Genomic DNA, 56,561 nt, shown 5'->3' with positions numbered 1-56,561 from the left:
TGCGGGCGCGACGAAGGCGAGGCCGATGGTGCCGACCGCGCCGGCGACGCCGTGGGTGCCGATGGCGCCGACCGCATCGTCGAGACGCAGGCGCTGGGCGATGAAGAGATTGGCGCGGTTGGCCGCGAGGGAGCCGAGAACGCCGAGAAGGATGGCGCCGAGGGGCGAGACGAGATGGCAGCCGGCGGTGACGGCGACGAGGCCGCCGATCATGCCGTTGATCGCCCGCTCGGGGGCGAGCGGCCCTTTCCTCCAGGCAAGGCCGAAGCCGGCGGCCGCCCCGGCCGCGCCCGCCGCGACGGTGTTGAGGATGATCGCCGGAACCGCCGAGGTGAGCGCGAGCGTGGAGCCGCCGTTGAAGCCGATCCAGCCGACGAGGAGGATCAGCGCGCCGGTGGCCGAAAGGACGGAGCTGTGCCCGCCGAAGCGCACGGTGCGCCGCTCGTCGAAGCGTCCCTTGCGCGAGCCGATGACGAGGACGGCGGCAAGCGCGACCCAGGCGCCGGTGGAGTGGACGACGGTCGAGCCCGCGAAGTCGACGAAGTGGGCATTGCCGAGAACGGCGCTCGGCGAATGCGCGAGGGCCGAGCCCCAGGCCCAGTGGGCAAAGACCGGATAGAGGAAGGCGGCAAGGACGAAGCTGACGCAGACATAGGCGCGCAGGCGCATGCGCTCGGCGACGGCTCCCGAGACGATGGTCGCGGCGGTGCCGCAGAACATCGCCTGGAACAGGAAGAAGGAGAGGTCGAGCTCTCCCGCCGCCTCCATGGACAAGGGAGGGGTGCCCCAGGCGAAAAGGCCGAGGACCGTCTCAGATCCGAAGGCCAGGGAAAAGCCGATCGTGATGAAGGCGAGGATGGCGAAGGCGAAGTCGAGGAGGTTCTTGAGGGCGACGCTGACCGCGTTCTTGGTGCGCACGGCGCCCGCCTCGACCATCAGGAAGCCGACCTGCATGAACAGGACGAGCGCTGCGGCAAAGAGGACCCAGGCCCGGTCGATGGAGGTGGCAAGGTCGAGGACGCGCGCCTCGACGTCCAGCGCCCCGACGGGCGAGCCGGCGAGGCTGGCCGATGATCCCGCGACGAGGAGGATGGCGGCGCCGGCGGTGCAGGCCGGAAGGAGGAGAGGGACTGGGAGCATACGGGATCCTCGAATTTCCGCTCCACTTATGCCGTAAGGTGAGAAAATTTGTGTAAACAACCACTCCCGCGAGCAGTGCGTTATCGCGGCGAGCCGTCCGCGCTTTGGGGGGCGTGTGCCATTCTTCGGAATGGTTCCAGACTGTCACGCACCTGTCATGGCGCCTCGGTATCGACGGGCCGAAAGATCCGAACCCCCCGTTCGCCTCTGTGAGCGGTGCGGGGTGTTCGCAGCCGGTGATCCCGCGCCGTTGTGAAGACGGCGCCCTTTCCCGGCGCGGCGAGCCCGGCTCGGACCTTCCACGAGATACGACCCTATCGATCGATCATTCGACGGAGCGACCCCCCATGAACGAACACGTCAAGCCGAAAGCCGTCTTCCGGACGAGCCAGCTCGAAGAGGCCGACGGGCCGGGCCTCAACCCGACCCAGACGCCGACCATGGGCGAGATCATCGCCCGCCGGTTCTCGCGCCGCAGCTTCCTGCAGGGTTCGCTCGCCGCGACCGCGATCGCCGCGACGGTCTCGCCGATGGCGCTGATGGCCGCCGACGAGACCCATGCGCAGGATGCCGGCACGGTCTTCGACTTCAAGGAAGTGACCGCCGGCATCGACCGGGATCATCACGTGGCCGAGGGCTACGACGCGGACGTGCTCCTGCGCTGGGGCGACAAGGTGTTCGCCGACTCGCCGGACTTCGATCCGGCGAACCAGACGCCGGAAGCCCAGGCCCGCCAGTTCGGCTACAACAACGACTTCGTCGGCTATATCCCGATCGACGGCTCGTCCGAGCACGGCTATCTGGTGGTCAATCACGAATACACCAACGAGCACCTGATGTTCCCGGGCATCGTGACGGTGAAGGGCGGCAATCCGATCGCCTCCGAGGGTGTCGCGACGGACGACGAGACGGCCGAAGGCAGCCAGCCGACCTCGACCGAAGCCGCCCTGACGCCGACCGAGCCGTTCGAACTCGTGATCGCGCCAGCCGACCAGAAGCGCGTCGATATCGAGATGGCGGCCCATGGCGGCACGATCATCGAGATCCGCAAGGAGAACGGCAAGTGGCAGCCGGTGCTGGACGGCGGCAAAAACCGGCGCATCACCTCGACCACCGAGATGGAAGTTTCGGGTCCGGCGGCCGGCAGCGACCGTTTGAAGACCAATGCCGACGCGACCGGCCGGAAGGTGTTCGGCACGCTCAACAACTGCGCCGGCGGCGTCACGCCTTGGAACACCTACATCATGGCCGAGGAGAACTTCCACGGCTACTTCATCGGCGAACTGCCGGAAGGGCATCGCGAGGCGGAGAATTACGAGCGCTACGGCGTGCCGGACGCCTCCTATGAATGGGGCAGGTTCCACGACCGGTTCGACCTCTCCAAGGAGCCGAACGAGCCGAACCGCTTCGGCTGGGTGGTCGAGGTGGATGTGGAGGATCCGAACTCCACGCCGAAGAAGCGCACCGCGCTCGGCCGCTTCAAGCACGAAGGCGCCGAGAGCATCGTCGCACCCGATGGCCGGGTCGTCTTCTATCTCGGCGACGACGAGCGCTTCGACTACGTCTACAAGTTCGTCACCGCCGGCAAGTTCAACCCGGACGACCGGGCCGCGAACATGGACCTTCTCGACGACGGCACGCTCTATGTGGCGCGCTTCGACGAGGACGGCTCCGTCGAATGGATGCCGCTCACCCATGGCGAGGGTCCGCTGACGGCCGAGAACGGGTTCGAGAGCCAGGCCGATGTCCTGATCGAGACGCGCCGTGCGGCCGATCTCCTCGAGGCGACGCCGATGGACCGGCCCGAGGATATCGAGCCCAACGGCTCGAACGGCCGCGTCTACGTGATGCTGACCAACAATACCAAGCGCAAGGAGGCGAACGCCGCCAATCCGCGCCTCGAGAACGCCTTCGGCCATATCGTCGAGATCGCCGAGGAGAACGGGGACTTCGCCGCGACCAAGGGCCGGTGGGAAATTCTCGTGAAGTGCGGCGATCCCTCGATCGCCGATGTGGGCGCGACCTTCTCGACTGAGACCACGGAAAATGGCTGGTTCGGCATGCCCGACAACTGCGCCGTGGATTCCGACGGCCGCCTCTGGGTCTCGACCGACGGCAATTCGCCGAAGGCGACGGGCCGCACCGACGGGCTGTGGGCCATGGACACCGAGGGCAGCGCTCGCGGCACCTCCAAGCTCTTCTACCGGGTGCCGGTGGGCGCCGAGATGTGCGGGCCCCGTCCGACGCCCGACCTCTCGACCTTCTTCGTCGCCGTGCAGCATCCGGCAGATGGCGGCGAGGACTGGGAGGAGTTCGGCAGGCTCTCCTATTACGAGGACCTGTCGACCCGCTGGCCGGATTTCGACGATGCGATGCCGACGCGTCCCTCGGTGGTCGCGATCACCAAGCGCGGCGGCGGCAAGATCGCGTCGTCCTGACGTTTTACGATCAGGAATGAACAGGGAGCGTGCCCGGCAGGCCGGGCGCGCTCCTTTTGCGTTCGGCAGCCGCCTTCGCTCGGCAGGGGGCCGGAGCGCGACGGGAAACGCCTGACGCCTCCGTCGCGCCCGCCATGATTTGGCTGTGGGAAATTGCCGCATGGAGGGCGCCTTCGGCGCATGGGTTCCTATAGTCAGAGCTCCAGAAACCGCGCCGGAATCTTCGCCTCGCGAACACATGCCGGGTGTGATGCCGGACGGTCGGACGACTTTTCGGACGACATCGCGCCCTGAAACGAAGGTTCGGAGCGAACTGCCGACCCGGACCCGTCGCTTGTCGTTCCAAGCAGCCGACCCTCCAACACAACGGATCGTCTTGCCCCTCAAACTCCTCGTCGTCGCCAGCGAAACCCCGGACGAAGCCGACGAACGCCGCCGCACGGCGGGCGCATCCTCGGACGAGACCTACCGGCAGACCGTCTCGGCGCTCGCGCCGGACGCGGCGATCGAGACCGTTTCCTGCCTCGGCGGCGGGGCGGCGGCCGACGGTCTCGACCTTGCGGCCTTCGACGGCGCGTTCTTCGCGGGTTCGCCCATCGCGATGCATCAGGACAATGCCGCAACGCGCGCGGCCGCCGACTTCATGACGCGGGTGTTCTCAGTCGGCCTCTCCGCCTTCGGCTCCTGCGCCGGCCTGCAGATCGCCGCCGTTGCGGCCGGGGGACGGGTCGAGACGCGCTCGCCCTCCATGAAGGCCGGGTTCACGCGCGGTATCGTCGCGACGACCGAGGGCCGCGACCATTTCCTGCTGGCGGGACGGCCTCTCGTCTGGGATGCGCCGGCCATGCATGCCGACGTGATCGCGCAGATGCCGCCGGGCGGGACCGTGCTTGCCCGCTCCAAGCACACGCCGGTGGAAGCTGCCGAAATCCGGCACGGGGCGGGGGTCTTCCACGGCGTCCAGTACCATCCCGAGATCGCCATCGACGAGATCGCGGCGGCGATCCTTCGCCAGTCCACGAGCCTCGTGGAGGAGGGGCTCGCCCGGGGCGAGGACGACATCCGCGCCTATGCGGCGATGCTTACGGATCTCGCCGATGATCCGCAGCGCCACGACATCGCCTGGCGGCTGGGGCTCGATGCGGACGTGTTCGAGCCCGCGCGCCGGATGACGGAGATTCGCAACAGCCTCGCGCACCTCGCCGCGCGTCGCCCCTGAGGCGAAAGCGCCGGAGGCTTCGGTTTCCGATTCCACAGATATCGTCGCAAGGCATCGGTTCGTCCGGTCCCGCTTCGCCCGGGTCCCGATTCACCTGAAGCGCGGTCTTCGATCTCATCGAACGCCGCGCGTCAGGACCCCTGTTGCACAGGGTGCGAACGGAAAACCGGAGGCCGGTTTTTCTCGCCCCGCATTAAGTCGACGAACGCCGTCAACATAGCCGGTCATCGTGCCCGGAACGGATGGAATGCCGCCTGGGCGTGTGCGTAGTTCCACGCCGGCGGGCGGCCAGTCTGGAATCTGTCCAAACAACGAATTGGAACGTCTCTAAGTTGCTTGCGGCAGAGTGACGAGAAAGAGGCTTTTGGGCAGAACAACTTGCCTGTCATTACTTGACTCCTATACTCGACTTTCGATAGGTCGCCGTGACGCCCCTCCGGGCCCCATGCCAAACAATCCAGGATCCGCCCATGCTCGCCCGGTTCGCCCGCCGATCGATCGCCGCTCTGGCATCTGCCGCCATCCTCGCCGTCCCGGCCGCCGCATTCGCGCAAGGAAGCGAGACGGCGCAAGGCGCGAAGGATGCAGGCAGCCTCAGCCTCGAGCTCAACCGGGCCGTGGACACGGACCAGGGATGCCGCCTCGGCTTCGTGACGACGAACAAGACGGGCGTCGATCTCGCCAAGGCCGCGTTCGAGGTGGTGCTGTTCAAGCCGGGCGGGCTGATCGACCGGCTCCTCGTTCTCGACTTCGGCGCCATGGACGAGGGCCGCACGAAGGTGCGGGAGTTCAATCTTTCGGGGGCGGACTGCAAGGCGATCGACCGCGTCCTCGTCAACGACGTCGCCGCCTGCGAGGGCGCCGATGGCGGCGAGGCCGTCGACAAGAACCGGTGCATGTCCGCGCTCGCCGCGTCCTCGAAGGCCGATATCGCGTTCGGTCTCTGACGGGCCGGGCGCCGTTTTTCTCGTTTAAAAAAACCCGCCGGGCCTTTTCCGTCCGCTTCGGGTGAAGGTTGAGCCATGTTCGAAACCCTCCTGTCACCGCTCTACGACCTCTACGAGCTCGGCGGCGCCGTGACCCTGATCCTGCTCTTTCTCTCGGTGATCTCGCTGGCGACCTTCCTTCTGAAGATCTGGCAGTTCGCGGCCGCTGGGGTCGGCCGGCGCGGCACGTCGAAGAAGGCCGTCGACCGCTTCGTGGACGGACAGGAGCGCGATGCGCTGACGATCGCACAAGGGGGGTGCAGTCCGGTGGCCGTGGTCGTCGCCGCCGCCATCAGGGGAATTCTCTTCAGGCCTGACGCCCGCGCCGATGTGGAAGAGGACGTGCAGCGGATCGCCCAGGAGCGGCTGCACCGGCTGACGGCCGGGCTGCGCCTTCTCGAGGCGATCGCCCAGATCGCGCCGCTGCTCGGCCTCTTCGGCACCGTGCTCGGCATGATCGAGGCCTTCCAGGCCATGCAGGGTGCGGGCTCGAACATCGATCCGTCGCAGCTTGCCGGCGGCATCTGGGTGGCGCTCCTGACGACGGCCGTGGGCCTTGCCGTGGCGATGCCGACGCAGCTCGCCGTCACCTGGCTCGACAGCCGCATCGAGAACGAGCGGGTGGGCATGGAGACCGCGCTCGCGGCGATCTTCACGAGGCGGATCACCGACCGTGCGCCGGAGGCTGCGGCCCGGGCGAAGGGCCCGTCGGTCCGCAAGGCTGAGCCGAGCCTCGTTCCGGGGGAATAAGGGTGCGGATCTCGCGCAATCCGAAGAAGCGTGCGGCCCTGTCGGTGACCTCGCTCATCGACGTGATCTTTCTGCTGCTCCTCTTCTTCATGCTGACCTCCACCTTCGTTCGCCACCAGCAGGTGGACATCGCCGCCCCCAATGCCGAAGGGGCGAGCGGCGGCTCCTCGCCGGACGTTCTCCTGCGGGCGGGTGCCGACGATCAAGTGACGATCAACGGGGAGACCGTGGGGCTTGCCGACATCGCGGACCGGCTCGCGGCGCTTCGGCAGGCCGGCGGCGAGACGCTTCTCGTGACCGCCACCGAGGACGCCGTGAGCCAGACGCTGGTGAACGCGGTGGAGGCCGCGCAGCGCTCGGGCTTCACGAAGATCTCCGTCGCCGACTGAACCCTCTGGCCTGCCGGCCCCCACGCCAGACGACGCCCACTCTGACGACGCCCACCCTGATGACGATCCCGAAGGCCGATCATGCGACTGAAACAAGCCGAAAAGCGCAAGGCACAGGATCCGACGATCGCGCTCATCAACGTCGTCTTCCTGATGCTGATCTTCTTCCTGCTCGCCGGAACGATCGCGCCGGGCGCCGATCCCGAGATCCGGCTGATCTCCACGCGCGACGCGGAGGGCGCGCCGCCGCCGGCCGAGCCGGTGGGCATCACCGCCGAGGGCGAGCTGCGCTATGGCGGCGCGGCGATCGAGATGGATGCGCTGATCGCCGAACTCTCGACCACCCGCTCGGCCCCCGAGGCGCAGGTCCCGCCCGCGGGCGAGGCTCGCGAGACCGGCGAGACCGAAGGCGAGGCGGCGACGGGAGCCCCCCTTTCGGTCACCGCCGATCGCGACCTGCCGGCGCGCGATCTCATCGCGATCCTGCGCCAGCTGCGCGAGGCGGGCTATGCGGCCCATATCGTGACCCGCGCGGGAGGGCCGCAGTGATGGGCGGACTGTCCCGCACGGCGATCGCCTGCGCCGTCATCCTCTCCCTTACGATCCACGGAGCGCTGGCGCTCTGGCTGCTGAGCGATGCGGATCGCGAGGAGACGGCCATGCTCGAAGGCGGGCCGGGGATCGAGCTCGCGATGGTGGGCGATCCCTTCGACGCGGTCTCGGCCGGCGACCAGAGCGCGAACGATACGAGCGAGACGGTCGAGCCGGAAGCGGTGCAGCCGGTCGAGGCCGAGCCGGTGAACGAGATGGCGAGCGCGGAGCCCGCCGAAACCGTCGACACCGCCGAGCCGGCCGAGACGCCGGAGACGGCCGAGCCGGTCGACAGCGAACTCGTGACCGAATCCTCCGAGGCGACGGAGGCCGTGAGCGAGCCGGCCGAGGTCGCGGCCGTCGAGCCCGACACCATCGAGACCGCATCCGTGACGGAAACGGTGGAGGCGATGGACCCGCAGCCCGAGAACGTTCCCGCGCCGACCAAGCGCCCGCCGCCGCCCGCGCCGAGACCGCAGGTCGCCCAGTCCGAGCCGGACCCGAAGCCGGCCCGGACCGAGCGGCGGACGCCGCAGCGCGCCGAGCAGCGCAGCGGCAATCGCGGAGCCAGCCAGGCGGATGCGCGGCGCGGCTCGCAGGAGGCCGGGCGATCCGCACGATCCGGCAGTCGCGGCTCGGGCGTGAGTGCCGCCCAGGCGACGTCGAACTATTCCGGGCAGGTGCTCTCGCGCATCCGCAGGGCCCAGCGCTATCCATCGGCCGCCCGGCGCAGCCAGGCCCAGGGGGTCGCGAGCGTCGCCTTCACCGTGACCGCGCGGGGCGGGGTGAGCGGTATCCGGCTCGTGCGCTCCTCCGGCAACGGGCTCCTCGACCAGGCCGCGGTCGATACGGTTCGCCGCGCCGCTCCCTTCCCGCCGATTCCGGCCGTGGCGGGACGCCAAAGCATGAGCTTCACGGTGCCGATCCGCTTCCAGCTGAGATGAGCATGGAGCCGTCCCGAGAGATGTTCGAGGCCGGCAGGCGCCTCGGGGGAGGGGTTGCCGATCCCTCCCGCGCGGCGTTTCTCGACCTTCTGCAGACGCTTGCCGCCGAGCCGCGCCGCCGTGCGCTGACGCGGATCTGCGCGATGATCGGCGAGACCGCTCGGGGCCCGGACGATCTGCGGCTTGCCGATCTGTTGCGCCCGTCCGCCGTCTCGCGGGCGGTTCTCGACGAGCGGAGGCGGGGCGCGCCCTCCCGATCGGTCGCGGTCTGCCAGGTGCACCGCCATCTCGCCCGCGCAAGTCTCGGCGCGCTTTCGGCCCTCTGGCTTCTGGAGGGATCGATCGCGACCGCCGGGCCGGGCGAAGCGCGGTTCCTGATCGAGGAACGGGCGATCGGCCTTCGCCCGCGGGCCGTCACGCCCGACTGGCGCGCGGCCGCGCCGGACGAGGTGCGGGCCGCGAGCGCCGATCTTCTCGCGCTTCTCGGCGCGATCGACCGGACGCAGCCGCGCAAGGGCGGCCCGATCCTTGCCAGCAATCACGCGATCGGCCTCCTTTCGCCCTGGCTTGCCCTCTGCCGGGCAGGCGCCCCGCGACCGGCCGCGCGTTCGGCCATGCGGACCTATCTCGCAGCATTCGCGCCCGATTGCGTGGATGCGATCGACTGGGAGGCCGATCGAGCCGGTTTCGAGGCGGGAGGCGGCGGTGCGGCGATCACGAGACGGGCCTGCTGCCTCAAATATTCGTCAGCGGCCCGCTCCTTCTGCGGGACCTGCCCCTTCAGGACGGGCGATCCGGCGATTGCCTGACCGGGGACCCGCCGGCGCGCGACGGGCGCCGCGGCCTTGTCTCCTGGCCCTTCCTTGCGGCGACAGGCACCGATCTTTACATGGCATGGGGCCCCGCGCGCCCGTCCTCGGGCGGCGGGTCCAGATGCCCTGTTCGGCCGCCGTCTTATGCTTTTCCTCACGATGTCGGCCTATGAGGGGAACGGTCCCGGTCCTGAGGCCGGCATGCCGCCCCATCCGTTCGCGCTCCGAAGGACGCATTTGCGCCCGAAGGAGCCTCAACCCGAAGGACACCATTCCCGCCATGCTCGCCGTTCTCAGTGTCGTGATGCTCGCCCTCAACATCTACTGGTGGATCATCATCGCCTCGGCGATCCTGTCGTGGCTTTACGCCTTCAACATCGTCAATTCCGGCAACGGGTTCGTCGATTCGATCGCGCAGTTCCTCTACCGGATGACCGAGCCGCTCTATCGCCGCATCCGCCGCTTCCTGCCGGATCTCGGCGGGCTCGATCTGTCGCCGCTCGTCGCCCTGCTGGGCATCTTCTTCCTGCAGCAGGTCATCATCATCTATCTCTATCCGGCGGTGGCGCAGGCCGGCATCTGACCTGAAGGACCGGGCTGACCGGCCTTGGCCGATCCGTTCTTCGAGACCGCCCGCGACGGCATCCGGCTCTTCGTGCGGCTGACGCCGAAGAGTTCCGCCGACAGGCTGGATGCGGTGGCCGAGGACGGCGCGGGACGGCTGCGCCTGAAGGCGAGGGTGCGTGCGCTGCCCGAGGACGGGCGCGCCAACGCAGCGCTCGCCGCGCTCCTCGCCCGCGCCTTCGGATGCGCGAAATCGGATGTGGCGGTCGTCGCGGGCGTGACTTCGCGCTCGAAGACCGTGCATCTGCGCGGCGAGGCGGAGCGGCTTGCCGCGATCGCGGAAGGCCTCGCCGGGGCCTGAGCCGGCGGCGCGGATCATCCGCCGGGCCTATGCTTCCTGACACTAACAAAAAAGCCGCCGGAGGTTCTCCCCGGCGGCTCGACCTGTGTGGTTGGCTCGACCCGGCTCAGGCGCCGCGCTTGGCGAGGGTGCGAAGGCGCAGGGCGTTGAGCTTGATGAAGCCGGCCGCATCCTTCTGGTCGTAGGCGCCGTGATCGTCCTCGAAGGTGACGAGGGCGTCGTTATAGAGCGACTTCGCGCTCTCGCGGCCTTCCACGATGACATTGCCCTTGTAGAGCTTGAGGCGCACCGTGCCTTCCACGTGCTTCTGGGAATGATCGATGGCGGCCTGCAGCATCTCGCGCTCGGGCGAGAACCAGAAGCCGTTATAGATCAGCTCGGCATATTGCGGCATCAGCTGGTCCTTGAGGTGCATGGCACCGCGATCGAGCGTGATCGACTCGATCGCCCGGTGCGCGGCGAGCAGGATCGTGCCGCCCGGCGTTTCGTAGATGCCGCGCGACTTCATGCCGACGAAGCGGTTCTCCACGAGATCCAGACGGCCGATGCCGTTGTCGCGGCCGAGATCGTTGAGCGCTGCGAGGAGCTCGTGCGGCTTCATGGTCTTGCCGTCGATCGAGACCGGATCGCCCTTTTCGAAGCCGATGGTGATCGTCGTCGGCGTATCCGGGGCCTCTTCGGGGCTGACGGAGCGCATGAAGACGTAGGGCGGCGGCGCCTCGTTCGGGTCCTCCAGCACCTTGCCCTCGGAGGAGGAGTGGAGAAGGTTGGCATCGACCGAGAACGGGGCCTCGCCGCGCTTGTCCTTGGTCACCGTGATCTGGTTCTTCTCGGCGAAATCGAGAAGGTCGGTGCGCGACTTGAACGACCAGTCGCGCCAGGGGGCGATGACCTTGATGTCGGGGTTCAGCGCATAGGCCGAGAGCTCGAAGCGCACCTGATCGTTGCCCTTGCCGGTCGCACCGTGCGCGATGGCGTCGGCGCCTGTCTCGGCCGCGATCTCGACGAGGCGCTTGGAGATCAGCGGGCGGGCGATCGAGGTGCCGAGGAGATAGGTGCCCTCGTAGACGGCGTTGGCCCGGAACATCGGGAAGACGAAGTCGCGGCAGAACTCCTCGCGCACGTCCTCGATATAGATGTCCTTGACGCCGGCGCGCTCGGCCTTTTCGCGGGCAGGGCCGAGTTCCTCGCCCTGGCCGAGATCGGCGGTGAAGGTCACCACTTCGGCGCCGAGTTCGGTCTGCAGCCATTTGAGGATGATCGAGGTGTCGAGCCCGCCGGAATAGGCGAGGACGACCTTCTTGACGTCGCGGGGAAGGGCCATGGGTTCGCTTTCTGATGCAGAGTTCGAAGGTTCGCGCGCTGTATAGCAAGCTTCGCGGGCGAGGAAACGGGGCGCAGGGCGATATCTGCGGGGGGAGGGGTGTGGACGGGCTGACGGCTATCCTCGCCGGTGCTAGATTGCGGGCGGCGCGGGCTTCAGCGGGTGCGCCGGTTTCCGGGACCCTCCGATCGAGCCTCTCACGAAGGCGAAGATCCCCTCGTCCGGTCCGATTTGACAGGATGCAGGATGACCTTCGTTCCAGACCCCGCGACCCTTGCCGCCTTCCTTCTCGCCGCCGTGGTGCTGACCATCACGCCGGGGCCGGACATGACCCTGTTCCTGGGGCGCACGCTCTCTTCGGGGCGCAAGGCGGGCTTTGCGGCGATGCTCGGGGCATCGAGCGGCATTCTGGTCCATACGAGCCTTGCCGCCTTCGGCATCTCGGCCCTGATCGCGGCCTCGCCCGAGGCCTTCCTCGTCCTGAAGTTCGCGGGCGCCGCCTATCTGATCTTCCTTGCGGTCCAGGCCGTGGTCTCGGGCTCCGCCCTCAGCGTGAAGCCCGGCCGGCCCGCGCGCCGGCGCAGCACGTTCGGGCACTGGCTGACCGGTCTCGGGATCAATCTCCTCAACCCGAAGATCATCCTCTTCTTCGTGACCTTCCTGCCGCAATTCGTCTCCGCTTCCGATCCGCACGCGGCCGGTAAGCTCGTCTTTCTCGGCCTTCTCTTCATCGCGGTGGCCATTCCCGTGAGCGTGCCGATGATTCTCGCCGCCGACACGCTCTCCGGCGTGCTGATGCGCCGGCCGAAGGTGACGCGCGCCATCGACTGGCTGTTCGCCGGCGTCTTTTCGGCCTTCGCCATCCGAATTCTCGTCGCCCAGGGACGATGAGGATTTCGCCGCCTCCCCATGAAAGGAAGCCCTTGCACGGCGCGAAAAAACGCTCTATCTCGGGCCGCATCGTCGCCACTCCCTTTCGGAGACGGCGAGCGTGCGGTTGTAGCTCAGTTGGTTAGAGCGTCGGATTGTGGCTCCGGAGGTCGGTGGTTCGAGACCACCCAACCGTACCATTTCTTCCCATCCCGATAGGATCATGGTTGTGAGGACGCGCGACGGGCAGGGCCGCTGCGGCCGCAGCGTGGTGGGTGGCGCGTCGTGACGCCGGTGCCGGCCGACCGGGATCCGAGGCGCGCGGTGCGACGGCTGAAATCGCTGGCGCTCTTCGCGGTCGTAGCGACGGGACTTGCCAGCGTCTTCGATCCGGGCATCGCCATCGAACTCGCGCTGTTCTGCGTCTTCCTTATCGCCATTCTCTTCTGGCCGGTCGGCCGGTCCGAGCCGAGACCCGTCGGCGCCGAGGCGCCGGTCGAGCGCGAGGCGTTCGGTGCCGGCAGCCGGGCGATCGTCGAGGCGCTGGCCGAGCCGGTGCTCGTGCTCGATCGCGAGACGACCCTCACCTATCAGAACCCGGCCTCGATCGAACCGCTCGGGCGGCTCGCCATCGGAGAGGCCGTCGCGCTGCGCTTTCGTGCGCCCCACGTCCTGTCCGCCATCGACGACGCCATGCGGATGGACGAGCGCCGCACGGCCTTTCTCGACGAGCGGCGCGGGGCCGATCGAAGCTTCGAGATCGAGATCCTGCCGGTTCGCGACCGGGACGGCGGCCGGCCCCGGATCTTTCTTCTCGTCTTCTCCGACCGGACCGCCGTGCGCCAGACCGATCGCATCCGCACCGATTTCGTCGCCAATGCCAGCCACGAACTGCGAACGCCGCTCGCCTCGCTGACGGGCTTCATCGAGACGCTCCAGGGGCCGGCCCGGGACGATGCGCTCGCGCGTGACCGTTTCCTCGCCATCATGCGGGACCAGGCCGCGCGCATGTCGCGGCTGATCGACGATCTTCTCTCGCTCTCGCGAATCGAGATGAAGCGGCACCTGCCGGTGAGCGAGGCGGTGGACCTGCGCGCGATTCTGACGAAGGTGGCCGATCAGATGGCCCCGCTCGCGAGCGATATGGGCGTTGCGATCGAGACCGATCTCGGACCGTCGGGCCTCGAAGTCGCCGGCGCGAGCGACGAGCTGATGCAGGTCTTCTCGAACCTCGTGGAGAACGCCTGCAAATACGGCCGGTCGGGCGGGCGCGTCGTCCTGCGCCTGCGCACCGGTGCCGAACGCGGCCATCCGGTCGTCGACGCCTCGGTGGAGGATTTCGGCGAGGGGATCGCTGCCGAGCACGTGCCGCGCCTGACGGAGCGGTTCTACCGCGTCGATGTCGGCTCCTCGCGGGCCATGCAGGGAACGGGCCTCGGGCTCGCCATCGTCCGCAACATTCTCCAGCGCCACAAGGCCCGTCTTCTCATCGATTCCGAGCCCGGTCGCGGCACGATCTTCACGACGCGGTTCGCGAGGCTTTCCGGGAATGCGGGTGAAGCGCAAATAAAACCTGAAAAATCAAGTGTTTAACCTGTCATAAAACTGTGCTCCGGCTGTCATATATGGTTCGTGGAAGGGCGTTAGGAACCCGTCGAACGCAAGAGTTCTGCGCCGGCCGACCGGCGTAACTTTCAACAGGCGTCCATTCGAACCGTAACCGGAGACATCCCTTGCACAACAAGCTCCTCGCCAGCCTTCTCGTGGGCTCCGCCCTCGGCCTGTCCGCCCCGGCCTTCGCCCAGTCCGGCGAGCCGATCCAGGTCGCCGGTTCCTCGACCGTTCTGCCCTATGCGCAGATCGTGGCCGAGAACTTCGGCGAGACCTTCCCCGACTATCCGACCCCGGTGGTCGAATCGGGTGGCTCGTCCGCCGGTCTGAAGCAGTTCTGCCAGGGCGTCGGCCCTGACACGATCGACGTCGCCAACTCCTCGCGCCCGATCCGCGACTCGGAGATCCAGGCCTGCAACGATGCCGGCGTCAACGAGATCTCCGAGATCAAGTTCGGCTATGACGGCATCGTCTTCGCATCCGCAGCCTCGGGCCCCTCGTTCGCCCTGACCCCCGAGATGGTCTACAAGGCGATGGCCGCGCAGGTTCCGCAGGACGGCCAGATGGGCCCGAACGCCTACGCCAAGTGGTCGGACGTGGACGCCTCGCTCCCCGATCAGCAGATCTCGGCCTATATCCCGGCCTCCAACCACGGCACGCGCGAAGTCTTCGAGGAGAAGCTCCTGCTTCAGGGCTGTGAAGACTCCGGCGCCATGAAGATGATGATGGACGGCGGAATGGACGAGGATGCGGCGGAAGACGCCTGCATGCAGGTCCGCAACGACAACACCATCGGTGAGATCTCGGGTGACTACACCGAGACGCTGGCCCGCATCGAAGCCAATCCGCAGGCGGTGGGCGTGTTCGGTCTCGCCTTCTTCGAGCAGAACCAGGACCGCCTCCAGGTCGCCACGATCGACGACGTGACGCCTTCGGCCGAGACGATCGCTTCGGGCGAGTATCCGGTGTCGCGTCCGCTCTACTTCTACGTCAAGCGCGCCCATCTCGGCGTCGTTCCGGGCCTTCAGGAATACGTGCAGTTCTTCCTGTCGGAGCAGATGACGGGCGACGGCTCGCCGACGGTCGAATACGGCCTCGTTCCGCTGCCGCAGGACGAGCGCGCACAGCAGATCGAGCAGTTCGAGAACGGCGACTCGGTCTCGGTCTCCGGCTAAGCCTCGAAATGATCCGCGAGGCGGGCGGTGCGGATGTCGGTCCGCCCGCCCGCCTCGCGCCGCGAACCGCCCTCGAGCCCGTCGCCATCTGAAGCGGGGCTCGGGGGGGCGCCGAGCGGACGGCCAACGGCCCGATCGTTCGGGTCCCGTTGGCCGTCCCTTCGGCGATCATCGCCGAGGCGAAGCCTCCGCCGCAGCGTGTCATTGCCGGCCATCGGCCCGGACCTTGCGCCCCTGCGGCAGGTCCAACTTCCTGAAAGGCGCATTCCGTGTCGACCTTCACGATTATCGCCATCGTCCTCCTGATCGGCGCGATCGGTGCGACCCTGGGCTTTCGCCGGGGCTCCGCGCTTCGTGCCGAGGGCGGGCGCAAGCCGCATTCGCGCCCGGTCTACCATGCGAGCTACGTGTTCACCTGGGGCGTGATCCCGGCGCTTCTGGTGCTGTCGGTCTGGCTGATCGCCTCGCCGATCCTCAACGAGCTGAACGTGCGCGGCGATTTTCCCGAAGGGGCGGTCGCCGAGGCGAACCTGACGGACGATCTCGCCTACGGCATCGTCGAATCGATCGGCTCGGGCCTTCGCGCGCTACCCGAAAGCGAGCGTGAGACCGTGACGGCCGAGACCCCGATCGCAGAGGCCGTGCCGCTGTTTCGCCAGTATGGCGTGCCCGTCGCCTCGGCGAGCGCCGACTGGATGATCCCGCTCGCCATCGAGCGGAACGCCTTTCAGGACATCAGCCGCTGGGCGATGACCCTCGTCGTGATCGCCCTTGCCGCGATCGGGACCTTCCACGGCTATCGGGGGATCCGCACCCGCCTGCGCGCGCGCAACAAGGTGGAATCGGTCGTCAACTCGATGCTCGTGATCGCCTCCTCGATCGCGATCCTGACGACGGTCGGCATCGTCATTTCTCTCGTTTCGGAGAGCGCCGACTTCTTCGCCCGCGTCGATCCCTGGACGTTCTTCTTCGGCACGGTCTGGGAGCCGCGCTTCGCGGCGGCGGGCTCGGGCGGGGCCGAAGGGCAGTTCGGGCTGATCCCGCTTCTCGCCGGCACGCTCTATATCGGCTTCGTCGCCATGCTGGTCGCCGTGCCGATCGGCCTCTTCGCCGCGATCTACATGGCCGAATATGCGAGCAACCGGGTGCGATCGGTCGCAAAGCCCCTCCTCGAAGTGCTCGCCGGCATCCCGACCATCGTCTACGGCTTCTTCGCCCTCGTCACGGTGGGTCCGTTCTTCCGCGATCTCTCGGCCCAGATCTCCGGGCTCCTGACCGGCGACTACTCCGCCTTCATCCAGGCCCAGAGCGTGCTGACGGCGGGTTTCGTCATGGGCATCATGCTGATCCCCTTCGTCTCCTCGCTCTCCGACGACATCATCACCTCAGTGCCCGGTTCGCTGCGCGACGGCTCGCTCGGGCTCGGGGCGACCCGGTCGGAGACGATCAAGAAGGTGGTGCTGCCGGCAGCGCTCCCGGGCATCGTCTCGGCGCTCCTGCTCACGGCCTCGCGCGCCATCGGCGAGACGATGATCGTGGTGCTGGCGGCGGGTGTCGCGGCGAACCTCACGATCAATCCCTTCGAGGCGATGACGACGATCACCGTGAAGATCGTGCAGCAGCTGACGGGTGACCTGGAATTCACCTCGCCCCAGACGCTCGTCGCCTTCGCGCTCGGCATCACGCTCTTCGTGATCACGCTCTGCCTCAATGTCTACGCGCTCTACATCGTGCGGAAGTACAAGGAACAGTACGAATGACCGATACGACCGCAACGGGCGCCGAGGGGCGGACGCATTCGTCCACCAATCGCCGCGATATCGGGATCAAGAAGCGCTACGCCGCCGAGCGCCGGTTCAAGGCCTATGGCATCTTCGCGATCGTCCTCGGCGTGACCTTCCTGTGCATCCTCCTCTGGAGCGTCGTCTCGAAGGGCTATACGGCCTTCTTCCAGACCGAGATCCAGGTTCCGATCACGTTCTCCGAGGAGATTCTCGGCACGCCGCAGGACGCTGCGGAGAACGAGACCAAGCTCTTGATGGCGAACTATCCCCAGCTCGCCCGCGACGGCCTGATCCGGCTTCTCGGCATCGACCCCGAGGACAGGCAGGCGGTGACCGCCGCCAACGGGCTGATCTCCCAGGGCGTGCGAACCGAGCTGCGCGACATCGTGATGAGCGACCTGTCGGCGATCGGCACGACGCAGGAGGTCTGGCTCTATGCGAGCTCCCAGCTCGACAGCGCGCTGAAGGGCCAATACGACCTCAACGTGCCCGAAAACCGCCGCCCGATCAGCGATCTGCAGCTGCGCTATATCGAGGAGCTGGAGGCCAAGGGCGCGATCGCGCAGAACTTCAACTGGGGCCTGTTCACCTCCGGCGCCTCCTCGCGGGCCGAGACCGCCGGCGTTGGGGTCGCGATCATCGGCTCGGCCTATATGATGCTGATCGTTCTGGCGCTCGCGCTGCCGATCGGCGTCGCGGCCTCGATCTATCTGGAGGAGTTCGCGCCGAAGAACCGCTTCACCGATCTCATCGAGGTGAACATCAACAATCTGGCGGCGGTGCCCTCGATCGTCTTCGGTATCCTCGGGCTCGCGGTCTTCATCAACTGGTTCGGGCTGCCGCGCTCGGCCGCCCTCGTCGGCGGACTGGTGCTCACCCTGATGACGCTTCCGACGATCATCATCGCGACGCGCGCGGCGCTTCGGGCCGTTCCGCCTTCGATCCGCTGGGCGGCCCTCGGCCTCGGAGCCTCGCGCACCCAGACCGTGTTCCAGCACGTGCTGCCGCTCGCCGCGCCCGGCATTCTCACCGGCACCATCATCGGCCTTGCCCAGGCGCTCGGCGAGACGGCGCCGCTGCTTCTCATCGGCATGGTCGCCTTCGTCGCCGACTATCCCGACACGCCGCTCGATCCGGCGACGGCCCTGCCGGTGCAGATCTACATGTGGGCCAACGAGGCCGAGCGCGCCTTCCAGGAACGCACCTCCGGCGCCATCATGATCCTTCTCGGCTTCCTTGCGCTCATGAACCTCACGGCGATCTTCCTGCGTCGCCGCTTCGAACGACGGTGGTAGACTGATATGATGGAAAACATCCAAGCGACGCTGAACGAAAGAGCCTCCGTGACCCCCAACCGCACGATCAAGATGAAGACCGAGAAGGTCACCGTCCATTACGGCCAGAAGCAGGCCCTGAACGGGATCGACCTCGAGGTCTACGAACGCCAGGTGACGGCGCTGATCGGTCCGTCGGGCTGCGGGAAGTCGACCTATCTGCGCTGCCTCAACCGGATGAACGACACGATCGACGCGGCCAAGGTCGCCGGCACGATCCTTCTCGACGGCGAGAACATCTACGATCCCGACCTCGACGTGGTGGAACTGCGCGCGCGGGTGGGCATGGTGTTCCAGAAGCCCAACCCGTTCCCCAAGTCGATCTGGGAGAACGTCGCCTACGGCCCCAAGATCCACGGCCTTGCCAAGACCAAGGACGAACTGGAGGAGATCGTCCACACCTCGCTGAAGAAGGCGGGCCTCTACAACGAGGTGAAGGACCGGCTGGACGAGCCCGGCACCGGGCTTTCGGGCGGCCAGCAGCAGCGGCTGTGCATCGCCCGCGCGATCGCGGTCTCGCCCGAGGTCATCCTGATGGACGAGCCCTGCTCGGCCCTCGATCCGATCGCGACGGCCACCGTCGAGGAACTGATCGACGAGCTCAAGCAGAACTACACGATCGTCATCGTCACCCATTCGATGCAGCAGGCGGCGCGCGTCAGCCAGCAGACCGCGATGTTCCATCTCGGCGATCTCGCCGAAGTCGGGGATACCGAGATGATGTTCTCCAATCCCAGCGACAAGCGGACCCAGGACTACATCATGGGCCGCTTCGGCTGATCCGATACGAGGGGAGGGCGCTTCGAGGGGCGCCGTCCCGCCATGACAGGGTTCGGCGCGATCGGCCGGACCGGCCGCACGAGCACTCATTTCCAGGGAGGCCCCCATGGCTTCGCATATCGTTTCCTCCTACGAGGACGAGCTGAAATACATCGTCCGCCGGATCTCGGAGATGGGCGGGCAGGCCGAGCGCATGCTGCAGCAGTCGGTGACGGCGCTGGTCAAGGGCGATGCGAGCATCGCCCAGTCGGTGATCGCCGACGACGTGATTCTCGACGCCTCCCAGCGCGAGGTCGACGAGAAGGCGATCATGACCATCGGCAAGCGCCAGCCGATCGCCCTCGACCTGCGCGAGATCGTGGGCGCGATCCGCATCTCGAACGATCTGGAGCGGATCGGGGATCTCGCCAAGAACATCTCCAAGCGGGTTCTGGCGGTGCACCGACATCCCCAGCCGGGACAGCTCGTACGCGGCATCGAGCACCTGTCGGAACTGGCGATCGACCAGCTGAAGGACGTTCTCGACGCCTATGCGACGCGCGACCACGAGCGCGCGGCCGCGATCCGCGAGAGCGACGAGCAGATCGACGCCGTCTATACCTCGATCTTCCGCGAACTCCTGACCTACATGATGGAGGATCCGCGCAACATCACCTCCTGCACCCATCTCCTGTTCAGCGCCAAGAACATCGAGCGGATCGGCGACCACGCGACCAATATCGCCGAGACGGTCTTCTACATCCGCACCGGGCAGGAAATGGTGACCGAACGCTCGAAGGGCGACCGGTCCGCCTCCGTCACCCAGAAAAGCGTCGAGCAGGCCGTGGAGGCCGCGAGCGAATGAGCCTCCGGGTCACCGTCGTCGAGGACGAGGAGGCGCTGGGCGTTCTCCTGCGCTACAACCTGGAAGCGGAAGGCTACGAGGTCGAGGTCATCGCCCGGGGCGACGAGGCCGATCTTCGCCTGAAGGAGGACGTGCCCGATCTTCTCGTCCTCGACTGGATGCTGCCGGGGCTGTCCGGGGTCGAGATCTGCCGGCGCCTGCGCCAGCGGCCGGAGACCGCGCAGCTTCCCGTGATCATGCTGACGGCACGGGGCGAGGAGAGCGAGCGCGTCCAGGGCCTTTCGGTCGGGGCCGACGATTACGTGGTCAAGCCCTTCTCCATGCGCGAGCTCACGGCACGCGTCAAAGGCATGCTGCGCAGGGCGAATCCCGAAAAGGTCGCCAGCGTCCTGACGGCCGGCGATCTCGAGATCGACCGTTCGGCCCACCGCGTCCGCCGATCGGGCCGCGAGCTGAAGCTCGGACCGACCGAATACAAGCTTCTCGAATTCTTCATGCAGTCGCCCGGCCGGGTGTTCACGCGCGAACAGCTTCTCGACGGGGTCTGGGGTCGCGACATCTACGTGGACGAGCGCACGGTGGACGTGCATGTGGGCCGGCTGCGCAAGGCGATCAACCGAACGCGAGACCGCGATCCGATCAGGACCGTTCGCGGGGCGGGCTATGCGCTGGACGAGCAGTTTCTCGCCGGCAAGGCGGCGCCGCGTCCGCGGGCAAGGGAAGCTGCCGCGGGCTGACCCCGCGGCGTGACGCCTTTCGGCCGGTGCCCGTCAGTCACCGTCCGCGAATGCGTGGAAGTGGTGGGTCGGGCCCTGGCCCCGGCCGACATCGAGGCGGTCCGCCCCCGCGATGGCCCCGCCGATATAGGCTTTGGCCCGGTATGCGGCCTCTTTGAGATTGCGGCCGTGCCCGAGTTCGGTCGCGAGCGCGGATGACAGGGTGCAGCCGGTGCCGTGGGTGTTGCGGGTGTCGAAGCGCCTCGCCTCGAGCCAGATCTCCTCCTCCCGCGTGACGAGAACGTCGATCGCCTCCTCTCCGGGAAGATGGCCGCCCTTCACGAGGACCGCCCCGCAGCCGAGTTCGAGAAGCCGGCGCCCCTGATCGCGCATCTCCTCGGGCGTCTTTGCCCCCGTCTCGCCGAGAAGCGCTGCGGCCTCCGGCAGATTGGGGGTGAGGAGGCTTGCGCGCGGGAGAAGGTGGTCGCGCAGCGCGGCCACGGCGTCTTCGGACAGGAGCCGGTCGCCGCCCTTGGCGATCATCACCGGATCGACGACCACCGGCGCATCGATTTGCGCGAGGAGTTCGGCGACGAGGAGGGTGGTCTCGACATCGCCGAGCATGCCGATCTTGATCGCATCGATGCGGATGTCCTCGACGATCGCCTCGATCTGCGCGCGAACCATGTCGGGGCCTGCGAGGACGAAGCTGCGAACGCCCCGGGTGTTCTGGGCGGTGAGCGCCGTGATCGCGGCCATGGCATAGCCGCCATTCGCGCTGATCGCCTTGATATCGGCCTGGATGCCGGCTCCGCCCGAAGGATCGGAGCCGGCGATCGAAAGAATGTTCGGGACCATCGTCCGCCTCGCCGCATGGGATTCGCCGATGGAGCCGAAGACGCGCCAGGACCTGAGCGATGAAAGCAGGCCGTCGCAACTTCCTCCGCCGGTATGATCCGGTTCAGGTTCAAAGGGTGCTTCTCAACCCGGTCTCTGCCGGATGCCCCTGTCGCTTTGCGCCACATCCGTCCCACGAGGCTCGCACCGGTGTCAAATCACCGGGTGTTCGCGCGCCGGTGTTTCGATCGTCGCCTGCGGCCGGATACGACGAGGCCCGCCGGGGGCGAGCCGGCGGGCCTTGGATGTCGAGAGGCTGAAAGGCGGTGCCGCGCGAGAGACCCGGGCCCGTCTCAAGGACCGGGTCCGGGGCGCCGGCTGTTTCCCGACGCATCGGATGGTCCGAAACCCTTGCCCACTCTTCGGTCCGATGCCTCAGTGATCAGAGCGGGGCGATCAGCGGGGGACGACGGCGTTACCGCCGGCGGGGGCGACGGCGATCGGAACCACGGGCTCGCCCGCAAGAACGGGTGCTGCCGGAAGCAGCTGGAGCTTGGCGACGCCGAGCGTGGCGTTGATGCCCTCCTGGCCGGTGAGGCTCAACGGCTGAAGCGAGAGGCTGTCGTTGGAGCCGCCGACGAGCGCGTTGACGCCGCCGCCGACAAAGGCCGAGGCATTGGCCGAGGCGCCCACATAGGTGCCGGCGAGACTGCCCGGCTGGGCCGCAGACCCATCGAGCGAGACGACCGCCCAGGTCATCACGGTGCGACCGGTGGCACCGACCGAAAGGCCGGTCGTGTCGAGCGTGCCGGCATAAAGGGCGGTGTCGCCGCTGCCGATGGGCGTGAACTCGCAGACCAGCTTGTCCTGCGAGCCGACGACATAGCCGATCGAGCCATCGCTGTGGCAGCCGAGCGTTCCGACCTTGAGGGCGGCCGCCGAAGCGGGGGTCGCGGCGGAGAGGGCGCCGAGGGCGAGGAGCGTGGTGGCGGCGAAGGCGGCGGTGGTTTTGGCGATACGCATCTGAACACTCCGATATTTGTTCGTCCGCCTTGCAAACACATGCGAGCGCACTGGCGTTCCGCCGTTCCGCCTAAATTTGCGGTAAGCTGGCAGGCCGGGGGAAGCCTCGGAAAACGTCAGTTTTGCGCAGGGCTCGGCCAGTAACCTTCGATAAACCATGTTGTGCGTTGGAGACGCGCGGCGACGGTGCCACCCCACCGCGACCATGACGGTCCCGGTCACGAACCTGACGGAACCAGACGAGCGAATGTCCGAGAATTCCACCGACAAGCGTCCGATCCGACTGAAGGGCCGATCCTTCCTGGCGATCCAGCTTTCGCCCGAACTGCCCTTCGACAACTGGCTTGCGCGTCTGGATGATCTGGCGCGCCGCTCCACCGGCTTCTTCCTCGGCCGGCCCATCGTCCTCGATGTCGAGGGCCTCGACATCACCCAGGAGGAACTGAAGGATCTCATCGGCGAACTGGGCGAACGCTCTGTCCGCATCATGGGCATCGAAGGCGCGAGGCCTTCGATCCTCGGGCTCGGCATGCCGCCCGCCATGAAGGGCGGCCGCCCGGCCGCCGACATCGATCCGGACGCCGAGGCGCCGAAGCCGGCCGCCGCGCAGGCGGGAAGTTCAGCCGAAAGCGGTGCCGCGGCCGCTGCCGCCGTCGCCGAGAAATCGCGGCCTGAGGCCCAGCCGGTCCATCTCGCCGAGACCGGCCAGCTTCCCTCCCTCGTCGTCGACCGCCCGGTGCGATCCGGCCAGTCGATCATCTTTCCCGAGGGCGACGTGACCGTCGTCGGCTCGGTCTCCTCGGGCGCCGAGATCGTCGCCGGCGGCTCCATCCATGTCTACGGCGCCCTGCGCGGCCGGGCACTGGCGGGCTCCGTCGGCAATTCGAACGCCCGCATCTTCTGCTCCAAGCTCGAAGCCGAACTCGTCGCGATCGACGGCCTCTACAAGATGCCCGACGACCTCGACCGGCAACTCGTAGGCCAGGCCGTCACCATCTGGCTCGATGGCGAAACCATTCGCGCCGACCGACTCTAGACCCAACCGACCATCCCGGCATGATGCTGGGAACCAGGAGAAAATGACCATGGCAAAGACAATCGTTGTGACATCGGGCAAGGGAGGCGTCGGGAAGACCACCTCGACGGCAGCGCTCGGCGCAGCCCTTGCCCAGCGCGGCGAGAAAGTCGCCGTCGTCGACTTCGACGTCGGACTTCGCAATCTCGATCTCGTGATGGGCGCCGAGCGCCGGGTCGTCTACGATCTGATCAACGTGGTTCAGGGCGATGCCAAGCTGAGCCAGGCGCTGATCCGCGACAAGCGGTGCGAGACCCTGTTTCTGCTGCCGGCCTCCCAGACCCGCGACAAGGACAATCTCACCGCCGAGGGCGTGGAGAAGGTCATGGAAGAGCTGCGCAAGGACTTCGACTGGATCGTCTGCGATTCGCCGGCCGGCATCGAGCGCGGCGCGACCCTCGCGATGCGCCATGCCGACATCGCCGTGGTGGTGACCAATCCGGAAGTTTCCTCGGTGCGCGATTCCGACCGCATCATCGGCCTGCTGGATTCCAAGACCGCCAAGGCCGAGAACGGCGAGCGCATCGAGAAGCATCTCCTCCTCACCCGCTACGATGCGAGCCGCGCCGATCGCGGCGACATGCTGAAGGTGGACGACGTCCTGGAGATCCTCTCGATCCCGCTGCTCGGCATCATCCCCGAAAGCCTCGACGTCCTGCGCGCCTCCAATCTGGGCACGCCGGTGACGATGTCGGACAACAACAGCGCCCCGGCGCTCGCCTACACGAACGCCGCCCGCCGGCTCGCCGGCGAGGATGTCCCGATGTCGATCCCCGGCGAGAAGCGCGGCCTTCTCGGCAAGTTCTTCGGCCGGAGGGCTGCATGAGCCTGTTCAACTTCTTCCAGAAACGCACGACCGCGCCGGCCGCGCGCGAAAGGCTGCAGATCCTGCTGGCCCACGAGCGCACGAACGGCGAGCATTCCGATCTCGTCAACCTCCTGCGCGAGGAGATCATCCAGGTCATCGCCAAGCATATCTGCGTCGATGGCGAGAAGGTCGCCGTCAAGATGGACAAGGGCGACAAGTTCTCGACCCTCGAGGTGGATATCGAACTGCCCGTCGACGCGAAGATCAAGAAAGCGGCCTGATCGGCCGGTTCAACAAACTTTGTTGATGAAGGGCGGCTCGAGGGCCGCCCTTTTCGTGTGAAGGGGTTAGAGGGTGCCGGCCCGCCCGATACACGTGTGGAAACACAGTGTGCGGTGCGAAAAACCCTCAGCCTGGCTTCTCACTTGTCGGATTGCCGGATAAACCGGTTTAGCGCTTCATCACGCGGCACTGCGCTGACGAAGGATCTGGAACGAAACCGGACGATGTGGAACCGACCCGAAGACGATATCCCCCAGGGCCATCCGCCCTTTGCCGATGACGAGGTCTTCGTCAACGCACCCGTTCCGCTCTGGATCGAGGACTGGAGCGGGGTCAAGCGACTTCTCGACGATCTGCGGGCCCAAGGGGTCACGGGCCTCGCCGCCCATCTTGCGAACGACCGCGACACGGTGCGCCGCTCGGCGGCCGCCATCCGCATCCTCGCGGTCAACGAGCGGACGCTCGCGCTTCTGAAGGCGCGGTCGGTGGAGGAGCTGCGGGACAATCTCGGCACCGTCTTCTCCGGCGACATGTACGAGAACCACCGCCTCGAACTCTGCCAGCTCTACGAGCGGGGCAGCGGGTTCACGAGCCTTGCCGTCAACTACACGCTGAAGGGCGAGCCCCTGCACATGCAGGTCAAGGGCCGGATCATGCCCGGCTACGAGGACGACTGGAGCTGCGTCCTCGTCTCCACCGAGGACGTCTCGGCGCGCGAGGAAAGCATGCGGCGCCTGGCTGCGAGCGAAACCTTCTCGCGGGCCCTGTTCGAGCACTCCCCGATCTCGCTCTGGGTCGAGGATCTCAGCAAGATCAAGGATATGCTCGCCGAGGTGAGGGCGATGGGGGTGAGCGATTTCCGCACCTTCGTCGACGTCCATCCCGAATTCGTCGAGCGCTGCATGCGCGAGATCCGCGTCGTCGACGTCAACCAGCACACGCTGACCCTCTACGGGGCACAAACGAAGGCGGAGCTGTTCTCGCGGCTCGGAGAGGTCTTCCGCCCCGAAACCGCGCCCTATTTCAAGGAAATGATCATCAAGCTGTGGGACGGGCAGAGCTTCCACGTGCGCGAAGTGGTCAATTACGGGCTCGACGGGCAGGTGATCCATCTGCACATGCAGCTTTCGATCTTCCCCGGCCACGAGCACGACTGGTCGCTCGCGCAGATCGCGCTGACCGACATCACCGCGCGCAAGAAGGCGGAAGCCTATCTCGAATATCTCGGCAAGCACGACGTCCTCACGAAGCTGAACAACCGCTCGTTCTTCGACGACGAACTGAAGCGGCTGGAGCGGTGCGGGGCCTATCCGGTGACGGTGCTCGCGGCCGATCTCAACGGTCTGAAACACGTCAACGACACGCTCGGCCATGCCGCCGGCGATGGGGTCCTGCGGCGGGCGGGCGAGGTGCTGCGCGAGGCCGTCAGCGACCCCATGCGGGCCGCGCGCATCGGCGGCGACGAGTTCGTGGTCCTGATGCCGGGAAGCGGCGAGGAGGACGGGCAGGCCTTGATGGATGAGATCGGCAAGCTCACCGCGATCAACAACCGCTTCTATCCGGGGGCGGAACTGTCCTTCTCCATCGGCCTTGCGACGGGGCTTGCGGGCGAGCGGCTGGAGGAGGTGGTGAACCGGGCCGACGAGGGAATGTACCGGGCCAAGCGCGATTACTACGAGACGATCGTCGCGGGCGGGCGCAAATCGGACCGCAAGTCCCTCTCGGATATCGTGAAGGCGATCAAGCTGCGCCGCATCGCCGAAGACGATTGAGCGGGGCGGAAGCGGCGCTCGTCATGCCTCGTTTCTTATCATGGGAAAAACCTGCCCGTTCGCTTGGCAGATCTCCTCGGCGGATGCCATAGTGAGGCAGACGCCATCAACGGACCCGAACCGCCACCCATGACGCCGCGCCTCGAACTCTCCGGGATCACCAAGCGTTTTCCGGGCGTGACGGCCAACGAGGACGTGTCCTTCGCGGTGGCGCCCGGCGAGATCCACGCCCTTCTCGGGGAGAACGGCGCGGGCAAGTCGACGCTCGTCAAGATCATCTACGGCGTCCAGCGGGCCGACGAGGGCTCGATCGCGATCGACGGCCGGACCGTCTCGATCGGATCGCCGAACGAGGCACGCCGGCTCGGCATCGGAATGGTGTTCCAGCACTTCTCCCTGTTCGAGGCGATGACGGTTCTGGAGAATATCGCCCTCGGCATGGACAATCCGCCCTCGGGCCGGACGCTCGATGCGCGGATCAGGGAGGTTCTGACCGAATACGACCTCTCGCTCGATCCGCAGCGGGAGGTTCATACGCTGTCGGTGGGCGAGCGCCAGCGCATCGAGATCGTGCGCGCCCTGATCCAGAAGCCGAAACTCCTCATCATGGACGAGCCGACCTCGGTCCTGACGCCGCAGGAAGTGGAGCGCCTGTTCAAGGTGCTGCGCCAGCTGCGCGACGAGGGCTGCTCGATCCTCTACATTTCCCACAAGCTCGCCGAGATCAAGGCGCTGTGCGACACGGCGACGATCCTGCGCGGCGGCAAGGTGGTCGGGACCTGCGATCCGGCCCGCGAATCGGCCCGTTCCATGGCCGAGATGATGATCGGCGGCTCGCTCAAGGACATCTCGACCAAGGCCAAGGGGCTGATCGGAAAGCCGCGCCTCGCCGTCGACGGCCTCGACGCGCCCGGCGAGCCGCCCTTCGGCACGAGCCTCAAATCCGTCTCCCTTTCGGTTCGCGCCGGAGAGATCCTCGGAATCGCCGGTGTGGCGGGGAACGGACAGAACGAACTCGTCTCGGTCTTGTCCGGCGAACGCCTCACTGGGGTTTCGGGATCGATCCATCTCGATGGTGCGGAGATCTCGCGCCTCGGTGTCGGTGCACGGCGCAAGCGGGGCCTCTCCGCCCTGCCGGAGGAGCGCAACGGCCATTCGGCGATCGGTGCGATGACGCTGGCCGAGAATGCGGTCCTTTCGGCCCGCGGACCGGCCGGCCTGACGGCTGCCGGCGGACTGCTTCGCCTCGGGCGCGCGCGCATCTATGCCAAGACCGTCATCGACGCCTTCTCGGTGCGCGCGAACGGTCCGGAGGCGGCGGCGGCGAGCCTTTCGGGCGGCAATCTCCAGAAATTCCTCGTCGGACGCGAGATTCTCGGTGAGCCGAAGGTCTTCATCGTCTCCCAGCCGACCTGGGGTGTCGACGCCGGGGCTGCGGCCTTCATCCGGCAGGCGATGATCGATCTCGCCTCGCGGGGCGCGGCGATCCTGTGCCTCAGCCAGGATCTCGACGAACTCCTCGAACTCTCGGACCGGATCGCGGTGATGAACGGCGGGCGTCTGTCGGAGGCCATGGAGGTCGCGGGCGTCTCCATCGAGCGCATCGGCCTTTTGATGGGCGGCGTCCACGGCGAGGACGATCCCGAAAGCGAGGCGATGCTCGGTGCCGGGAGGGCGGCATGAGCCTTTTTGCCCTCGAACCGCGCCGCGAGGCGAGCCGCGCCGCAAGCCTTGCAGCCCCCGTGGTCGCGGTGTTCTGCGCGCTCGTTGCCGGCGCGATCCTCTTCACGCTGCTCGGCCATGACGGGCTTTCGGCGGTCTACGAGATCTTCGTCGCCCCGCTCCTCAATCCCTATCGGTGGCAGGACCTTCTGGTGAAGGCCGCGCCGCTCGCGATCATCGCCACCGGGCTTGCGATCGGCTTTCGGGCCAATGTCTGGAATATCGGCGCCGAGGGGCAGTACATTCTCGGCGGGCTCGGCGGCACCTTCGTCGCCCTGCAGACCCTCGACCTCCAGGGCGGCTGGATCCTTCCGGCGATGATCCTCGCAGGCATCCTCGGCGGCATGGCCTATGCGGCGGTGCCGGCGCTGCTGCGCACGAAACTCGGCGTCAACGAGATCCTGTCCTCGCTGATGCTCAACTATGTGGCGATCCAGCTTCTCTATTACCTGATGCGCGGGCCCTGGAAGGACCCGATGGGGTTCAACTTCCCCCAGACCGCGATGTTCAGCTTCGACCAGACCCTGCCGATGGCGTTTCCCGGAACGCTCATCCATCTCGGCGTGCCCATCGCCGCCGCGGTGGCGTTGACGGCCTTTGGGCTGATGACCCGGACCATCGTCGGGTTCCAGGTGCGAAGCGTCGGCGCGAGCCCGAAGGCCGCGCGGTTCGCGGGCTTCTCGGTGAATGCGACGGTCTGGTTCGCGCTTCTTCTCGGCGGAGGGCTCGCAGGGCTCGCGGGAATCCTCGAAGCCTCCGGACCCTTCGGCCAGATGGTGCCGTCCTTTCCCACCGGCTACGGCTACAGCGCCATCATCGTCGCCTTTCTCGGCCGGCTCAATCCGCTCGGCATCCTGATCGCGAGCCTCGTTCTGGCGCTGACCTATGTGGGCGGCGAGAACGCACAGACCGCGATCGGTCTGCCGAGTGCTGCGGCCGGCGCCTTCCAGGCGCTGATCCTCTTCTTCCTTCTCGGCTTCGACATCCTCGCCGGCTACCGCGTGAAGCGGGGGAGGGCGCGCCGTGCGCAGGACGCATCGGGCGGGGCCGCCGCAATATCGCCGACGCCCGGAAGCGCCATCCCCACTCCCTCCACGACCGGAACCCAGCGCGCATGAGCCTCGATCTCGTCGTCGCCATTCTCATGGCCGCAGCCGGTGCTGCGACGCCTCTGCTGATCGCCGCCCTCGGCGAACTCGTCGTCGAGAAGTCCGGCGTCCTCAATCTCGGCGTCGAGGGCATGATGCTGATCGGCGCGGTCGCGGGCTTCGCGGTCTCCTATACGACGGGCGTGCCCGCGCTGGGCGCGGTCGCAGCGCTTCTCGCCGGCGCTCTCGTCTCCCTCGTCTTCGCGTTGCTCACCCTTTCCCTGATGGCCAATCAGGTGGCGACGGGTCTTGCGCTCGCGATCTTCGGAACCGGCGTCTCGGCACTGGCCGGCGCGCCCTTCGTGGGCATCACGACGACGACGCTCGGGCCGCTCGTCGCCTTCGACGATCCGATCCTGCGCCTCCTCTTCGGCCAGTCGCCGCTCGTCTATCTGGCGCTTCTCCTGACACTCGCGGTCTGGTGGTTCCTCAAGCATTCGCGTCAGGGTCTGATCCTGCGCGCCGTCGGCGAGAGCAGCGATGCGGCTCATGCGATCGGCTATCCGGTGCTGAAGATCCGCTATCTCGCCGTCCTGTTCGGCGGTGCGATGGCGGGGCTCGCGGGCTCCTACTATTCGCTGGTTCTCACGCCGATGTGGGCCGAGCGCCTGACCGCCGGGCGCGGCTGGATCGCCATCGCCCTCGTGGTCTTCGCCTCATGGAAGCCCGGCCGCCTGCTTCTCGGGGCCTATCTCTTCGGCTTCGTCATCACCATGGAGCTCCAGGCGAAAGCTGCCGGCTTCGCCTTGTTCGCGCCCGAATTCCTCTCGGCGCTTCCCTATCTCGCGACCATCGTCGTCCTCGCGGTCATCTCGCTCGGCCGCCGGAACGCGACCCATGCGCCCGCCTGCCTCGGCAAGCCGTTCAGGCCGGCGGTCTGATCCTCCCCTCGTTCACAGGAGCCTTCATGTTCGATCTCAAGAGAAGCCGTCTTCTGGCCGCCGCCGCGTTCACGGCGGCCGCCCTGTCCTCGCCGATCGCCCTTGCCCAGGACGGCGCGGCCTCCGGCGGCAAGGACAAGGTCAAGGCGGCCTTCGTCTATGTGGGACCCGTCGGCGATTTCGGCTGGACCTATGCCCATGACCAGGCCCGCCAGTGCATGGCCGAAAAGCTCGGCGACAGGGTGGAGACCACCTTCGTGGAAAGCGTTCCCGAAGGCCCCGACGCCGAACGCGTGATCCGCCAGCTCGCCCAGGACGGCGCGGACATCGTCTTCGCCACCTCCTTCGGCTTCATGAACCCGACGATCAAGGTCGCGCGGCAGTTTCCCGACGTGAAGTTCGAGCATGCCACCGGCTATCAGGCGGCTCCCGGCAATATGAGCCTCTACAATGCCCGCTTCTACCAGGGCCGGGCGGTGCTGGGCACGATCGCCGGCATGATGAGCGAAAGCGGCAAGGCGGGCTATATCGCCTCCTTCCCGATCCCCGAGGTGGTGATGGGCATCAACGCCTTCACGCTGGCGGCGCGCAAGGTCAATCCGGACTTCGAGACCCAGGTCGTCTGGGTGAACTCCTGGTACGATCCGGCCAAGGAGGCGGACGCGGCCAATGCGCTTCTGTCGCAGGGGGCGGACGTGATCACCCAGCACACCGATTCGCCGGCCCCCATCCAGGCCGCGCAGAAGGCCGGCGCGATCGCCTTCGGCCAGGCCTCGGACATGACGAGCTTCGCACCTGAGGCGCACATGACCGCGATCATCGACGAATGGTGCCCCTATTACGTGAAGCGCGTCGAGGCCGTGCTCGACGGCAGCTGGGAGCCGCAGAACGTCTGGCTCGGCATGGAGGACGGCGAAGTGGTGATGTCGCCCTTCAACGAGGCGATGCCGGAGGACGTGAAGGCGGCCGCCCAGAAGGTCTACGACGACACCAAGGCCGGAAACTACGACATCTTCACCGGCCCGATCACCGATCAGGCGGGTGAGGTCCGTATTCCGGAGGGCGAGGAGATCCCGGACGAGGACCTGCTCAAGATGGACTGGTATGTGGAAGGCGTGAAGAGCTGACGGGAGCGAGACAAATCTCGTAGCGGGCAGGGCGCGGCACGTTGCGGCCAGCCTGCGGGGCATGTGTGAGGCGGGGATCGGCACCGCGCCCTCGCGCGGCGCCTTGAACCCTCGCCGGATAGCGGACCTCGGCGGGCCTGAACGGGCCCGCGAGGCCCGCTCTTCCCGGTTCGCCCCCGTGTCTTTTCCGTCTCATCGGACATGCGACAGCGGATGCGACGGGGCGATGTCGCATCCGTCCATTGTGCCGGAAGCGTTCCTCACTAAGTAGGGCCTGCCCGATCACCGCCGGTTCTGCAGCCTGACCCTTGGCGCGCGGCGGATGCGAGATCGGCCGCGGTTTCAAGCGAGGGAGTGGGACGAGTGGAAAGCACTGCTGTAGGCCAGGGACTTGGCGATCCGGTCGCGACCTGGATCTGGCTGGCGACGATCGCCGGCATCGCCGGGCTTTTCCTGTTCGACTTCCTGGTTCACGTGCGCAAGGCGCACGAGCCGACCTTCCGCGAAGCGGCCACCTGGTCGGCGGTCTATGTGGGACTCGCCATCGTCTTCGGCGGCGCGCTCTGGTATTTCTGGGACCACAAGCACGGGCTCGAATATTTCGCCGGCTTCGTGACCGAGAAGAGCCTGTCGATCGACAATCTCTTCGTCTTCGTCATCATCATGAAGAGTTTCCAGGTTCCGCGCGAGGACCAGCAGAAGGCGCTGCTCATCGGCATCGTGCTGGCGCTGATCATGCGCGGCATCTTCATTGCCGTCGGTGCGGCGGCAATCGAGCAGTTCTCCTGGATCTTCTACATCTTCGGCCTGTTCCTGATCGGCACGGCGGTCAAGCTGGCGAGCGAGAGCTTCGGTCACCAGAAGACGACGGACGAGAAGTACGAGCCGAACGGCTTGGTGAAGTGGTTCGCCCGCACCTTCCCCTCGACGCCGGAGTTCCACGGCAATGCGCTGTTCGTGAAGGAGAACGGCAGACGGCTGATGACGCCCATGATGGTCGTCATCTTCGCCCTCGGCATGACCGACCTTCTCTTCGCGCTCGATTCGATTCCCGCGATCTACGGCCTGACCAACGCGCCCTATATCGTGTTCACGACGAACGCCTTCGCACTGCTTGGCCTTCTGCAGCTCTACTTCCTGATCGGCGGCCTGCTCGACAGGCTGGTCTATCTCGGCATCGGCCTCTCGGTGATTCTCGGCTTCATCGGCGTCAAGCTGATCTTCCACGCGATGGAGGCGAACGAGTTGTCCTTCATCAACGGCGGCGAGCCGATCACCTGGGTGCCGCACATCACCACCGGCTTCTCGCTCGCGGTCATCATCGGCGTCCTCGTCGTGACGACCGTCGCGAGCCTGATGAAGACCGGATGGTCGTCGGGCTCCACCGGCGGCGGAAAGGCGCACTGACCCAATTGTGATGAGCGGGGCCGTGCCGGATGATCCTCGGCGCGGCTTCCGCCTTCGATCGGCGCAGACCGCCGCAACGAAGGAGACGCGACATGGCGGGTAGAACGGACCGGGACGAGCCCGGCGAGGGGGCTCTGCCCCCCGCTTCGCCGGGCACGTCGCCCGCGACGGTCGCGGCCGACGAATGGGCCGCGCGGCGCGCAGCCCTCGGCGAAAAGCTGGCGGAGCGCTCGGTGGCGCGGGCGCAGGAAACCGAGCGCCAGTCGGGCTCGGGCTCCAGCATGCGCGGCATGGCCGAGGGGCTGAAGCTTGCCAGCGAGTTCGCGGCGGGAATCATCGTGGGCGGGGGAATCGGTTTTCTCATCGACCGGACCGCCGGCATCGCCCCCTTCGGCCTCATCGTGTTCCTGATGTTCGGATTTGCCGCGGGCATTCGAAACGTGCTGCGGCATGTGTCTCCGAAGCCCCCCACAGCCGCCCCGCAGGCGACCGCGGACGCGGAGCGGGCGGAAAAGCCGCGCAATTCGTAGGAAACGCGCCCATTCGTCCAAGAAGGGGTGTTGCGAAGGCGAGCGTCAGCGGCTATTGCCATGGCCGGCTCAAGGACGCTCAAGACGTTTCGACAAGGACTTCAGAGTTTGGCGACGAATCCGACCGATCCGATTCATCAGTTCGATGTTTTTCCGCTCGTGCCCATTCAGATCGGCGGGCTGGACTTCTCGTTCACGAATTCTTCGCTCTTTATGCTGGCGACCGCCGGCCTGAGCGCCGGTTTCATCTATTATTCGACCCGTGGGCGCGGACTTGTTCCCGGCCGCCTGCAGTCGATGACCGAGCTCACTTACGAGTTCACCGCGAACATGCTGCGCGAAGCGGCCGGAACTGCCGGCATGCGGTTCTTCCCCTTCGTGTTCTCGATCTTCACCTTCGTGCTCGTCGCGAACCTGATCGGTATGTTCCCCTATTTCTTCACCGTGACGAGCCACATCATCGTCACCTTCGCGCTGGCGATGGTGGTGATGTCGGTGGTGGTGGGATACGGCATCGCCAAGCATGGCGGGTCGTGGTTCAAGGTGTTCATCCCGTCCGGGGTGCCGGCGGCCATCCTGCCCTTCGTGGTGCTGATCGAGATCATCTCGTTCCTGTCGCGGCCGGTCTCGCTCTCGGTTCGTCTCTTCGCCAACATGCTGGCCGGACACATTACCCTGAAGGTGTTCGCTGGTTTCGTCGTGACGCTGTCTTCCCTGGGCGCCGTTGGCGTCATCGGATCGATCCTGCCGCTTCTGATGGCGGTCGCGATCACCGCCCTGGAATTCCTCGTCGCGTTCCTGCAGGCCTATGTGTTCGCAGTCCTGACCTGCATGTACCTCAACGATGCGGTTCATCCCCATCACTGACCCTGTCGCAGCGCCGGCGAACGGGTGCTGCCTGATACACGATCCATACAAAGGAGAATTCCATGGAAGCTGAAGCTGCACGTTACGTCGGAGCCGGTCTGGCCTGTTTCGGCATGGGCATGACCGCCCTCGGTCTCGGAAACATGTTCGCCCAGTACCTTGCGGGCGCTCTTCGCAACCCGTCGGCCGCCGACGGCCAGTTCGGCCGCCTGATCTTCGGCTTCGCCGTGACGGAAGCGCTGGGCATCTTCTCGCTGCTGATCGCGCTGCTTCTTCTCTTCGTCTAAGCGGTCCTTCGAAACTGAACGATATGGATCGTCGGTTCTGGCCGGTCGCAATGCGGCCGGCCGATCCGGATGAGATGGAGGCATAGACTTGCTGTTCGACATGGCCGCTCACGCCCAGGAGCACGGCGCATCGACTGGGACCGACCCTTCGCTGTTCCCGGAAGAGGGGCCGCAGACGCAGAGCGAGGTCGGTGCCCACGCCGAGGGCGGGCATAACGCCTTCCCGCCGATGGACCCCACATACTTCCCGTCCCAGCTTCTGTGGCTGGCGGTGACGTTCGGCGTCTTCTACTGGGTCCTTAAGAACGTATTGGTGCCGCGGGTCGGGGGTATCCTCGAAAACCGCCGCGACCGGATCGCCATCGATCTGGAAGCTGCCGAGCGGGCGAAGCAGGAGGCCGACGAGGCCGAAGCCGCCTATCAGCAGGAACTCACCGAAGCGCGCGACCGCGCGCATGCCATCGCCCAGGACGCGCGCAACGAAGCGCGCCGCGAGGGTGACGCGCAGCGCTCCAAGCTCGAAGCCGAACTCGATGGACGGCTCGACGAGGCGCGCGAGCGCATCGCACTCGCAAAGTCCAATGCGATGAACGAGATGGACGGTCTTGCGACCGACGTCGCCGAGACGATCCTTCGCGACGTGGTCAAGATCGACGTGTCCCGCGACGAGGTGGCCTCTGCGGTCGCCGAGACGAGACGCTAGGAGGCGGACGGAATGGATAATTCATTCTGGGCATTGATCGCCCTCATCCTGTTCTTCGCGGTCGTGGTCTATTTCAAGGGCTTCCGGCGCATCAACAGCGCGCTCGACGCCCGCTCGAAGCGCATTCAGGAAGAACTCGAGGAAGCCCGTGAGCTGAAGGAAGAGGCCAAGCAGCAGCTGGCCGAATATCAGCGCCGGCGCCGCGAGGCCGAACAGGAAGCGCAGGACATTCTGGACTCGGCCAAGCGCGAGGCCCAGAACATGCTGAGCGATGCCGCGGCCAAGAACAGGGAGTTCGTCGAGCGTCGCACCGCGATGGCCGAGAACCAGATCGCGCAGGCCGAGGCCGATGCCCGCAAGGAGGTCCGCGCGACCGCCGTGGACGTCGCGATCGAGGCCGCTTCCAAGGTGATCGCGAGCCGGGATGGCGCAGGCCAGTCGGTTTCGGACTCGATCGCTTCGGTTCGCCAGCGCCTGAACTGACAGCGCTTCCAAAGGGAAGCCCGATCGCGGCCGGTCCTGGCGGATCGACCAGAAGAGAGATTGGAGAGGCGGCCCGCGCGTGAGCGTCGGCCGCCTTTTTCGTGGGCACGCCAATGGCCGTCGATCCCGTCGATATTCCGGGGCCGGTCCCTTCTCCCGCGTGACGGCCTGTCCGGTGAGCAGCTGGTGCGAAGTTGGGCTTCGGGCTTCGGGCGGGAAGGCTCTCGGCTTAAAGGGCTGAGAGCGGCCTGAAGCTCATGCGGTGGATCGGCGTCGGGCCCTGTTCGGCGATCGTCGCGAGATGGATGGGTGCGCCATATCCCATATTGGTCGCAAAGCCGTAGCCCGGAAACAGACGATCGGCGCGCAGCATCATGCGGTCTCGGCTGACCTTCGCGACGATGGAGGCGGCGGCGATGGAGGCGCTGAGACGATCGCCGCCGACGATCGCGGTTCCGATGTCGCGAAAGGGTTCGGGTACTTCCCGGCCATCGAAGAGGCAGTGGGAGGGCCGAACCGGCAGACGCTCCACTGCCTGCGTCATGGCGAGAAGCGTCGCCTGGCGGATGTTGATCCGATCGATGATCGCGGCCGGAACGGCGGCGATGGCCACATGAGCGCGCCGCAGGATCTCCTCGTGGAGCCGGTCTCGTCTTGCGGCCGTCAGCCGTTTGGAATCGTCGAGCCCGTCCGGCAGATCGGCTTCGGCCTCGAAGATCACGGCGGCGCAAACGACCGGTCCGGCAAGGGGGCCGCGGCCCACTTCGTCGATGCCGGCAACGAGACGCTCCCCGGATGTCAGGAGCTGCGCCTCGAGCGTGAAATCGGGGAGGGGGCGGGCGCGCGATTTTGCCTTGCGGCCTGCCGCAGGCATCTCGTCCCCGCCATTCGGCGCGGCCGGATCGGCTGAACCGGGTAAGGGAATTGGAGAATCGGATGAAGAGCAAGCCATGGTGCGGCCAGCCTCGCCCAGTCACCGATTCTCCACAAGGCCGCGCATTTGATGATGTGGCGATGCGTGGCCTTATTTCGCGGTAGGCGGACAATTTGACCATGATTTGTTCCGGCTACGGTTTTTTTAAACTTCCACCGCCCGGATCATGGGGTCCGCCTCCGATCAGATCAGCGACAGCTGGACGCCGGCGCCCCGCGGCGGCACGAAGAGATCGGTCCGAAGGGGTTTGCGCTCCTGATTGAGACCGAGCCGTTTGGTCGCCAGATCGAAGCGGCGCTTGATCTGATGGGCATAGGGCCCCGTGCCCCGCATGCGCTTGGTCCATTCGGCGTCGTAGTCCTTGCCGTCGCGCATGGAGCGCAGAAGGGAGAGGACGTGGCGATAGCGGTCCGGATAATGACGCAGGAGCCAGTCCTTGAAGATCTGCGAGACTTCGAGAGGAAGGCGCAGCAGCACGTAACCGGCCTCCTTCGCGCCGGCGGTCGCCGCCGCTTCCAGCAGCCGTTCGATTTCCGAATCGGTGAGACCCGGAATGACCGGTGCGGTCATCACCATGGTCGGAATGCCGGCTTGGCTGAGTTCCCGGATCGCATCGATGCGCTTCTGCGGGGTCGCGGCGCGGGGCTCCATGGTGCGGGCGAGCTTGCGGTCCATGGTGGTGAGGGAGAGCGCTACGCGCGCAAGGCCCTTGTCCGCCATGCGCGAGAGGATGTCGATGTCGCGCAGGACGAGAGCGGACTTCGTCACGATGCCGACCGGATGATTGGCCGCCTCCAGGACTTCGAGAATCTCGCGCATGATGCGGTGCTGCTTCTCGATCGGCTGATAGGGGTCGGTATTGGTGCCGATGGCGATGGAGCGCACCGCATAGCCGGGCCGCGACAGTTCTCGCTCCAGAAGCTGGGCCGCATTCGGCTTGGCGAACAGCTTGGTCTCGAAGTCCAGTCCGGCCGAAAGGCCTATATAGGAGTGGCTCGGCCGCGCGAAGCAGTAGACGCATCCATGCTCGCATCCCCGATAGGGGTTCACCGAACGATCGAAGGAGATGTCCGGCGAGGTGTTGCGGGTGATGATGGTGCGCGGCTTCTCGACCTGAACTTCGGTCCTGAAGGCAGGAAGGTTTTCGAGGCTGTCCCAGCCGTCATCGATATCCCTGCGAGCGAAGGGCTCGAAGCGACCTGCGGGATTGATGCCTGCGCCGCGGCCTCGCCGGCGATCCGGCCCGATGCGGGCGCCGCCCTCCGCGATGATACGGTTGGCATAGTCGGTTCCGAGCGCGGGATCGAAGGCGGCACGATCGGCATGAGCGATATCCAGCATCTGAAAACCTCGAACATTTCGTGAACTCGTTATCCCCATATTTAATCGATGAATGAGAACAAGACAAGAACATTCCGAGCGAGTGGCGTTCTCCGGCACGAAACGCTACACCGTGCGGCATGTTGACCGTCTACATGGATTGCGGAGCCGAAGAGCGGCTGCTTGCCCTGACGCTCGCCGAACTCGTCTCCGGGGCGGTGGAGGGGATCGTTCGAACCGTCGTCCTGATCGACCGGGGAATGAGCGAGGGGGCGCACCGCATCGCCGAACACAGCGGATGCGTCGTCATTCAGCCCTCCGCCCTGGAAACGGCGATCGGCCGGGATCGTTCGGACTGGCTCCTCTGGCTCGAAATCGGCAGCCGGCCCCTGCAGGGCTGGACGTCCGAAGTGCTCGAGCATCTTCAGGGTGCCTCAGGACGAAAGGGGACCGGGCCCGCCCGGTTCCGGCCTGCCGCGCGCGACAGGATGGGCTTTCTCTCGCGCCTGACCTCGCGGCCCTCGGCACTCGAGACCGGTCTGTTGCTGAAGAAGCCGCAGGCGCTCGGACGGGTGAAGCAATTGGGGGGAGAGCCGCTGGCGCAGCTCGCCTCGGGCCTCGCATCCCGCCCGCTCAATGCGGAGATCAGGCCGAGGCGCGCGGCCGAGTGATGCCGGACGACTGCGTCCGGTTTTCATGCGGTTCGCCGAAGCTCGAAGCGACCCCAGTCCGGAGCCTGCTGCTGCTCGTTTTCAAACCGAACGGCCGCCCCTGCGCAGGTGTTCGTCCAGACGCGGCATGATCTCGACGAAATTGCAGGGCTTGTGCCGGTAGTCGAGCTGGCGTTCGAGGATGTGGTCCCAGGCATCGGCGCAGGCGCCGGGCGATCCGGGCAGGACGAAGACGAAGGTCGTGCCGATGAGGCCGGCCGTCGCGCGCGACTGGATGGTGGAGACGCCGATCTTGTCGAAGGAAATGCGATGGAAGACGGCGGAGAAGCCGTCCATGCGCTTGTCGAACAGCGGCTCCAATGCGTCGGGCGTGACGTCGCGCCCGGTAAAGCCCGTTCCGCCGGTGGTGATCACCACATCGACAGCCTCGTCCCTGACGAAGCCCTCGACCGCGCCTGTGATCTCGCCGCGCTCGTCCCGGACCAGGCGGCGCGCCGCGACCTTATGGCCGGCCTTTTCGATGCGCTTGGCAAGCGTGTCTCCGGACCGATCGTCCGCCTCGTGCCGGGTGTCCGATACGGTGATGACGGCGATCGAGAGGGCGATGAAGGACCGTTCCTTGTCGCTGCGTTCGATAAGGGTCACCCTGCGCTCCTTGTCGTCTTCGCTGTCCATTTCGTGCCTCTTTCCAAACCGAGGACAGGATCTGTCCGTTCCCGCCGATTTATAGGCCGGCTAAACAGGGAAGCGAGAAACGCGTGCTCGCGCCTCGCGCCGTGACATCGCGATGCGAGGCTGGAGCCGGGAACCGATAATGGCGGAGCCCGTCTTGCGGACCCACGCCGTTCAGGCGGCCCGGATCCACCAGTCCGGCCGCGATGCGCGAAGCCGTTCGGCGCGGTCCCGGGCGATTTCAGGGGTCTCGAAGAGCCCGAACACCGTAGCGCCCGAACCCGACATGCGGGCGAGAAGCGCGTCTTCGCGCTCGATCGCCCCGATGGCTTCCGCGATGGCGCCCTCGATCGAGACCGCCGTCTCCTGCAGGTCGTTGCGCGTTGCCTTCAGCCAGTTGAGAAGAGCCTCGGTCGTCCCGAAACCCTTGGGCGGCATCGCGGGCAGGGGGGTGTTGGAGCGGTTCACGAGGGCCTTGAAGACCGCCGGCGTCGGGACCGGGCGGCGCGGATTGACGAGGAGGATGCCGAACCCGGCCGACAGGGCGACGGGTTCCAGCTCGTCGCCGATCCCGCGCGCGACCTGCGGACTGCCGGCCATGCACATCGGAACATCGGCGCCGAGCCCGGCAGAGAGCGAGGCGAGACGCTCGCCGAGGGCGGGATCGAGGCGCGCGAGGTGGGAGAGGAGCGCTGCCGCATCCGCCGATCCGCCGCCGATGCCGGCGCCATGCGGCAGGTTCTTTTCGAGGGTGATGGAGAGAGGCGGAACACCGATGCCGAGTTCGCCCGCCTGCGCGCGGCAAAGGTCGAGCGCCTTCAGGACGATATTGCCGCGATCGGTGGGCACGCCCTCGCGGAATTCGCCTGTCACCGTGAGAAGGTCCCGGTCCGCAGGCTCGATCTCGATGCGGTCGGCGATCGCTCGCGGGAAGACGACGAGGGTTTCGAGGAGATGGTAGCCGTCGGCGCGCCGTCCCGTGACGTGGAGCGCCAGATTGACCTTGGCCGGCGCAAGCAGCGTGCCGGCCAGTTCGTCGTCCTGCATGTCGGCTCTCCGACGGCTCAGTTGGCCTGGCCGCTCTCGCCGGTTCCGGCTTCTGCCGGAGCATCGGACGCGCCGGATGCCGAGGTTGCAGCAGGGAGCGGCGAGGGCGCGGCGGCCGAGCCCTCGGACGAGGCGTCGTCCTTGGCATCGGCGCGCGGCTTGTCGGAGCCGGCCGAGCCGCCTTCGTCGGCGACGGCTTCAAGGCCGCCTTCGAGCTTGGCGCGGATGCGTTCGATCTGATCGGGTTCCGGCTTCGGATCGCCGCTGAGGGCCCGTTCCCACTGGAACCGCGCCTCGCGCTCGCGGCCTACATGCCAGTAGGCATCACCGAGATGGTCGTTGATCGTCGGATCGGTGGGCGAGAGCAGGATCGCGCGTTCGAGCTCGTCCACGGCCTCGTCGTAACGTCCGAGCCGGTAATAGGCCCAGCCGAGGGAATCGATGATGTAGCCGTCGTTCGGGCGCAGCTCGACCGCCGTGCGGATCATGTCGAGGCCCTCGTCCAGATTGACGTTCTGGTCGACCCAGGAATAGCCGAGATAGTTCAGCACCTGCGGCTGGTCGGGCGAAAGCTCCAGCGCGCGCTTGAAGTCGGCCTCCGCCTTGTCCCACATGTCGCGCCGCTCGTAGGAGATGCCGCGCTGGTAGAAGAGGTTCCAGTTGTCGTCGGTGATCGGCGCGGCAAGTTCGATCGCCTTGTCGAGGGCCTTGGTGACCTCCGCATAGTCCTTGTCGGCGGCGAGAACGTCGGCGAGCGCGGTATAGGCCTGGATGTCGTCGGGATAGGTCTCGGTCGCACGGCGCAGATGGTCCTTGGCCTCCTCCTTGCGATCGGCATACCAGTAGTCGAGGCCGATCTGGAGGTCGGCGGTCCGGCGATAGGCGGAGTTCTCGGGAATGGACTGGTAGTAGGCGATCGCACGGTCGAACTGTTCGGTTCGCTCGGCGATGCCCGCAAGGGCGGTCAGGATGCCCGGATTGCGCGGCGCGAGGGCCTTGGCGAGCTGGAAGTAGAGGAGGGCGACATCCTGGCCGTCTCCCCGATTGATGGTCTGGCCAAGGATCCGCAGCACTTCGGCGCCGCCTTCCTGCACATTGGCGATCGCAGGGTCGATGGTCTCCTGCCGCTCGATGCGCTGTTTCAGGATGCGCAGGGGATCGTAGCTCGGCGCAAGATCCAGCCCCTTGTCGATCGCCGCGACAGCCGCATCGCGATTGCCGGCGCGCGCCTCCAGCCGGCCGAGGCTTTCGGCGGCCGAGAGAAAGGCGTCGGGCGAGGATTGGGCGAGGATCGGCTGGTCGACGAGGCTGGAATAAGCCGCGCGGGCAACCTCGGTCCGGCCCGCGACATCGGCGATCAGGCCCTTCTGGTAGAGGTTGAAGGCCTGGAACCAGGGCGCCTGGTCGAGATCGTCGATGCCGAGAAGGGCCTCGTCGACGCGTCCGGCCCCGAGATTGGACCAGGCCATCAGCTGGCCGAGGAGCAGGATGTCGAGATCGGACGGGTCGACGATGTCGAACTCGCCGATGGCCTTGTCGTACTGGCCCTTCTTCAGCCCGTCGATGCCGAGGGCGATGCGGGCGATCTTGCCGCTGGTCGGGCTGTCGCGCAATTCGTTCGCAAGATCGATCGCCTCGGCGAAGCGTCCGCCGGCCAAGAAGGCGAGCATCGCGTCCTGCCGCAGGATTTCCGAATCCGGATCGAGCTTCAGCGCCTGATCGAAATAGACGGTCGCATCGTCGAGCGCGCCGGTCTGCTGGGCCTGCTTGGCGGCCAGATAGGCGCCGGGCAGGGACTGGGCCTCGAAGGGCAGATCGGGCGCCTCGGTGCCGTTCGCCGTCTCCACCGCCCCGGCGGAGACCGGAGCGAGGGCCGCGCAGAGCGCGAGCGTGGCGGACATGTACGAAAGCCGTTTCAAGAACACGGGTGCGTCCCTTCTCCATCGACCCGTCTTGGATCGGAGCCCGAAACCCGGCCGAGGGGTCGGCCGTGTTGCGCCGGGACTGGACGACAAGCGGGATGAAAATGCAAGTTCATCGATCTGTGTGGTGTCTTGCACGGGCCTTGTGACCGGAATGGGACCGGGCCCGTGGCGCCGTGAACCTGTCGCGGCAGTCATGGGAGCGTGCGGGCGAATGGGCGGGCCGGGCGGTTTCGGGCCGCGCCCGGCGTTCCCGAACCATAGGCTTGGGCGTTCGGGCGTGTCCGCCGCCCTTCGGCCGGTCAGCGGATGCGCGAGATGCAGAACTCGACGACGTCGAGAAGCGCGTCGCGGGCCGGCGAGGCGGGAAGGCTCGATGCGGCCTCGAAGGCCTGGGCGCCGTAGTCGCGGGCGCGCTCGATGGTCGCTTCGAGGGTGGCGTGCCGCTCGATGAGGCTGCGGGCCCTGGCGAGGGCCTCGTCGCCGTTCTCGCCCTCTTCCATAGCCGCGCGCCAGAAGGCCTTCTCCTCCTCGTCGCCGGCCTGATAGGCGAGAATCACCGGAAGCGTGATCTTGCCCTCGCGGAAGTCGTCGCCGGTGTTCTTGCCGAGATCGGCGGCGATCCCGCCATAGTCGAGAACGTCGTCGATGAGCTGGAAGGAGATGCCGAGGCTGCGACCATAGCTGCGCATGGCCGCGCGCTCCGCCTCGCCCTTGCCGGCGATGACCGGGCCGACTTCGGCGGCCGCGGCGAAGAGCGCGGCCGTCTTGGCGTCGACGACGGCCAGATAGTCCGCCTCGCTCGTCGTCATCCGCTTGGCGGCCGCAAGCTGCCAGACCTCGCCCTCGGCGATGATGGCCGAGGCGTCGGACAGGATGGACAGGGCCGTCAGGGAGCCGACATCGACCATCATCTTGAAGGCCTGGCCGAGAAGGTAGTCGCCGACGAGGACGCTCGCCTGATTGCCCCAGATGGTGCGCGCGGTGCTCTTGCCGCGCCGCAGGTCGCTCTCGTCCACCACGTCGTCGTGGAGAAGCGTCGCGGTGTGCATGAATTCGACGCTGGCGGCGAGCTTCACCTGGGCGTCGCCCTCGCCATAGCCGTGGGCCAGCGCCGAGGCGATGGTGAGCATGGGGCGCAGCCGCTTGCCGCCCGAGGATATGAGATGGTTGGCGATCTCGGGGATGAGTTCGACCCGCGAGCCGGCCATGGACAGGATCAACTCGTTGACCCGCGCCATGTCGCGCTCTGTGACCGCCAGGATCGTGTCGATCGTCCCCCGGGCTTCCGTGCGCTCGACGCGGTTCGCAGCAACCACCATTGTACTCCAATCGGTTTTGAGGACCCCGGCGCTCGGGTTCGGCGCCGAAGCTTGGAACCCAAGCCCTGATCCTAGAGCGCGGGCGGGCTCTCGCCAGTGCGTGCCCGCCTCGTGCGGGCTTGCATTGCGCGGGCCCCGTCCGTCAAGCTAACTAACCAGGAACTCGAGCCACGAAGAACCGGAACACGCTCCATGAAGGAACTGATGCGCTCCAATGACGCGGTTCTCATATCCTTTGTGGGCGCGCTTCTCAACGATGCCGACATCGCCCATTTCATCGCCGATCAGCATATGAGCATTCTCGACGGATCGATTGGTGTCCTGCCGCGCCGGATCATGGTCGATCCCGACGAGATCGAGAAGGCGCGCCGGCTGATGCGCGAGTCGGCCCTCGGGCACGAACTGACCACCGAATCGCGATGATCGCGCTCCCGAGGGCGGACGGCTTGTCCCGGTCCGCCGGGCGGCTCCCAGATGGGCGATGACGCGGGGGCTGCGGCCCTTACCGATGTGGCCGCGGTGGAAACGCGGATCGACGGATTCTACGGCGGCCGGTTCCAGCTCGTACAGCCGGCAAGGATCGGATACCGGTCCGGCCTCGACGCCTTGCTTCTGGCCGCGACCGTTTCTCCGGACGCCCGGGGGCGTCTTCTCGATGCGGGTGCCGGCGCCGGGGCCGTGGGATTTGCCGCAAGTGTCCGCGCACCGGGTCTGACCGCGACGCTTCTCGAACGCGAGCCGGTGATGGCCGGCTGTGCCCGCCAAGGCCTGCAGCTTGCCGCCAATTCCGGGCTCAGGGGGCGGGTCCGCGTCGTCGAGCGCGATCTTCTCGAAAAGAGCGCGGCGCAAGCGCCGGGCGAGGACGCCATCGGCTCGTACGATCACCTGCTCACCAATCCGCCTTTCCGTCTGCCGAGCGACCGCGTTTCGCCCGACCCGTTGCGCGCCGCCGCCCTCAATGCGCCGAGCCCTGACTTTCTCGCGGGCTGGTTCCGGGCCTGCCTCTCGCTCCTGAGGGATGGCGGGCGCTTCGCGGCGATCCTGCCCCCGGCCGTCCTGCCGATCTGCCTTGAGGTTCTGTCCGGCCGCATCGGTGGACCGGCCCTGACGGCGATCCATGCCGGAGAGGGCGAGCCGGCGATGCGGCTCGTTGCGACCGGGCGCAAGGGATCCCGGGAGCCCCTGGTCTTTCTTCCGCCGCGTCATCTCTTCGACAGGGACATGACGGCGAGCGATTTCTCGCGCGCGGTGTCGGAGGGCGAGGCATTCTTCGGATGGCCGGACAGGAAGGGGCGGACGCACTAGAGCCTCGGACCCGATTTGAGAATCGGGTCCGAGGTTCCGGTTTCGTGCAGACGCATCGGATGGCCCGGAAACCGGGGCCACGTTTCGGTCCGATGCGGTCGACGGCGAGGGGCCGGTCGCCGGACCGGATCCCACGGGTCACACGATTGCGACCGCTTCCCGCGTTCCCGGGACTGCCGCGATCTTTGCGAAGCCGTGCGGCGACCATACATGCCGGGCGACGATGATATCCGCATGAAGGTGACTGTGCGCGTGGCCAATTTCTTGAAGACGTTCGTACCCAAGCGCTTCCGCAAGGAAGGCGTGGAAATTCCCGTGGTCCGATTGTCCGGTGCGATCATGGCCTCGGGCGGGATCGGCCGCCAGACCCTGTCGGTCGCGAGCGTCGCACCGCTTCTCGAACGGGCGTTTGCGCACAAGAGCGCACCCGCCGTCGCGATCGTCGTCAATTCGCCCGGTGGATCGCCGGTCCAGTCGCGGCTCATCCACAAGAGGATCCGCGATCTCGCCCACCAGAAGAAGAAGCGCGTCCTCGTCTTCGTCGAGGACGTGGCGGCGTCCGGCGGCTACATGATCGCCTGTGCGGGCGACGAGATCATGGTCGATCCCTCCTCGATCGTCGGCTCCATCGGCGTCGTCTCGGGCTCGTTCGGTTTCGTCGAGGCGATCGGCAAGCTCGGCATCGAGCGCCGGGTGCACACGGCCGGCAAGAACAAGGTGACCCTCGATCCGTTCCAGCCGGAAAAGCCGGAGGATGTGGAGCGGCTGAAAGCCCTGCAACTCGACGTGCACCAGACCTTCATCGACCTCGTGTGCGAACGGCGCGGCGGCAAGCTCGCCGAGAACGACGATCTCTTCACGGGCCTGTTCTGGTCCGGCCGGCAGGGGGTCGAACTCGGCCTCGTGGATCGGATCGGCGATCTTCACGGCACTCTTCGCGAACTCTATGGCGACAAGGTCCGCACGAAGCTCGTCGCCGCCAAGACCGGGCTGCTCGGCCGCGTCAGGCCCGGTATCGGACTTGCGGGTGAAGGTGCAGATCTCGGCACGAGCATCGGGGCCGGCGCGGTGTCGCAGGCGGGCTCGATCCTCGAGGAACGGGCGCTTTTCGCGCGCTACGGTCTTTGAAGCGGGGTGCTCGATCCTCGGCCGGCCCTTCGAGAACGGGCTGGCGGGCGAGGCGGCGGCGGGAGAGGTGAAACTTCCGTCATAATCCGCGCGACCAGCTTGCCGGACCCGCGCGCCGGGCGCATACTCTCCTTCCCATCGGAACCAGTGACGTGTTCGAATTCATGCCGCAGTTTCTCCTCCTCGGCCTTGTCGGGGCCGCCGCGCTCTACGGCTACAAGCAGATGAAGCGTGACGCCGAGCGCGTGTCCGAACGCAACCGGCGCGCCGAAGCGGAGGTGCGCACGGGCGCGCAGGGAACGCTGGTTCGCGGGTCCGACGGCATCTATCGGGTCAAGAAGGACTGATCCGGGACGGGTGCCGGAGCGTCGGCTCCCGATTTTGCCGGGCAGCCTCCGTTTCCCCTCTCCGATGCGGGCTTGCGCGCCGATGCGGCCGGGCCAGCCATCGGCGTTCCGCGAAGACGGATCGTGAAGGCCTGTCGTGCATCGCCTCCATGGACAGAGGGCGCCGCGCTTGACCATGCGCGCGCCTCCGTGGCAACTCGTCCGCGATCCCGGCGCATCGCGAGATGCCGCCCATCGCCGACGAAAGCCCGATCCCATGCATGACACGCCCCCTCACATGGACCCGCGCCGGTCGTTTCAGGCCCTGATCCTGACCCTGCATCGCTACTGGGCCGATTACGGCTGCGTCGTGCTTCAGCCCTACGACATGGAGGTCGGCGCCGGCACCTTCCATCCGGCGACGACGCTGCGCGCGCTCGGGCCGAAACCCTGGAACGCCGCTTATGTGCAGCCCTCGCGCCGGCCCAAGGACGGACGCTACGGCGAGAACCCCAACCGGCTCCAGCACTATTATCAGTATCAGGTGATCCTGAAGCCCAATCCCTCCAATCTGCAGGAACTCTACCTCGGCTCGCTGAAGGCGATCGGCGTCGATCCGCTTCTCCACGACATCCGCTTCGTCGAGGACGACTGGGAGAGCCCGACGCTCGGCGCCTGGGGGCTCGGATGGGAATGCTGGTGCGACGGAATGGAGGTCTCCCAGTTCACCTATTTCCAGCAGGTCTGCGGCATCGAATGCGCGCCGGTCGCCGGCGAGCTCACCTACGGTCTCGAACGCCTCGCGATGTATGTCCAGAACGTCGACAACGTCTACGACCTGAACTTCAACGGCCGCGAGGGCGAGGAGAAGGTGACCTATGGCGACGTCTTCCTACAGGCCGAACAGGAATATTCGCGCTACAATTTCGAGATGGCCGATACGGAGATCCTGCACCGGCATTTCGACGAGGCCGAGCGCCAGTGCGCCGCGATCCTCGCGGCCGGCGCGCCTTCGGTCGCCGGCAACGACAATGGCGGCGCGCAGGCGGCCTCCATGCTGCATCGCTGCGTCCTGCCCGCCTACGACCAGTGCATCAAGGCGTCCCACGCCTTCAATCTTCTGGATGCGCGCGGTGTGATCTCGGTCACCGAGCGCCAGAGCTACATCCTTCGGGTGCGCAATCTGGCGCGCCAGTGCGGCGAGGCTTTCCTGAAGACCGAGGCGGGCGGCGCGCGGCTCGCGGGCTGACCCGTGCCGCAAGGCGCGGCGGGGCGGCCGGCTTTCTTTCGGAACGATCGATCGGTGCTGCCCTTGTGCTATGAGAGTGGAGCGGCCGGCCATCGCGCCGGGCGCTGTCATTTGTTGACATAAACATATCTTTATGTGATTTCGTCTTCTGCTGACGAAAAGGATCGATCCATGTCCGAGACGACCGACGCCCTGTTCGGGCCGATGACCGAAGGGCGCAATCCGGCCGAAGCCGAGGCAGCCCTGCGCGCGGCCATGCAGGACCGCATTCTCGTTCTCGACGGAGCGATGGGCACGGAGATCCAGCTTCTGGGTCTCAGCGAGGACGACTTCCGGGGCCATCGCTTCGGCCAGTGCGAATGCCACCTACAGGGCAATAACGATCTCCTGAACCTCACGCAGCCCAAGCAGATCGAGGATATCCACTACAATTACGCCATTGCCGGCGCCGATATCCTCGAGACCAACACCTTTTCCTCCACCTCGATCGCCCAGGCCGATTACGGCATGGAGAGCGAGGTCTATGAGTTGAACCGGGACGGCGCGCGCCTCGCCCGCCGGGCCTGCCTGCGCGCCGAGGACAAGGACGGCAAGCGCCGGTTCGTCGCCGGCGCTCTCGGGCCGACGAACCGCACCGCCTCGATCTCGCCGGACGTCAACAATCCGGGCTTTCGCGCGACGAGCTTCGACGAATTGCGCATCGCCTATGGCGAGCAGCTGCGCGGCCTGATGGACGGCGGCATCGACCTCGTTCTCATCGAGACGATCTTCGATACGCTGAACGCCAAGGCGGCGATCTTCGCCTGCGAGGAGATCTTCGCGGAACGCGGCGTCCGTCTGCCCATCATGATCTCGGGCACCATCACCGATCTTTCGGGCCGCACCCTTTCCGGCCAGACGCCGACGGCCTTCTGGTATTCGGTGCGCCATGCCAAGCCGCTGACCATCGGCCTCAACTGCGCGCTCGGCGCCGAGGCGATGCACGACCATCTCGCCGAGATCGCGGGCGTCGCCGACACCTTCGTGTGCGCCTATCCCAATGCCGGTCTTCCGAACGAGTTCGGCGAATACGACCAGAGCCCCGAGGCCATGGGCGCGGAGGTCGAGAAGTTCGCCAGGGAAGGCCTCGTCAACATCGTCGGCGGCTGCTGCGGCTCGACCCCGGACCATATCGCGGCCGTCGCAAGGGCCGTGGCGAACTACGCCCCGCGCAAGCTGCCGCAGAAAGAGCCGCTGATGCGGCTGTCGGGCCTCGAACCCTTCACGCTCACCGCCGAGATCCCCTTCGTCAATGTCGGCGAGCGCACCAACGTCACCGGCTCGGCCCGCTTCCGCAAGCTGATCAAGGACGGCGACTACACCGCCGCCCTCGACGTCGCGCGCAGCCAGGTGGAGAACGGCGCGCAGGTCATCGACGTGAACATGGACGAGGGCCTGATCGATTCCCAGCAGGTGATGGTCGACTACCTGAACCTCGTCGCCTCCGAGCCCGACATCGCCAAGGTGCCGGTGATGATCGATTCCTCCAAGTTCGAGGTGATCGAGGCCGGCCTGAAATGCGTGCAGGGCAAGGCGATCGTGAACTCGATTTCCATGAAGGAAGGCGAGGATCTCTTCCGCAGGCAGGCCCGTCTCGTGCGCGATTACGGCGCGGCCGTCGTCGTCATGGCCTTCGACGAGAAGGGACAGGCCGACACCAAGGAGCGCAAGGTCGAGATCTGCACGCGGGCCTATCGCATCCTCGTCGACGAGGTCGGCTTTCCGCCCGAGGACATCATCTTCGACCCGAACGTCTTCGCGGTCGCGACGGGCATCGAGGAGCATGACAATTACGGCGTCGACTTCATCGAGGCGACCCGGGAGATCACCGCGACGCTGCCCCATGTGCACATTTCCGGCGGCGTCTCCAACCTTTCCTTCTCGTTCCGCGGCAACGAGCCGGTGCGCGAGGCGATGCACGCCGTGTTCCTCTACCACGCCATCCAGGCGGGCATGGACATGGGCATCGTCAATGCCGGCCAGCTGATCGTCTACGACGCGATCGATCCGGAGCTTCGCGAGGCCTGCGAGGACGTCGTCCTCAACCGCAAGCCGAAGAGCGGCGAGAGCGCCACGGAAAACCTTCTCGAGATCGCCGAGCGCTACAAGGGCCAGGGCGGCTCGAAGGGGCGCGAGAAGGACATGTCCTGGCGCGAGAAGCCGGTGAAGGAGCGCCTGTCCCACGCCCTCGTCAACGGCATCACGGAATTCATCGAGGAGGACACCGAGCTCGCCCGCCAGGAGGCGGACCGGCCGCTGCACGTCATCGAAGGCCCGCTGATGGACGGGATGAACATCGTCGGCGACCTCTTCGGCGCCGGCAAGATGTTCCTGCCCCAGGTGGTGAAGTCGGCCCGCGTGATGAAGCAGGCCGTCGCCTATCTCCTGCCCTACATGGAGGCGGAAAAGGACCGGGAAGGCGGACAGCGCAAGGCCAAGGGCAAGATCCTGATGGCGACGGTGAAGGGCGATGTCCACGACATCGGCAAGAACATCGTCGGCGTCGTCCTCGCCTGCAACAATTACGACGTGGTCGATATCGGCGTGATGGTCCCGGCGGCCAAGATCCTCGAGACCGCGCGGGCCGAGAAGGTCGACATCATCGGCCTGTCCGGCCTCATCACGCCATCGCTCGACGAGATGGTGAACGTGGCGGCCGAGATGGAGAAGCAGGGCTTCGACATCCCGCTCCTCATCGGCGGGGCGACGACGAGCCGCGTCCATACGGCGGTGAAGATCCACCCGGCCTATTCGCGCGGCCAGGCGATCCACGTCAACGACGCCTCGCGCGCGGTCGGCGTCGTCTCGGGGCTTCTGTCCGACGAGACGCGCGAGAGCGCGATCGCCAAGGTGCGTTCGGAATATGCCGAGGTCGCCGAGAAGCATATGCGCTCCGAGCGCGACAAGAAGCGTCTGGCGCTCAGCGATGCGCGCGCCAATGCCATGAAGATCGACTGGAGCGGCTACGAGCCGGTCAAGCCGAGCTTCATCGGCACGAAGGTGTTCCAGGACTGGGATCTCGCCGATCTCGCAAAGAGCTTCGACTGGACGCCGTTCTTCCAGTCCTGGGAGCTGAAGGGGCGCTATCCGGCCATTCTCGACGACGAGGCGCAGGGCGAGACCGCCCGCGCGCTGCACTCGGACGCGCAGGTGATGCTGAAGCGGATCATCGACGAGAAGTGGTTCACGCCGAAGGCCGTCATCGGCTTCTGGCCGGCCAACGCGGTTGGCGACGATATCCGCCTTTACAAGGACGAGACGCGCGGCGAGGAGCTCTCCACCTTCTACACCCTGCGCCAGCAGCTCGCCCGGCGCGGCGATCGTCCGAACCTCGCGCTGGCCGATTTCGTCGCGCCGAGGGACAGCGGCGTCGCGGACTATGTGGGCGGCTTCTGCGTGACCGCCGGCCTCGAAGAGGCCGAGATCGCCAGGCGCTACGAGGCGGGGAACGACGACTACAACGCGATCCTCGTCAAGGCGCTCGCCGACCGGTTCGCCGAAGCCTTCGCCGAACGCATGCATGCGGAAGTGCGCCGCACCTTCTGGGGCTATGCGCCGGACGAGGCCTTCTCCAACGAGGAGATGATCTCGGAAGCCTATGACGGCATCCGGCCGGCGCCGGGCTATCCGGCCCAGCCCGACCATACCGAGAAGGAAACGCTGTTCGAGCTTCTGGATGCCGAGGCCGAAATCGGCGTCAAGCTCACCGAGAGCTTCGCGATGTGGCCGAGTTCCTCGGTGTCCGGCCTTTATATCGGCCATCCGGAAGCGCACTATTTCGGTGTCGCCAAGGTGGAACGCGATCAGGTCGCCGATTACGCCCAGCGCAAGGGCATGCCGGTGGAAGCGGTGGAGCGGTGGCTCGGTCCGGTTCTGAACTACGTGCCGAGCAACAGCGCCGAGGACGCGGCGGGCGAGGCACGCGAGGCCGCCGAATAGGCATCATGACGGAACGCACCGTCGCCCGCTTCCCGGCTGAACCGTCGGGAGAGGGGGCGGCAAGCGATCCGGGACGGGAGACGAGCCGTGACCATCCAGCCCGGGGTCGAGATCGACCCGCGGCCGATCATCGAGGCGGTCCGCGCCGGCATGGAGGCCATCGTCGAGCTCGGTGCGAGCGGCGAGGTGGAGTTCAAGGACGACGAGTCCCCCGTCACCCGCGCCGACCGGGCCGCCGAGCAGGCGATCACCGCGATTCTCGAAGCCCGCTACACGCTGCCGATCATCGCCGAGGAGCGGTTTTCCGACGGGCGCGTTCCCGAGGTGGGCGATGTCTTCTTCCTCGTCGACCCTCTCGACGGAACGAAGAGCTACATCGCCGGAAAGCCGGACTATACGGTGAACATCGCCGTGATCGAGCGCGGCTTTCCCATCTTCGGCTGCGTCGGCGTGCCGGAAACCGGCGAGGTCTATTACGGCGGGCTGGGTCTCGCGCCCACTCTCGAGCGCGGCGACGAGACGATCGCGCTCGCCGCGAGCCCCGCGCCCGGGCCGATGCGTGCGCTGGTGAGCCGCAATCATCTGAGCAGCACGACCAAGGACTATCTCGACGCGCTCGATATCTCAGGGACGATCGCGATCGGGTCCTCGCTCAAGTTCTGCCTGATCGCCGAGGGCCGGGGCGACCTCTATCCGCGTTTCAGCCGCACCATGCAGTGGGATACGGCGGCGGGCGACGCGATCCTGCGCGCCGCCGGTGGGCTGACGGTTACCCCCTCCGGCGAGACCTTCGTCTACGGCCGCACCCGCCAGCGGCTGGAGGACATCTACGCCAACGGCTTCTTCATCGCGGTCGGCGATCCGGCGATCCTCGAGCGGCCCGGGATTCTACGCAGCACCTGAGCGCCGGCTCCACGGGACAACCGGGACCGGAAAATCGCGCCGACCGCCTTTCGGGACGCCATGCACCTGCCTATGATTATGGCTCCCGACTTATCACGACGGAGCCCATGACAGACCCGATGCCCCTGTTCGGCGACAGGCCGCAGCCGCTCGACGCCCGCTCGCGGGAGATCTTCAGGCTGATCGTCGAGAGCTATCTCGACCAGGGCGAGCCCGTGGGCTCGCGCATGCTGTCCAAGCTTCTGACGACCTCGCTCTCGCCGGCTTCCGTCCGCAACGTGATGAGCGATCTGGAATCCCTCGGCCTCATCTACTCGCCCCATGTCAGCGCCGGGCGCATGCCGACCGAACTCGGCCTTCGCTTCTTCGTCGATGCCTTTCTCGAAGTCGGCGATCTCGGATCGTCCGAGCGCGAGGAGATCGAGGAAAAGGTGCGCATGGCCGGCGACGGGCGCCCGGTCGATGCGCTTCTGACGGAGGCGAGCCAGCTTCTGTCCGGCCTGTCGCGAGGCGCCGGCATCGTCCTGGCCGCGACCTCCAATCTGCGCCTCAAGCATATCGAGTTCATTCGCCTCGAGCCGACGCGGGCGCTCGCGGTTCTCGTCGGCACGGATGGCGAGGTCGAGAACCGGCTCTTCGACCTTCCGGCGGGGGTGACGCACTCCCAGCTGACCGAGGCCGGCAATTTCCTCAACGCCCATGTGGCGGGGCGAACGCTGCGCGAGGCGCGCGCGCGCCTCGACGCCTTGAAGAGCGAGACCAATGCGGCGCTCGACGTTCTGTCGCGCCAGCTCGTCGAACAGGGGCTCGCGGTCTGGTCCGGGGCCGAAGGCGGGCAGCCGGCGCGCCTCATCGTGCGCGGCCGCGCCAACCTTCTCGAAAACGTCACGGCGGCGGAGGATATCGAGCGCCTGCGCATGCTCTTCGACGATCTGGAGACGAAGAGCGGCATGATCGAACTCCTGGGCCTTGCCGAAAAGGGCGACGGCGTCCGCATCTTCATCGGCAAGGAGAACAACCTGTTCTCGCTCTCCGGCTCCTCGCTGGTGGTCGCACCGTATGAACGCGCTTCGGTCGGCGGCGGGCCGGAACAGATCATCGGGGCAGTCGGCGTCATCGGTCCGACGCGCCTCAACTACCGGCGCATCGTGCCCATGGTCGACTATACGGCCCGCCTCGTCTCCCGGCTTCTGTCGCGCAGCTGAACTTCGAACTCGGGCACGGCCGCAATCGAGGCTTGATTTTCCCGCCCACGGCTTCGATATGCGCGGACAGAACCGACAGACGCGAGTGACGGCCGGTCGCGAACGCCCGAACAAGGGTCGATCGCGGAAGCGGACGTCGCGTCGCCAGACCCGTGAGAGAAGGTGAGTCCCGCATGATGAGCGAAACCGGAAGAAGCGAATTCGCGAACCTCGATGGCGAGGACGACGAGCGGATGGCTTTCGAGGACGCGGCCGAGAGCGAGGCGGGAGACGAGCGGGCCGAGGCCCTCGAGGCGCGGATCGTCGAACTCGAGACCGAGAACAGCGACGTCAAGGATCGCCTCCTTCGGCTCGCCGCCGACATGGAGAATCTTCGCCGCCGCACCGAGCGCGAGGTGAAGGATGCCCGCAGCTATGCGGTGACGAACTTTGCCCGCGAGATCCTGTCGGTCGCCGACAATCTGCGCCGTGCCGTGGATGCCGTTCCCGACGAGGCCCGCTCGGGCGGCGACAAGACGGTCGCCTCGCTGATCGAGGGCGTCGAGATGACCGAGCGCGGTCTTCAGGCCTCGCTGGAGAAGCACGGCGTGAGGAAGCTCGATCCGGAAGGCCAGCGCTTCGATCCGAACTTCCACCAGGCCATGTTCGAGGTGCCCAATCCGGACGTGCCGAACAATACGGTCGTTCAGGTGGTGCAGGCGGGCTACGCGATCGGCGAGCGCGTGCTGCGTCCGGCCATGGTGGGCGTGTCGAAGGGCGGGCCCAAGCAGTCCGCGCCGAGGCCCGATGCCGCCACGCAGCCGGAGGGCGAGGAGAGCCGCGACGGCGCCAGCCAAGGGTAACGCCCAGCCCCGAGGCCGTTGCGATACGAGGCCGGCTTGCGAGCAGGGCCTTGAGACGAAGAGTGTTCGACGCCGATCGCGGTTGGTACCCGCGATCGGCGTTTTTGCGTTTCAGCCCGTCTTTCTCTCGCCCGATGCCGCACCCATCCCGTTGGCGGTGGCCGCATCGACGCCCGTGCCGTCCCGGTCCGCCCCCTTCAGGAGATTGGCGCAGATCGCGATCGCGGTGCAGATGACCGCGAGAGCCATGAACACCGTCGCAAATCCGTAGGCTGCCGCGACGAGGCCGACGGCCGCCGGCGCGACGAGGCCGCCGGAATAGGCGATGGCCGAGGCGATGGAGATGCTCGTCCCGTCGGCAAGGCCCCTGACGTTTCCGGCGGCCGAGAAGGCGATCGGCACCACGTTCGAAAGCCCGATCCCGAGCAGGAAGAAGCCGAAAAGCGCCGTTCCGAGCCCTTGCGCCAGCGCCAGGACGAGGAGCCCCGCGAGCGCGAAGCCGAGGGAAAGCCGGACCGTGCGCACCGCGCCGAAGCGCTCGCGAATGCCGTCTCCGAAGAAGCGGAAGAAGGCCATGGTGAACGAGAAGGCGGCGAAGCCGAAGCCGGAGGCCGCGACCGAGACCGCGAGCTCGTCGCGCAGGAACACGGCGCTCCAGTCGATGACGACGCCTTCCTGAACGAAGCCGGCGAGCGCGATCACCCCGATCGCCACGCTGAGGAGAAGCGGCGTCCGATGCTCGCGCAGGAGGCTCGCGAGAGGCGGACGGGCCGCGTCCGTCTTCGGCCGGAACGCCGGACGGTCGTCGATGAGGCGAGGCGCGAGCAAAGCGAGACCCAGAAGCACGAGGACCGCGACGATCGCCAGATGGCCGAGCGAGCCGACCGCGTCGATCAAGAGGCCGCCGGCGCCCGCACCGGCAAGGGCGCCGAGCGACCAGAAGCCGTGACAGGAGGACATGATCGCACGGTCGAGCGCGCGCTCGACGGAGACCGCGCTGGCATTGATCGCCACATCCATTCCCCCGAGCCCCATGCCGAAGAAGAAGATCGCGGCGACCGAGAGCGCGGGAAGAGGGGAGAGCGCCAGAGCGAGGAGGGACGCTGCGAGGAGAAGCTGGGTGAGGATCAGGGCCGGGCGCGAGCCGAGACGCGCGATCATCGTGCCGATGATCGGCATCGCCGCGACCGCGCCGAGGCCGAAGACCAGGATCATGAACCCGTAGGTCGCAGGCGAGAGCCCGAGGGACGCGCCGATGATCGGCACCTCCGGTGTCCAGCTGCCGAGGGCGAAGCCGTTCACGAAGAAGGCGAGACTGACGGCGAAACGGCTCTTCGGCCAGAAGGATTGGGAACTCGGCAGGGCAGGGGGCATCGGCATATCCGTCACGTACGGGGTCTTACCGCCGAGGCGGCGGTCAGGTCTGATCGTCCGCCCATTCCGTTATCCGACCGGGCCCTCGATGACCATTGCCACCGATCATATCCGCGCGAGCGTACGGATCGGGGACCGACCTCGCGGGAGGAGAGGAGATTATGGGAGGGGAGAGGGGAGAGGGGAGAGGGGAGAGAAGCGGAGGGGAGGGGGCTGGAGGGATGTGACGGCCGTGTTTCAACCGCATGTCATCCGCGTGTCGTTACACTTGATTGTTTTTCAACCACTTGCCTTGGTTTGCGGTAATTTTGGGCTATGTGTTTTTTCTTGTTTTTTCCGGTTGACGGCTTTGGTTGGCTCCGCCTATAAGCCGCTCATCGACGGAGCAGGCGCCGCCGGCGAGTTCTTCAACTCGCTCTGGTGCCGGCTTCGAGGCTCCCCCGGGGTTCCGGGGCGTCCGGGTTCCTTGGGGGTCTGGACGGGTGGTTCGGATGATTTCGAGCGGACGGGTCTTGAAGCTCTTGTGACGTTTATCTACATAGGCGAAGCTGTTCGCCAGTCCGGTTCACGCCGGGTTGGGCCGGACGGTTTTTCCATCGGATGGGTGAGGGGCTTCGGTCCTGATCTGATATCCGGCGCAGGAGTTTCGACCTCTGCGTGATCTTTGACAAGTTGGTTATGAGATTTTGAGAAGAAAGAGAGACGTGGGCGGCGTTTATGCGGCTCCCGGCTTTGGTCTGGCTACCTTTGGCTGGACTGATGACCGGGGAGATGTTTTG

The 56,561-nt window shown here is 66.6% G+C and carries 53 protein-coding genes, 1 tRNA gene and 1 riboswitch (1 of these 55 running past the window's edge); of the genes, 43 read left to right on the top strand and 11 right to left on the bottom strand.

Annotated elements, in window-relative coordinates; all coding sequences use genetic code 11:
- On the bottom strand, positions 1 to 1,140 hold the beginning of the coding sequence (locus tag DYI37_RS09765; protein ID WP_116683061.1) for an EAL domain-containing protein. The gene continues 2,061 nt to the left of window position 1, outside the view; 1,140 of the gene's 3,201 nt are visible here — the first part of the coding sequence; it begins with the start codon at positions 1,138 to 1,140; its stop codon lies off the left edge, out of view.
- 347 nt (positions 1,141 to 1,487) lie between these two features.
- On the opposite strand from DYI37_RS09765, the gene DYI37_RS09760 reads away from it, so the two are divergent.
- The 10 genes from DYI37_RS09760 (at position 1,488) to DYI37_RS09715 (ending at position 10,194) form a co-directional block, all read left to right on the top strand.
- The gene (locus tag DYI37_RS09760; RefSeq protein WP_116683060.1) at positions 1,488 to 3,578 is read left to right on the top strand and encodes a PhoX family protein; all 2,091 of its coding nucleotides are present in this window, start codon (positions 1,488 to 1,490) and stop codon (positions 3,576 to 3,578) included.
- A gap of 376 nt (positions 3,579 to 3,954) precedes the next feature.
- Entirely contained in the window at positions 3,955 to 4,797 is an 843-nt protein-coding gene (locus DYI37_RS09755) for a glutamine amidotransferase-related protein (RefSeq protein WP_158555124.1), read from the top strand.
- A 470-nt stretch (positions 4,798 to 5,267) separates the two neighbouring features.
- Complete coding sequence (locus DYI37_RS09750) at positions 5,268 to 5,744, top strand: hypothetical protein (protein ID WP_116683058.1); 477 nt, start codon at positions 5,268 to 5,270, stop codon at positions 5,742 to 5,744.
- 75 nt (positions 5,745 to 5,819) lie between these two features.
- Entirely contained in the window at positions 5,820 to 6,533 is a 714-nt protein-coding gene (locus tag DYI37_RS09745) for a MotA/TolQ/ExbB proton channel family protein (protein ID WP_116683057.1), read from the top strand.
- Positions 6,534 to 6,535: 2 nt separating this feature from the next.
- The gene (locus tag DYI37_RS09740) at positions 6,536 to 6,922 is read left to right on the top strand and encodes an ExbD/TolR family protein (protein WP_158555123.1); all 387 of its coding nucleotides are present in this window, start codon (positions 6,536 to 6,538) and stop codon (positions 6,920 to 6,922) included.
- A gap of 81 nt (positions 6,923 to 7,003) precedes the next feature.
- The gene (locus DYI37_RS09735; protein WP_116683055.1) at positions 7,004 to 7,471 is read left to right on the top strand and encodes an ExbD/TolR family protein; all 468 of its coding nucleotides are present in this window, start codon (positions 7,004 to 7,006) and stop codon (positions 7,469 to 7,471) included.
- The gene (locus DYI37_RS09730; RefSeq protein WP_116683054.1) at positions 7,471 to 8,457 is read left to right on the top strand and encodes an energy transducer TonB family protein; all 987 of its coding nucleotides are present in this window, start codon (positions 7,471 to 7,473) and stop codon (positions 8,455 to 8,457) included. The genes DYI37_RS09735 and DYI37_RS09730 overlap by 1 nt, the downstream gene beginning before the upstream one ends.
- 2 nt (positions 8,458 to 8,459) lie before the next feature.
- Positions 8,460 to 9,266, top strand: coding sequence for a hypothetical protein (locus DYI37_RS09725; protein WP_116683053.1), 807 nt, complete (start codon positions 8,460 to 8,462; stop codon positions 9,264 to 9,266).
- Between the two features lie 283 nt (positions 9,267 to 9,549).
- A complete protein-coding gene (locus tag DYI37_RS09720) occupies positions 9,550 to 9,852 on the top strand; it encodes a YggT family protein (protein WP_116683052.1) in 303 nt (100 codons plus the stop codon).
- Between the two features lie 24 nt (positions 9,853 to 9,876).
- The gene (locus DYI37_RS09715) at positions 9,877 to 10,194 is read left to right on the top strand and encodes a DUF167 family protein (RefSeq protein WP_116683051.1); all 318 of its coding nucleotides are present in this window, start codon (positions 9,877 to 9,879) and stop codon (positions 10,192 to 10,194) included.
- 106 nt (positions 10,195 to 10,300) lie between these two features.
- On the opposite strand, the gene DYI37_RS09710 is transcribed toward DYI37_RS09715, so the two are convergent.
- On the bottom strand, positions 10,301 to 11,518 hold the full coding sequence (locus DYI37_RS09710; RefSeq protein ID WP_116683050.1) for an argininosuccinate synthase: 1,218 nt from the start codon (positions 11,516 to 11,518) through the stop codon (positions 10,301 to 10,303).
- Between the two features lie 246 nt (positions 11,519 to 11,764).
- Here DYI37_RS09710 and DYI37_RS09705 point away from each other — a divergent pair, with 246 nt between their 5' ends.
- The 9 genes from DYI37_RS09705 to phoB all read left to right on the top strand — a co-directional run bounded on the left by DYI37_RS09705 (position 11,765) and on the right by phoB (position 20,653).
- Positions 11,765 to 12,409 (top strand): LysE family translocator, encoded by a 645-nt coding sequence (locus tag DYI37_RS09705; RefSeq protein WP_116683049.1) that lies wholly within the window; start codon positions 11,765 to 11,767, stop codon positions 12,407 to 12,409.
- A 102-nt stretch (positions 12,410 to 12,511) separates the two neighbouring features.
- Positions 12,512 to 12,588 (top strand) — tRNA-His (locus tag DYI37_RS09700).
- Between the two features lie 124 nt (positions 12,589 to 12,712).
- Positions 12,713 to 13,981 carry an ATP-binding protein gene (locus DYI37_RS09695; protein ID WP_245413861.1) on the top strand — a complete coding sequence of 423 codons (1,269 nt, stop codon included), beginning with the start codon at positions 12,713 to 12,715 and terminating at the stop codon, positions 13,979 to 13,981.
- A gap of 140 nt (positions 13,982 to 14,121) precedes the next feature.
- The gene (locus tag DYI37_RS09690) at positions 14,122 to 15,174 is read left to right on the top strand and encodes a PstS family phosphate ABC transporter substrate-binding protein (RefSeq protein WP_116683048.1); all 1,053 of its coding nucleotides are present in this window, start codon (positions 14,122 to 14,124) and stop codon (positions 15,172 to 15,174) included.
- A gap of 269 nt (positions 15,175 to 15,443) precedes the next feature.
- Entirely contained in the window at positions 15,444 to 16,934 is a 1,491-nt protein-coding gene (pstC, locus tag DYI37_RS09680; protein WP_116683046.1) for a phosphate ABC transporter permease subunit PstC, read from the top strand.
- Positions 16,931 to 18,253 (top strand): phosphate ABC transporter permease PstA, encoded by a 1,323-nt coding sequence (gene pstA / locus DYI37_RS09675; protein WP_116683045.1) that lies wholly within the window; start codon positions 16,931 to 16,933, stop codon positions 18,251 to 18,253. The genes pstC and pstA overlap by 4 nt, the downstream gene beginning before the upstream one ends.
- Before the next feature lie 9 nt (positions 18,254 to 18,262).
- Positions 18,263 to 19,072: a phosphate ABC transporter ATP-binding protein PstB gene (gene pstB, locus DYI37_RS09670; RefSeq protein WP_425365041.1), complete on the top strand. Its 810-nt coding sequence runs from the start codon at positions 18,263 to 18,265 to the stop codon at positions 19,070 to 19,072.
- Between the two features lie 106 nt (positions 19,073 to 19,178).
- On the top strand, positions 19,179 to 19,916 hold the full coding sequence (gene phoU / locus DYI37_RS09665; protein WP_116683043.1) for a phosphate signaling complex protein PhoU: 738 nt from the start codon (positions 19,179 to 19,181) through the stop codon (positions 19,914 to 19,916).
- Complete coding sequence (gene phoB / locus DYI37_RS09660) at positions 19,913 to 20,653, top strand: phosphate regulon transcriptional regulator PhoB (RefSeq protein WP_116683042.1); 741 nt, start codon at positions 19,913 to 19,915, stop codon at positions 20,651 to 20,653. The genes phoU and phoB overlap by 4 nt, the downstream gene beginning before the upstream one ends.
- A gap of 33 nt (positions 20,654 to 20,686) precedes the next feature.
- On the opposite strand, the gene thiD is transcribed toward phoB, so the two are convergent.
- Positions 20,687 to 21,490 (bottom strand): bifunctional hydroxymethylpyrimidine kinase/phosphomethylpyrimidine kinase, encoded by an 804-nt coding sequence (gene thiD / locus DYI37_RS09655; RefSeq protein ID WP_116683471.1) that lies wholly within the window; start codon positions 21,488 to 21,490, stop codon positions 20,687 to 20,689.
- Between the two features lie 63 nt (positions 21,491 to 21,553).
- Positions 21,554 to 21,650, bottom strand: a riboswitch (TPP riboswitch).
- A 275-nt stretch (positions 21,651 to 21,925) separates the two neighbouring features.
- Positions 21,926 to 22,492, bottom strand: a complete 567-nt coding sequence (locus tag DYI37_RS09650; protein ID WP_116683041.1) for a DUF992 domain-containing protein — start codon at positions 22,490 to 22,492, stop codon at positions 21,926 to 21,928.
- Between the two features lie 247 nt (positions 22,493 to 22,739).
- On the opposite strand from DYI37_RS09650, the gene minC reads away from it, so the two are divergent.
- From minC to DYI37_RS09580, 14 genes are all read left to right on the top strand, one after another.
- The gene (minC, locus tag DYI37_RS09645) at positions 22,740 to 23,528 is read left to right on the top strand and encodes a septum site-determining protein MinC (protein ID WP_116683040.1); all 789 of its coding nucleotides are present in this window, start codon (positions 22,740 to 22,742) and stop codon (positions 23,526 to 23,528) included.
- A 49-nt stretch (positions 23,529 to 23,577) separates the two neighbouring features.
- The gene (gene minD, locus DYI37_RS09640) at positions 23,578 to 24,393 is read left to right on the top strand and encodes a septum site-determining protein MinD (protein ID WP_116683470.1); all 816 of its coding nucleotides are present in this window, start codon (positions 23,578 to 23,580) and stop codon (positions 24,391 to 24,393) included.
- Positions 24,390 to 24,656, top strand: coding sequence for a cell division topological specificity factor MinE (gene minE / locus DYI37_RS09635; protein WP_116683039.1), 267 nt, complete (start codon positions 24,390 to 24,392; stop codon positions 24,654 to 24,656). Before minD ends, minE begins: the two co-directional genes overlap by 4 nt.
- A gap of 225 nt (positions 24,657 to 24,881) precedes the next feature.
- A complete protein-coding gene (locus DYI37_RS09630; RefSeq protein ID WP_116683038.1) occupies positions 24,882 to 26,429 on the top strand; it encodes a sensor domain-containing diguanylate cyclase in 1,548 nt (515 codons plus the stop codon).
- 129 nt (positions 26,430 to 26,558) lie between these two features.
- Positions 26,559 to 28,112 carry an ABC transporter ATP-binding protein gene (locus DYI37_RS09625; RefSeq protein WP_116683037.1) on the top strand — a complete coding sequence of 518 codons (1,554 nt, stop codon included), beginning with the start codon at positions 26,559 to 26,561 and terminating at the stop codon, positions 28,110 to 28,112.
- Entirely contained in the window at positions 28,109 to 29,269 is a 1,161-nt protein-coding gene (locus DYI37_RS09620; protein WP_116683036.1) for an ABC transporter permease, read from the top strand. The genes DYI37_RS09625 and DYI37_RS09620 overlap by 4 nt, the downstream gene beginning before the upstream one ends.
- Complete coding sequence (locus DYI37_RS09615) at positions 29,266 to 30,180, top strand: ABC transporter permease (protein WP_116683035.1); 915 nt, start codon at positions 29,266 to 29,268, stop codon at positions 30,178 to 30,180. Before DYI37_RS09620 ends, DYI37_RS09615 begins: the two co-directional genes overlap by 4 nt.
- A 26-nt stretch (positions 30,181 to 30,206) precedes the next feature.
- Complete coding sequence (locus DYI37_RS09610; RefSeq protein ID WP_116683034.1) at positions 30,207 to 31,307, top strand: BMP family ABC transporter substrate-binding protein; 1,101 nt, start codon at positions 30,207 to 30,209, stop codon at positions 31,305 to 31,307.
- A gap of 363 nt (positions 31,308 to 31,670) precedes the next feature.
- A complete protein-coding gene (locus tag DYI37_RS09605) occupies positions 31,671 to 32,714 on the top strand; it encodes a TerC family protein (RefSeq protein WP_116683033.1) in 1,044 nt (347 codons plus the stop codon).
- 92 nt (positions 32,715 to 32,806) lie between these two features.
- On the top strand, positions 32,807 to 33,244 hold the full coding sequence (locus tag DYI37_RS20290; RefSeq protein WP_245413860.1) for an AtpZ/AtpI family protein: 438 nt from the start codon (positions 32,807 to 32,809) through the stop codon (positions 33,242 to 33,244).
- A gap of 60 nt (positions 33,245 to 33,304) precedes the next feature.
- On the top strand, positions 33,305 to 34,111 hold the full coding sequence (locus tag DYI37_RS09595; RefSeq protein ID WP_116683032.1) for a F0F1 ATP synthase subunit A: 807 nt from the start codon (positions 33,305 to 33,307) through the stop codon (positions 34,109 to 34,111).
- 62 nt (positions 34,112 to 34,173) lie between these two features.
- A complete protein-coding gene (locus tag DYI37_RS09590; RefSeq protein ID WP_116683031.1) occupies positions 34,174 to 34,398 on the top strand; it encodes a F0F1 ATP synthase subunit C in 225 nt (74 codons plus the stop codon).
- Positions 34,399 to 34,486: 88 nt separating this feature from the next.
- Positions 34,487 to 35,101, top strand: coding sequence for a F0F1 ATP synthase subunit B (locus tag DYI37_RS09585; protein WP_245413858.1), 615 nt, complete (start codon positions 34,487 to 34,489; stop codon positions 35,099 to 35,101).
- Between the two features lie 12 nt (positions 35,102 to 35,113).
- Complete coding sequence (locus DYI37_RS09580; protein ID WP_116683030.1) at positions 35,114 to 35,584, top strand: F0F1 ATP synthase subunit B family protein; 471 nt, start codon at positions 35,114 to 35,116, stop codon at positions 35,582 to 35,584.
- Between the two features lie 229 nt (positions 35,585 to 35,813).
- Here the strand turns inward: DYI37_RS09580 and DYI37_RS09575 are convergent, their stop codons facing one another.
- Positions 35,814 to 36,458: a ribonuclease HII gene (locus tag DYI37_RS09575; protein WP_116683029.1), complete on the bottom strand. Its 645-nt coding sequence runs from the start codon at positions 36,456 to 36,458 to the stop codon at positions 35,814 to 35,816.
- A 243-nt stretch (positions 36,459 to 36,701) separates the two neighbouring features.
- Entirely contained in the window at positions 36,702 to 37,859 is a 1,158-nt protein-coding gene (locus tag DYI37_RS09570; RefSeq protein WP_116683028.1) for a PA0069 family radical SAM protein, read from the bottom strand.
- A 119-nt stretch (positions 37,860 to 37,978) separates the two neighbouring features.
- Here DYI37_RS09570 and DYI37_RS09565 point away from each other — a divergent pair, with 119 nt between their 5' ends.
- On the top strand, positions 37,979 to 38,509 hold the full coding sequence (locus DYI37_RS09565; RefSeq protein WP_116683027.1) for a glycosyl transferase family 2: 531 nt from the start codon (positions 37,979 to 37,981) through the stop codon (positions 38,507 to 38,509).
- Between the two features lie 81 nt (positions 38,510 to 38,590).
- Here the strand turns inward: DYI37_RS09565 and moaB are convergent, their stop codons facing one another.
- The 4 genes from moaB to DYI37_RS09545 all read right to left on the bottom strand — a co-directional run bounded on the left by moaB (position 38,591) and on the right by DYI37_RS09545 (position 43,472).
- Positions 38,591 to 39,184: a molybdenum cofactor biosynthesis protein B gene (gene moaB / locus DYI37_RS09560; RefSeq protein ID WP_245413857.1), complete on the bottom strand. Its 594-nt coding sequence runs from the start codon at positions 39,182 to 39,184 to the stop codon at positions 38,591 to 38,593.
- A 171-nt stretch (positions 39,185 to 39,355) separates the two neighbouring features.
- Complete coding sequence (locus DYI37_RS09555; protein ID WP_116683026.1) at positions 39,356 to 40,228, bottom strand: 4-(cytidine 5'-diphospho)-2-C-methyl-D-erythritol kinase; 873 nt, start codon at positions 40,226 to 40,228, stop codon at positions 39,356 to 39,358.
- Between the two features lie 17 nt (positions 40,229 to 40,245).
- The gene (locus DYI37_RS09550) at positions 40,246 to 42,129 is read right to left on the bottom strand and encodes a tetratricopeptide repeat protein (protein ID WP_116683025.1); all 1,884 of its coding nucleotides are present in this window, start codon (positions 42,127 to 42,129) and stop codon (positions 40,246 to 40,248) included.
- A 323-nt stretch (positions 42,130 to 42,452) separates the two neighbouring features.
- Positions 42,453 to 43,472: a polyprenyl synthetase family protein gene (locus DYI37_RS09545; RefSeq protein WP_116683024.1), complete on the bottom strand. Its 1,020-nt coding sequence runs from the start codon at positions 43,470 to 43,472 to the stop codon at positions 42,453 to 42,455.
- A gap of 192 nt (positions 43,473 to 43,664) precedes the next feature.
- Between DYI37_RS09545 and DYI37_RS09540 the strand changes: the two genes are divergently transcribed.
- The 9 genes from DYI37_RS09540 (at position 43,665) to grpE (ending at position 54,408) form a co-directional block, all read left to right on the top strand.
- Positions 43,665 to 43,895 carry a putative signal transducing protein gene (locus DYI37_RS09540; protein ID WP_116683023.1) on the top strand — a complete coding sequence of 77 codons (231 nt, stop codon included), beginning with the start codon at positions 43,665 to 43,667 and terminating at the stop codon, positions 43,893 to 43,895.
- Between the two features lie 51 nt (positions 43,896 to 43,946).
- Positions 43,947 to 44,777, top strand: coding sequence for a tRNA1(Val) (adenine(37)-N6)-methyltransferase (locus tag DYI37_RS09535; RefSeq protein ID WP_116683022.1), 831 nt, complete (start codon positions 43,947 to 43,949; stop codon positions 44,775 to 44,777).
- Between the two features lie 252 nt (positions 44,778 to 45,029).
- Entirely contained in the window at positions 45,030 to 45,905 is an 876-nt protein-coding gene (locus tag DYI37_RS09530) for a S49 family peptidase (RefSeq protein ID WP_425365042.1), read from the top strand.
- A gap of 152 nt (positions 45,906 to 46,057) precedes the next feature.
- Positions 46,058 to 46,252, top strand: a complete 195-nt coding sequence (locus DYI37_RS09525; protein ID WP_425365040.1) for a hypothetical protein — start codon at positions 46,058 to 46,060, stop codon at positions 46,250 to 46,252.
- A gap of 256 nt (positions 46,253 to 46,508) precedes the next feature.
- Positions 46,509 to 47,480: a glycine--tRNA ligase subunit alpha gene (locus tag DYI37_RS09520; protein WP_116683021.1), complete on the top strand. Its 972-nt coding sequence runs from the start codon at positions 46,509 to 46,511 to the stop codon at positions 47,478 to 47,480.
- 171 nt (positions 47,481 to 47,651) lie between these two features.
- Positions 47,652 to 51,458, top strand: coding sequence for a methionine synthase (metH, locus tag DYI37_RS09515; RefSeq protein WP_116683020.1), 3,807 nt, complete (start codon positions 47,652 to 47,654; stop codon positions 51,456 to 51,458).
- A gap of 87 nt (positions 51,459 to 51,545) precedes the next feature.
- The gene (locus DYI37_RS09510) at positions 51,546 to 52,361 is read left to right on the top strand and encodes a 3'(2'),5'-bisphosphate nucleotidase CysQ family protein (RefSeq protein WP_245413856.1); all 816 of its coding nucleotides are present in this window, start codon (positions 51,546 to 51,548) and stop codon (positions 52,359 to 52,361) included.
- Between the two features lie 107 nt (positions 52,362 to 52,468).
- The gene (gene hrcA, locus DYI37_RS09505; RefSeq protein WP_116683019.1) at positions 52,469 to 53,566 is read left to right on the top strand and encodes a heat-inducible transcriptional repressor HrcA; all 1,098 of its coding nucleotides are present in this window, start codon (positions 52,469 to 52,471) and stop codon (positions 53,564 to 53,566) included.
- Between the two features lie 173 nt (positions 53,567 to 53,739).
- On the top strand, positions 53,740 to 54,408 hold the full coding sequence (gene grpE / locus DYI37_RS09500; protein ID WP_116683018.1) for a nucleotide exchange factor GrpE: 669 nt from the start codon (positions 53,740 to 53,742) through the stop codon (positions 54,406 to 54,408).
- A 111-nt stretch (positions 54,409 to 54,519) separates the two neighbouring features.
- Here grpE and DYI37_RS09495 read toward each other — a convergent pair whose 3' ends face one another.
- The gene (locus DYI37_RS09495) at positions 54,520 to 55,782 is read right to left on the bottom strand and encodes an MFS transporter (protein ID WP_116683017.1); all 1,263 of its coding nucleotides are present in this window, start codon (positions 55,780 to 55,782) and stop codon (positions 54,520 to 54,522) included.
- Between the last annotated feature and the right edge of the window lie 779 nt (positions 55,783 to 56,561).

The organism is Fulvimarina endophytica (assembly GCF_003403015.1).
In the GTDB taxonomy this organism is placed as follows: domain Bacteria; phylum Pseudomonadota; class Alphaproteobacteria; order Rhizobiales; family Rhizobiaceae; genus Fulvimarina; species Fulvimarina endophytica.
Note: the sequence above shows the minus strand (reverse complement) of the source record. Positions and strands in the feature narration are given on the sequence as shown.

What these genes read in the sequence shown, in the direction of transcription:
- DYI37_RS09760 (WP_116683060.1), top strand. Translation starts at nt 1,488, where the DNA reads ATGAACGAACACGTCAAGCCGAAAGCCGTCTTCCGGACGAGCCAGCTC.
- DYI37_RS09750 (WP_116683058.1), top strand. Translation starts at nt 5,268, where the DNA reads ATGCTCGCCCGGTTCGCCCGCCGATCGATCGCCGCTCTGGCATCTGCC.
- DYI37_RS09745 (WP_116683057.1), top strand. Translation starts at nt 5,820, where the DNA reads ATGTTCGAAACCCTCCTGTCACCGCTCTACGACCTCTACGAGCTCGGC.
- DYI37_RS09735 (WP_116683055.1), top strand. Translation starts at nt 7,004, where the DNA reads ATGCGACTGAAACAAGCCGAAAAGCGCAAGGCACAGGATCCGACGATC.
- DYI37_RS09730 (WP_116683054.1), top strand. Translation starts at nt 7,471, where the DNA reads ATGGGCGGACTGTCCCGCACGGCGATCGCCTGCGCCGTCATCCTCTCC.
- DYI37_RS09725 (WP_116683053.1), top strand. Translation starts at nt 8,460, where the DNA reads ATGGAGCCGTCCCGAGAGATGTTCGAGGCCGGCAGGCGCCTCGGGGGA.
- DYI37_RS09720 (WP_116683052.1), top strand. Translation starts at nt 9,550, where the DNA reads ATGCTCGCCGTTCTCAGTGTCGTGATGCTCGCCCTCAACATCTACTGG.
- DYI37_RS09710 (WP_116683050.1), bottom strand. Translation starts at nt 11,518, where the DNA reads ATGGCCCTTCCCCGCGACGTCAAGAAGGTCGTCCTCGCCTATTCCGGC.
- DYI37_RS09705 (WP_116683049.1), top strand. Translation starts at nt 11,765, where the DNA reads ATGACCTTCGTTCCAGACCCCGCGACCCTTGCCGCCTTCCTTCTCGCC.
- pstA (WP_116683045.1), top strand. Translation starts at nt 16,931, where the DNA reads ATGACCGATACGACCGCAACGGGCGCCGAGGGGCGGACGCATTCGTCC.
- pstB (WP_425365041.1), top strand. Translation starts at nt 18,263, where the DNA reads ATGGAAAACATCCAAGCGACGCTGAACGAAAGAGCCTCCGTGACCCCC.
- phoU (WP_116683043.1), top strand. Translation starts at nt 19,179, where the DNA reads ATGGCTTCGCATATCGTTTCCTCCTACGAGGACGAGCTGAAATACATC.
- phoB (WP_116683042.1), top strand. Translation starts at nt 19,913, where the DNA reads ATGAGCCTCCGGGTCACCGTCGTCGAGGACGAGGAGGCGCTGGGCGTT.
- thiD (WP_116683471.1), bottom strand. Translation starts at nt 21,490, where the DNA reads ATGGTCCCGAACATTCTTTCGATCGCCGGCTCCGATCCTTCGGGCGGA.
- DYI37_RS09650 (WP_116683041.1), bottom strand. Translation starts at nt 22,492, where the DNA reads ATGCGTATCGCCAAAACCACCGCCGCCTTCGCCGCCACCACGCTCCTC.
- minC (WP_116683040.1), top strand. Translation starts at nt 22,740, where the DNA reads ATGTCCGAGAATTCCACCGACAAGCGTCCGATCCGACTGAAGGGCCGA.
- minD (WP_116683470.1), top strand. Translation starts at nt 23,578, where the DNA reads ATGGCAAAGACAATCGTTGTGACATCGGGCAAGGGAGGCGTCGGGAAG.
- minE (WP_116683039.1), top strand. Translation starts at nt 24,390, where the DNA reads ATGAGCCTGTTCAACTTCTTCCAGAAACGCACGACCGCGCCGGCCGCG.
- DYI37_RS09630 (WP_116683038.1), top strand. Translation starts at nt 24,882, where the DNA reads ATGTGGAACCGACCCGAAGACGATATCCCCCAGGGCCATCCGCCCTTT.
- DYI37_RS09625 (WP_116683037.1), top strand. Translation starts at nt 26,559, where the DNA reads ATGACGCCGCGCCTCGAACTCTCCGGGATCACCAAGCGTTTTCCGGGC.
- DYI37_RS09620 (WP_116683036.1), top strand. Translation starts at nt 28,109, where the DNA reads ATGAGCCTTTTTGCCCTCGAACCGCGCCGCGAGGCGAGCCGCGCCGCA.
- DYI37_RS09615 (WP_116683035.1), top strand. Translation starts at nt 29,266, where the DNA reads ATGAGCCTCGATCTCGTCGTCGCCATTCTCATGGCCGCAGCCGGTGCT.
- DYI37_RS09610 (WP_116683034.1), top strand. Translation starts at nt 30,207, where the DNA reads ATGTTCGATCTCAAGAGAAGCCGTCTTCTGGCCGCCGCCGCGTTCACG.
- DYI37_RS20290 (WP_245413860.1), top strand. Translation starts at nt 32,807, where the DNA reads ATGGCGGGTAGAACGGACCGGGACGAGCCCGGCGAGGGGGCTCTGCCC.
- DYI37_RS09595 (WP_116683032.1), top strand. Translation starts at nt 33,305, where the DNA reads ATGGCCGGCTCAAGGACGCTCAAGACGTTTCGACAAGGACTTCAGAGT.
- DYI37_RS09590 (WP_116683031.1), top strand. Translation starts at nt 34,174, where the DNA reads ATGGAAGCTGAAGCTGCACGTTACGTCGGAGCCGGTCTGGCCTGTTTC.
- DYI37_RS09580 (WP_116683030.1), top strand. Translation starts at nt 35,114, where the DNA reads ATGGATAATTCATTCTGGGCATTGATCGCCCTCATCCTGTTCTTCGCG.
- DYI37_RS09575 (WP_116683029.1), bottom strand. Translation starts at nt 36,458, where the DNA reads ATGCCTGCGGCAGGCCGCAAGGCAAAATCGCGCGCCCGCCCCCTCCCC.
- DYI37_RS09570 (WP_116683028.1), bottom strand. Translation starts at nt 37,859, where the DNA reads ATGCTGGATATCGCTCATGCCGATCGTGCCGCCTTCGATCCCGCGCTC.
- DYI37_RS09565 (WP_116683027.1), top strand. Translation starts at nt 37,979, where the DNA reads ATGTTGACCGTCTACATGGATTGCGGAGCCGAAGAGCGGCTGCTTGCC.
- moaB (WP_245413857.1), bottom strand. Translation starts at nt 39,184, where the DNA reads ATGGACAGCGAAGACGACAAGGAGCGCAGGGTGACCCTTATCGAACGC.
- DYI37_RS09555 (WP_116683026.1), bottom strand. Translation starts at nt 40,228, where the DNA reads ATGCAGGACGACGAACTGGCCGGCACGCTGCTTGCGCCGGCCAAGGTC.
- DYI37_RS09550 (WP_116683025.1), bottom strand. Translation starts at nt 42,129, where the DNA reads ATGTCCGCCACGCTCGCGCTCTGCGCGGCCCTCGCTCCGGTCTCCGCC.
- DYI37_RS09545 (WP_116683024.1), bottom strand. Translation starts at nt 43,472, where the DNA reads ATGGTGGTTGCTGCGAACCGCGTCGAGCGCACGGAAGCCCGGGGGACG.
- DYI37_RS09540 (WP_116683023.1), top strand. Translation starts at nt 43,665, where the DNA reads ATGAAGGAACTGATGCGCTCCAATGACGCGGTTCTCATATCCTTTGTG.
- DYI37_RS09535 (WP_116683022.1), top strand. Translation starts at nt 43,947, where the DNA reads ATGGGCGATGACGCGGGGGCTGCGGCCCTTACCGATGTGGCCGCGGTG.
- DYI37_RS09520 (WP_116683021.1), top strand. Translation starts at nt 46,509, where the DNA reads ATGCATGACACGCCCCCTCACATGGACCCGCGCCGGTCGTTTCAGGCC.
- metH (WP_116683020.1), top strand. Translation starts at nt 47,652, where the DNA reads ATGTCCGAGACGACCGACGCCCTGTTCGGGCCGATGACCGAAGGGCGC.
- hrcA (WP_116683019.1), top strand. Translation starts at nt 52,469, where the DNA reads ATGACAGACCCGATGCCCCTGTTCGGCGACAGGCCGCAGCCGCTCGAC.
- grpE (WP_116683018.1), top strand. Translation starts at nt 53,740, where the DNA reads ATGATGAGCGAAACCGGAAGAAGCGAATTCGCGAACCTCGATGGCGAG.
- DYI37_RS09495 (WP_116683017.1), bottom strand. Translation starts at nt 55,782, where the DNA reads ATGCCCCCTGCCCTGCCGAGTTCCCAATCCTTCTGGCCGAAGAGCCGT.